Origin of the sequence: Lysinibacillus canaveralius (genome assembly GCF_047301505.1) — a bacterium.
Lineage (GTDB): Bacteria > Bacillota > Bacilli > Bacillales_A > Planococcaceae > Lysinibacillus_B.
In genome coordinates this window covers 4,359,214-4,416,567 of the sequence record NZ_CP154840.1, presented here as the reverse complement: position 1 = coordinate 4,416,567, position 57,354 = coordinate 4,359,214, and the positions used below count along the sequence as shown (strand labels likewise).

The following is a 57,354-nucleotide window of genomic DNA, read 5'->3' as shown; positions in this document are numbered from 1 at the left end:
CGTTATTGATCTTCGTCAGCATCTTTATACAAAAACAGAAGTTGGCGACACACTCAATGTAAAAGTATATCGTGCCGGAAAAACAGTGGAGTTAAATTTAGTGCTGAAAGAAAGCGCAAATTAATCCAACCTGTGGATAACTGAATAAACCTTTGCACAACAAGTAGAGAAAGAATAAGCTTTTCTTTCCTACTTGTTTTTTGTTTGCTACAATGATTGTGGATAACATTTAGCAAATTGTGAATAAGTTTGTGGAAATTTCAGAATAGTGGAGGATTTAAAAAATGAAAAAATACAGTTGCGAAAACCATATAGATCACGCTTTAGACATGCTTGTGGCAGAAACAGAAGAGTTCCCGCTGATGGATAAACTATCCGAAGGTGAAAAGTTATCCACAAAATGTTCCTATTGTGAAGAGCAGGCAACATATATTGTATCAAGTAAATAACTTTACACAATATATAGCATTTACCTGTTGATATGTGGATAACTTTTGTGGATAACTTGTTTGTAAATGAAATGTAAAGGTGGATAAGCTGTGAATATAACGATCATATCGGTCGGCAAGCTCAAGGAAAAGTATCTGAAAATGGGGATTGACGAATATGCAAAGCGCCTTGGCAGCTATGCAAAACTCGACTTTGTCGAAGTACCAGACGAAAAAGCGCCCGAGCAATTATCGGAAGCGGAAATGGAAATGGTGAAAAGGAAGGAAGGCGAGCGCATTCTGGCAAAAATAAATGACGGTACATATATGATTGCCCTAGCGCTGGACGGCAAGATGAAAACAAGCGAACAGATGGCAGCCGACCTTGATGCTCTTATGACATACGGTAAAAGCAAAATCGCCTTTGTAATCGGTGGATCGCTTGGTCTTCATGATGACGTATTAAAGCGTGCTGATGAAAAGCTTTGCTTCGGCAAAATGACACTGCCCCACCAGCTTATGAAGCTTGTACTGGTCGAGCAGATTTACCGGAGTTTTAGAATCATTAAGGGTGAACCGTATCATAAATAAACGAGGTTTTAAAAAAGAGATGGGAATCCATCTCTTTTTTTAGGATTTGCTCTATTTAAGCATCTATCCATATCAGATAGGGGGGATATTATGCTTTCTCGTTCCTCTTGCCATTATAATTATATTTATATAGTTGTTTTTCAAATTGCTACTAGAAACAGAGCGTGATATACATTGAAGCTAATTTGTTTCAGGTTACATTGTATTTTTACCAAACGGAAAATATCCTCTTTCTTTAAGTATTGTCTAGTTACATTAAAATTATATATTAGTATAAATTTAAGAGATAATAATATATTGAATAATCAAAATTATCAAAATACTAATAGTAATACCATTATTTAGAAGGTATACTATGAGTAAGTTTAACGTTAAACGAATAAAAAGAGAGGAGCTTGAAAATGGAATTTCGGGTAGGAAAGAAATGGATCTCTATCGCCTTAGCCGCGACTTTATCTTTTGTGTCCCTCGGTATTACACCTATGATGGATCAAAATATGTCCGCTTCGGCGATGTCAAATGAAAGCGTTATTAACGAAGCGGGGACTTGGTTCGAAACCGCGTTTGCAGTCTGGACAGGTGACATTAATGGCAAATACGAAGTATACGTGAAAGGAGCCAACGTCACCGACTGGCGTGACGGCAGTCCGATTACCGATTTCCTAACAGACTGGACACTCGTGAATGATGAGGGCAACACGCCGCTGGTACGTGTGGTAGACCCAGCAAGAAACACATGGCGCGCCGATATCCCAGGGCTTCCGGAAGGTGTTTACGAGATTCAAGTAAGAGTAGACGGAAAAGTTGAACATAGTTTTACAAACTTGCAGACAGAGGCCTTTCCGCGTAATGGCGCGGCTTTCATACCATCAAATGAAAATCCATACCAAGGGAATCATGACTTTGCATTAGATGGTGCTATCGGCGGCTATTTACCGGATGGACGTGTAGATCCAGAAGCTAAGATTGTTTACATCACGCCTGAAACTGCTACACAATATGCTAACAGCTTGTTTAGCGATAGCAGCCGTGGATCGATGGCTAATCAGAAACAGCCGCTGATTGTTCGTTTCGTCGGGAATATTACCGAACGCGGTGCTTCTATCGGAGCGGGTAACGGGAATGTTACGATCGAAGGGATCGGGCCGGATGCAACTCTTTCTCACGGTCCAACCTTGATTGGAACAGGTGGCGCCCACAACGTCGTCATACGGAATATGAACTTCGATTATTGGACAGGCGATGCGATTGAGGTCCATGGCGGGGGTGATACCCAAAGAGCTTCAAATATTTGGGTACACAACAATACTTTCGGCTATGGCCAAAACCTGCACTTAGCCAATGCCGACGACCCGGATCAGGCAAAAGGTGATGGCGCGTTAGATATCGTCAACCACGCACGAAATTACACTGTCTCCTACAACTACTTCGCCGGCAGCAGTAAAGTCATGCTTATCGGGGGTGGTGTCGGTTCTATCAGTGAACACTACGGAACAATCCATCACAACTGGTTCCAAGGAACAGAAGAACGGACTCCACGAGTACGCAATGGACGTTTACACGTTTACAATAACTTATTTGAAGATGTCCAAGGGCATCCTCACCATGATACCTTATTGGATAGAAATACTGGTTATGGAATTGGAGCCGCACACAACGCTACGATTTGGGCCGAAGGAAATATTTTTGACAATGTCAATTTTCCGTTCTTAAGGAGCCGCCAGGGTCATGCCCGCGGATTCCAAGACAATGAATTTGGAATTGACTTACCAAACAATACGCCGAATGCAGGATTCAACCACTTCTTCGGTGACGCACCTGGATACATCGTCACGCCGGAAGCATTCTTCGAAGGGGACTTCCCTGAAACACTGGAAGGTTTCAGATTGGCATCGGATGTAAAACCTGGCATGACGCAAGCTGATCTGGATGCCCTAAGAGCGGATGCTTCACAACTTGAACCAAATGTTTTCGATGCAGCCTCTTCAAAGAATTTCAATGTGAAAGAGGACGTGGGCATTGTTGTTGCTTCCGATTCGACTACCCAGAATCCGAACATGACTACCAACCCGGCTTCGCAATTGGATTGGGCGTTCCGTCCGAGCCGACAAGATATATGGCCGACGGGTACAGCTGAACTGGCATCAGCTTTGAGAACTGAAGTCGAAACGAATTCCGGTTCCCAGGGTGATATCGCGCCAATTTCTGTCCCAGCAGCACCTGAAATCACTGAAGTCCGGATTAATGAGGAGGTCCGTTCTGCATTTGGTACGGATCATATTCCTAGCCCTGGTAAGATTATTGTTCACGAAGGTACTTTCACTATCGATTGGACTAATAATGACGTGTTGACTGAAAGCTATGAAATTCAGTTGAATACAAATAATGGAGAGTGGATGACCTTAGCAGAAATCGCTCACAATACACGAGCAAAAAGTTATATCACGCAGGATATCGATCAATTCGCTAACCTGAATGACATTATTGCCAAAGCTGAAAATGGAGGTATTTATCAATTCAGGATCCGCGCTTTGAACGCTGCCGGTGCCAGTGAGTGGTCTTCAGTGGTTGTCTTGGATACTGTTGAATCAGCCGAAGCCTCTGCAGTGGTAAACCAGTTAAAGGGCAATCAAAATGAATTGGTTATTACCATCGATGAAGTCTATACAGATGGAACTAGAAGCGGGGGTTTGACTGAGACCTTCCTCATCAATAAAAATGCCGAGGGAATTTATCGAGTAGGACGTTACGATATATTCGTCAACACGAAAGGCAATAACCAAATCCGTGAAATCTATATCGTCGAATAGTAAAAAATGGTTCAGTCCTATGGCTGAACCATTTTTTCTCGCATTGGAATGGGCGGACAAAGTGTTAAATTCATTATTTTGTCTTACTATTCAACCCTGCAGGACGAGGACAATCCTAATATAAAAACTAAGTACCTCAATAGGGAGAGGGGATTTATCTATTAAAGATAATTCTCCTCTCTCTTTTTTGTCATACAAAGGGAAACTTATAGAATCAATTAGGGGAAAAATTTTTCTCTTGCACGAATGAACGAAAATGAATCGTATTATGAAGTGAAGGAGGTTGGGTATGAAAACGATCGCCGGCTTACATATTCATGAGATAGTTCAAACTTATAGTGATACTTTAATACGAATTGCTGTGCACCAGACAAAAAGTATGTCCGAGGCGGAGGATATTGTTCAAGAGGTTTATATGACGCTGATGAGACAGAAAAAGCCCTTCGATAGTGAGGAACATTTAAAGGCCTGGCTCATCAAAGTGACATTTAATAAATGCAAGGACTACTTTAAGTCTTCCCGCGTCAGGAAGACAATACCGATAACAGAGGAAATGACGTTTATTGCAAAAGAGGAACAAATTGTTCTCCCAGAAATTTTTCAGCTTGATGAAAAGGAGAGGGCTATTGTTTATTTACATTATTACGAAGGCTACACGACTGCAGAAATTGCCAATCTATTAGAAATGAAAGTTAACACAGTAGGCTCAAAGCTTAGAAGGGTACGTATGAAGCTGAAAACCATTTTGGAAGAAGGGAGTTAGGTATGGTGAATGCTTATAAGAAAGTGATGGAACAAATTCATGCATCCGAAGAATTTAAGAACAAAATGCAAAAAGAGATGATGGAATATGAAAAAAAAGAAAAGGGGTTTCTTATGAGAAGAATCACATTAATAGCTGGAAGTTTAGCAGCTTGTGCCGTCATCGCTGTAGTGGCTTTAACAGCTATAAACAATGATGTATCAATAGATTTGACGGAAAGAATTGTAGTAAACAATTCAGGACCTGCAGCAAAGGTAATGCTTAATATTGAAGGCATTATAACAGAAGTTGGGGAAGACGGAATGAGCTTTACGCTGGATAACGGAATGGAAGTAGTGGTTACAGATGAGACAAAATTGGGGATAGATGGCCCAACAGCACCTGCGAAGGAAGAACAGTTATTTGAGCCTACATTTAGAGTAGGCAATCTAATCGGCGGTTTTACGGAAGATACGGCCGCTGATCCAGTTACTGCAGCAGCAATTTATACTAACTGGAATTTTGAGAATCCTATTCGATAAGATGGTTGAACTTAAAATTCCGAATGTTAAGGATGGCAAATTTATAATAAGGGCTATTATTCAAGTGCACAATATCACTATCATTAATAAATTACAGCTTAGTATGATAGGGAGAACTGTTTCATCAGTAAATACTGTTATTAAAAAGACCCCCTAAACGTTGATGTAATACTGTTTTAGGGGGCATTTAATCAATTATTAATAGCTGTTAAGTGCCTGTCGATGGATTACAGGCTTTTTTCTTCGTGTGCTAAAAGATTTTGGATAACGAGGTTTGTTATATTTGGCACTATTTCTAGTGAGTATTTCATTTCCATTCTTTCGAGTTTCTTGTGAGCATCCAAACCATATGGACCGATATTAACAACAGGGACATTTATATCCCGGATATCCTGAAACTCGACATAGTGTTTTGTGCCCCAGCCAGGGTTGTTTTTCGAAACGGCGTTGATTCCATCCTCATCATCACTTAGAGCCATAAAGCTCATATCAGAGATATACGGGAAAAAGTTTCGAGTAACAATTGGATGTGGGTATTCTGGCTGTATTGTCTCTACGGCTTTATCAAGCGCGCTAATTAAATTAAGCTCATCTGTTGTCTTTCCTGTTACTTCAATTCTTGGTGAGTATAGGGAAGAGTAAAATAAAATAATAGCCGGATCTTTATCCTTCATCCATTTCCAAGCTTCCTCGACAACTCGGGCAGCAAACATGCGTGTATCTAATAGCGGATTCGCCAGGAGATCTTGTTTAAATTCATTCATGTGTGCAATGAACGAATCGCCGTTTTCTTCGATTAATAACTGTTCCATTTCTTCATATGTAAAAACTCTCGGCTTCCAAGGGGGCGAGACAAAGGGTTCCCCGCTAATTTCACTGTATTTGCGATATCTCTCTTCGAAAGCAGCCAGTGCGTTGGCAAAAGCAATCGTAGCTTGCTCTTTAAGTTTAATCAGTACGTCCTTTGGAGACCAAGAATGAATAAAGAAATTATAATAAACATAAGCCGATAGTGCTGTTTGAACGGTATAAGATGGTTTTAAATCCGTTTGTTTTAATGATACGGGCGGTACGGTCGTTTCTCCATAAGCCTCATTGCAAAGCTCTGGATTATAGTTGATTTGTTTTGTCAGTTCGGCAGCGATAAAGTTAGGGTCTAAACCTTCAAAAGCTGAACCAACATGTGTTTCGGCACCGGTGATAAAGAATGACGGCAGCAGTTTGCCGACCGTTCCTTTATAGATATAGCGGTTTTCATCCCCTTCAAAGCGAGGTGAAACGAAGTCTGCATTGATGGCTGCAATATATTCAAAACCATGTTCTTCTTTCCACTTTTTCAATGTTTTTAAAGAGGAAAGAACGCCGTGCGAGCCGTCTTCCTCGTCACATTCTGCTAATAATAAAATATTGCCATCCAGTTCATCAAGATGTTCGGAATAGTACTTTAAGAGATAAAGGTTGCTGGCAACACCGCTCTTCATATCAAGAACACCACGGCCAAACAGCCAGTCCCCGGACTCTAAATGTTCCTTGGCTGAAGCGGGCAGCTTTTCATTTTTCAATGCTTCCATCAAGTCATCTGGAGAACAGGCGTGCTCTTTCAGCTGGTTGAAGTCATCAATACCGACTGTATCTATATGACCCATTAAAATAATTGTACGATTGCTGCTTCCTTTTTTTCCTTTAACAAATGCCATGACATTATAGCGTTCTTGATCATCATTTATGGTCTTCTCTAGTGCTACTGAGTCAGGGTTATCTAAAAAGTATGGCAATAAAGAGATAGTCTGGAATAAAGAATGGGCAATTGCCCCCTCGCCGGTTGTATTTACAATACTTTCTATGTTAACAAGCTGTTTCGTATAGGTAAGTATATCGTTACGGCAATTCAACATATGACTGCCTCCTTTTTTTGTCTGTTATTTTATCAAAATGTAACGTAAGATATAAACCTCGTCAAGTACACAATTATACAAATAAATTAAATTGCTATTGTACTATTTAAATTATTCGACTATAATGAAAAACGTTATATTAAATTTCATATCAAATCCTCATCTTTTGCATTAGATGGGGTAGAGGTCGCGATTTATAAGAGTATCCTATTGGAGATTTAGTGAAATCTAGGAAAATAGGAAAAAGGATAAATCGCCGAAGCTTTTGAAATCACTATTTTCAATAAAGCTGGGGCTGCACTCGAACAGGGGCAGAACTGTCACAATTCCTTTGAATTGTGGAGAACTATCACAAGAAATGCAGAGAGATGAGGGTGTATTTAAAGCACTGTCACATAAAAGCGGCAGTGTTTTTTTTATTTCAAAGGAGGAACACAAATGAAAAAGCTTTCTATTTTTTTAGTTGCAGCAATGTTGTTGCTTTTATCCGCATGCGGTACGCAGAAAAATGACCAAGGGGAAAAGGAAACAGCATCAAGCGAATCTGACAATGAGTTAGTGAAAGAAGGATCATTAACATTTGCGATGACAGGGCAGTATCCGCCATTGAACTTCCAAAAGGATGGTAAATTGACTGGATTTGATGTAGAAATTGGAACTGAAATTGCTAAACGGATGGGGCTTGAGGCGAATCCTGTAACCAATCCTTGGGAAACAATTATTCAAGGGCTGAAATCAAATAAATATGATGCAATTATTGGAAGCATGACTGCAACACCTGAACGTGATAAGCAAATTGATTTTACTGAACCGTATTATCTATCCGGTGCACAAATCTTCGTTGCAGAAAATAATAAAGATATTCAGTCAAAAGAAGATTTACAAGGTAAAACAATCGGAGTAATTCAAGCTAGTACTTGGAAGGATATGGCTGAAACATTAACTTCTCCAGATAAGGTGAAAGGCTATCCAGTTGACGTTAATGCACTTCAAGATTTGGCACTTGGACGCCTGGATGCGGTTATCACCGATAAAATTGTTGGGGTAAGTGCTAAAAATGAAAAAGGCTTAAAAATTGAAGCTATTGGGGACTTGTTAAATGAGGACCGCGTAAGTATAGGGGTTGCTGAAGGAAATAAAGATCTCGCAAACAAAATTAACGAGGCGCTTCAGTCCATGATTGACGATGGTACGTATGAAGAGATTAGTATGAAGTGGTTTGATACAAACATTATGCAAAAATAGCTATTAGTATTGCAGGCAAGCGCCTTTTATTAGGCGCTTGTACTATAAAGGAAGGAGGCTGGTCTCATGATTTTTTTACAAAATATCACGGATATTTTTAGTGAACATGGAGTTGCCTTTTTAAAAGCTTCTTGGATGACAATCTCAATAACGGCTATTTCCCTGCTGTTTGCGATGATTATTGGACTTATTATTGCTGGTTTTAAAATTTCTTCAAAAAGGATTCTGAATTGGATTGCCGATATTTATATTGGAATTATCAGGGGCACGCCTCTCATTGTTCAGATTATGTTTTTGTATTATGGGTTGGCCAATATCATTAACTTGGACAATTTCACAGCAGGTGCATTGGCATTAGGTATTCATACAGGTGCTTATATTGCTGAAATCTTTAGAGGATCCGTACAATCAATTGACCGTGGACAGATGGAAGCTGCAAGGTCTTTAGGAATGTCTTCTTCTCTTGCAATGAGAAGAATTATTTTTCCGCAAGCGTTCAAAAGATCGATCCCCCCCTTGGCCAATCAGTTCATTATCGGCTTAAAAGATTCTTCCCTTGTTGCTTATATTTCGGTAACAGACCTATATAACACTGCTCTGGGAGTTCAGGGAGAAAACTATATGCCATTCGAAACTTATTTCGTGGTCGGAATTTATTATTTAGTCATTGTGCTTATTTTCACTTGGATTGCTAAACGGATTGAGCAGAAAATGGATGTTAGCAAACCTAAGGAGGTTGTTATAGCATGATTGAAGTTCAGAATCTTTCTAAATCCTTTGGGAAGCTTGAAGTCTTGAAAAATATTAACTTACGTATAAATGAAAAAGAGGTAGTTGTTTTAATCGGTGCCAGCGGATCGGGTAAAAGTACGTTATTACGATGCCTAAACTTTTTAGAAGTGGCACAAAACGGTGAAATTTTTATTGACTCGGATAAAATAGACATAGCGAAAACGGATTTAAATAAAGTAAGAGAAAAAGTGGGAATGGTGTTCCAGCACTTTAATCTTTTCCCTCATAAAACCGTGCTTGAAAATATTATTGAGGCGCCGATTTTTGTTAGAAAAAAGGCCAAAAGCGAAGCGATTGTAAAAGCAAAGGAACTTCTTCAAAAGGTAGGCTTAGAGGATAAGGCCAACTATTATCCTGAACAGTTATCAGGGGGGCAAAAGCAGCGTGTGGCAATTGCAAGAGCGTTGGCGATGGAACCAAAAGTAATGCTTTTTGATGAGCCGACTTCCGCCTTGGACCCTGAGCTGGTCGGAGAAGTTCTTCAAGTTATGAAAGATCTCGCAAGTGAAGGGATGACAATGGTAATTGTGACCCATGAAATGGGTTTTGCAAAGGAAGTAGCAGATCGGGTCATCATGCTTGCAGATGGCAATATTATTGAAGAAGGACATCCAAATGATATCTTTGTCCAGCCAAAACATGAGCGAACACAAAGGTTTTTAAATCAAATACTTTAAAAATAAAAAGCCTGTCTTCAGCTGTATCGGAAGACAGGTTTTTTGCTGTTAGTGATATTGCAGCGAACCATAATTATAAGTAAATAAGCTTTGTTAGAATCCTTTCTGAAATTAAGGGTATTCCTTATTATGTAAAATAAAACATAGCTAGTCATGTACTAATAAACAAATAAAAACTCCTAAACACAGTTTTAGGAGTTTTTCGCTTCTCGTCAATTTTTTATTGTAAAAATCATATCAAATACATTGAAAAAAATGAAGACACGTGTTAAATTTATATAGATATACACTAATTTTTATTTATAGTGTATATTATCCCTATTTTAATTATATATGTATTTTTTTCATTAGTCAACCCTTAAATATTTTCGAGGAGTGAACGCTATGCACGCGGATTTCCAACAAGAACAAAAACGGTTAAATGGTGTTAAGGACGTTATTAGAGAACAAATGCTTCAAGTAGAATCGGACACATCAGAGCTCAAAAATGAAGTGGTAAATATCCGCAAGCATTTTTGGGATGAAGTTAAAGTGAATACAGATACATTTGATGATTTTTTAGAAACGATTATTAGCTTAAGACAAGAAACACAGGCCTTGTCTGTTAGCCAAAGTACGTACAGTCACGCAGCAAAACGATTAGAGACGTTACGTCGTATGCAGGCAGTTCCTTATTTCGGACGCATCGATTTTTTAGAAGAGGGCTATACGGCACAAGATCAAATCTATATTGGTATTTCTTCTCTTGTAGATTCAAGCGGGGAGGATTTCCTTATTTATGATTGGAGAGCCCCGATTTCAAGTGTTTACTACGATTATGAACCAGGTACTGCACAGTATATAACACCAGAGGGCAAGATTTACGGAAGATTGGAGAAAAAATGGCAATATGTTATTCGTGACGGTGAACTGCAGTCTATGTTTGACACAAGTCTTACAATTGGTGATGATATTTTGCAGCAGGTGCTTGGAAAAGGTACGGATAAGTATATGCAAAATATCGTAGCAACGATTCAAAAAGAGCAAAACCGTATTATCCGCCATGATCAAGGGCGCTTGCTTATTGTGCATGGAGCAGCCGGCAGTGGGAAAACATCCGCAGCGCTCCAGAGAATTGCGTTTTTGTTATATAAATATCGAGATCATTTAAAAGCAGACCAAATTGTCTTATTTTCACCGAATGCTATGTTTAATAGCTATGTTTCCAATGTGCTGCCGGAGCTTGGTGAAGAAAATATGCAACAGGTTACATTTCAGGAATATTTGGATCATCGTTTAAGTAAGGAGTTCCAATTAGAAAATCCGTTTGACCAATTGGAATATGTATTAACAGCAGGGAATACTTCTTCTTATGAAGCAAGGGTTAAAGCTATCCAATTTAAAGCATCCGGCCGGTTTTTTGAGGCAATTAAATTATACAGGGAAATATTAGAGAAGTCAGATATGCTCTTCAAAGATGTAAAATTCAGAGGAGAAATCATTGTCTCAGCGCAACAGCTGGCAGATAAGTTCTATAAAGATGATACCTCATTGAATTTTCATAGCAGGCTGGAAAAGCTGACACAATGGCTAATGAATCAAATAAAAGAAATAGAGAAGAAAGAGCGCTTGAAGCCTTGGGCAGAGGAGGAAATCGAGCTGCTCAGCAACGAGGCCTATCATAAAATTCACAAGTATTTAGCAGAGAAAAATGGCTTTGCACGAGAGGAAATGGCGGATTATGAGATGGATCATGAAGCGCTTATTCGAGTAATCGTCCGCCAAAAATTAAAGCCATTAAGAAAAAGAGTTCAAGCCCTCGATTTTATTGATATAGACGGGATATATAAGCAGCTTTTTGCGGAGCCATTATTGATACAGAGTCACTTAGGGGTGGAAGTACCGAAGGAATGGGGAGAGATTTGCCAGGCTACACTTCAAATGCTGGAAGCCGGGAAACTGTATTATGAAGATGCGACACCATTTTTATTGCTGCAGGAGCTGATTCAAGGCTTTCAAACAAATCGTTCAATAAAACATATCCTCATTGATGAAGCCCAGGATTATTCCCCATTTCAATTTGAGTTTTTAAAGCGCTTGTTTCCTGCTGCAAAGATGACAGTATTAGGTGATTTTAATCAAGCAATCTTTGCCCATGCCAGTGAAGTAGTGGATTTCCAAGTTCTTAGTGATTTATATGGAGAGGATCAGACAGAGGTAATCAATATGACGCGTAGTTACCGTTCGACGAAGCCGATTATCGAATTTACCCGCAGCCTCATTAAAAATGGTGAAAATATTATTCCATTCGAACGTGCGGGCGAGATGCCCGTGCTGACTCAAGTAAAGAGCCATACAGAACTGCATGAACATATTATATCTAAAGTTGCAGCTTTGCGAAGTCAAGGTTATGAAAGCATTGCAATCATATGTAAATCAGCAGAAGAAAGTAAGGCTGCATTTGAGGCTTTGAAGCAAATCGAAGGCATTAAGCTCTTGAAATATGGTTCAGCAGAATATGAACAAGGGGTTGTAGTGATTCCTTCTTATTTGGCAAAAGGCATTGAATTTGAAGCAGTCATTATTTATGATGCATCCGAGCAAACTTACGGTGATGAAAGTCTACGTAGAATTTTTTATACGGCCTGTACAAGGGCGATGCATGAGCTCCAGCTTTATAGTGTAGGAAAACCGAGTCCATTTATGCAAAGTGCGGTACGGGAAGAGTTCATCCGGATGGAGCCAGGTTTCTAATTATTAGATACGGGAAAGCCTAGGTAACAATGAGAAAATGTAAATAAAAAAATTAGTAGGATTAGATTTTCTGGAAAGAGGAGTTCCCCTAGCTAGTATAGGATATACAAATTAATGTCAGGCTTTTAGTTACATCAAGGTGAATCGTATCATCAGTAAGTCTGTTTTTTAAAATTATAAAACCAGCACGCTTTGGAAGGTGCTGGTTTTATAAGGAATTTATTTAATATCAATATTTTGAGCATATTTTTATTTAAGGTTTGGTACATAAAATCAGTACATCGGCTTTCAATGGTGTGTTAAATAATTCGAGAAATTAACTAGCGCTGTTGAATATAGGAGTGGATAGAAAACTGGCCTATAACAATACTGGAGAAGTAAATGAGGGTAGAACTTCACTAAAGGAAAAATCACGTTAAGTGGCAGACATAAAAGCTAATATAAGGTATCCATGAATAATTAGGATTTTACATCCTGGGTCTGGACTTTTTTACTTTTGTTTTTATCGATGGTTGATTAAAGTACCTATATTGCTTCTATATGATGACCACTAGCCTAAGATGAGGTGGGCTGCACATATGGATAGTAAAAAAATTTAATCCTAAAATTTGAGCTTTGAAATACAGTAGGGGATAGAACGCTTTACATAAATTGAGCAATAGAAGAACAAAAGAGAAAAAAGTAATGAGAAAGGGATACTTAAAAGAACTGGAAGGCTGACACCGGGCCAGATACTCATGCCTATTTGTTGAAGACCAAATGTGCGTAAAATGCCTGCTAGTATTGATAACGCGGCACTTACAATCAGTCCAGCATATAGTACGGATAGAACCGGGACAGCGAGTAAACAAAAAAATGCTTGGATGATCTTCATTTCTCTTCCCTCCTAATATGCTGCACCTTTGCTTTTGGCGAGATTGAATAGCTTTCTCTGTAATAAAGGGTGTGTATAGTACAATGATCACCTATGATCACTACATCCCCGTTAACAATTTCCGCATCTGTATAAGAAAGTTGAATATGTTTCCCCTTTATATTTTTAGAAACGAGCTTTTTATTAGTAAATAAAGAAATAGATAGCTTATCTTTTTCTATACGTATTTCATCAGCAGTAAGTTGTTCAATATCGCTTCTGCCAGATAATTTTAAATAGAATTGCCCTGACTGCAGCTCCTTCGCTTTCACCACTCCTATTCCATCAAACTGTTGAACCTGTAACGTTTGTTCAACTGTCAGCTTTCCTGAGCTGTTAACTTTCGTTATATTTCCATGATGAATCTTTAGCTGTCCAGCATTTGAAAGTTCCTTGATGTCACAAAAACCTTTGATAGTACAAGCTCCTGTATTTCTTAAAATTTCAGCTTTTACAAGAGAACGAAAAGAACTATGGCCATGTGTAGAGATTTTCCTTAAATAGACTTCTTGATGTAAAGCTACGGCACCACGAATATTTAATTCTTCACAGTCTGCGGCCAATTTGTTAATTTTTCCGCTTGTCAGTGTTTTCTTCGTATTTCTTTGGATACGTTCATTCTTCATCCATAACACCCCTTATAATTTAATTGCCATATATTTTAATAATTAAAATATATACTAATTAAATTATATGCATCTTTACTTTGTCAAGACCCATATCACGCTTAGAATCACTCCTCTATTTAGGCAATAAAAAAAGGATTCCTTTTACGAAATCCTTAAAATTCTGCCCATCAATTCATTCACTTCAACTAATACTTCCGCTATATTTGTTATTTTTTCTTGAGGGAATTTCAAAAAAATTTCTTTTACTTTACTTTCGCCCTCCCTTGTTAATGCCATCTTTACAACGCGCCGGTCTTCATTCTCTCTAATTCGCTGTAATAAATTTAATTTCTCCAGTTTATCGCACATCGACGTAACTGCTCCAGGTGTTACACTAAAGAAATCAGCAATTTCCGTTGCTTTCATTCCACCTTTAATTTTCAATTGGAGAAGGAGGATAAGCTGGTTTTGGGATAATGATTCCCCTTCAGAGAGCATGTTTACAAACAGCATAGATTTTTGCTGTATCTCAAGCATCTCTCTCATTATAATTTCCACATTGTGCATATGTTTATCATTTGTCATTTAATCACAGCCCGTTATAATATTTTACTCATTAAATTTTATAGCAAGTATACAATCAATTATTGTTACTGCCAATATCCCTCTAGTTTTGAGGTTTTTTAATGGCAATTTGCCCCCTCAGTTAAGCAACTCTTTTCTTTATAAATTAGCAGAACGAATAACTTGAATAAAGGCCTCTACGCTTCTTTTATGTTCCATGACCGGAGAAAACACATAAGAAAAAGTTCTAGTAAAAGATTGATTTTCTAATCGAATGATTGACAGATCCCCGTGCTTTAATTCCCTCTCTATTACGCTGTGCGAAAGGAGAGAGATCCCCATCCCTTGAATAACGCTTTCTTTCACTCCTTGATTACTGCTGATTGTAAGTAATGATTTTACTTTTAATCCGTTGGAGCGAATAACATGATTTACGTATTCACGTGTCCCAGAACCTTCTTCTCTTGTAATCCAAATATGGTTTTGCAGGTCATTTAAAGTCATGTCACTCTTAAACCCCGGATAAGCAGGAGAGGAAATAATAAAAAGCTCATCTTGCATAAACGGGTGAATCAATAGCTCTTTGTCATTTGTTTGGCCTTCGATCAATCCGATGTCTACCTGAAACTGCCGCACATGTTGAACGATTTCCTCTGTATTTCTAATAATTACTTTCAGTTCAAGCTTCGGAAAATCCTTTTGAAGTTTAGATAGAAGAGCAGGCAGTATATACTCGCCGATGGTAAAACTTGCCCCTATGACTAATTCTCCCTGGACAGAATGATGGTGCTCTAGAATATCTTCCTTTGTTTGCTCATAAAGGGAAATGATTTGTTTGGCACGATTATACAGTATGTTTCCGGTAGGGGTAATTTGAACATGTTTAGGAGACCGTATAAATAATTCGGTTTGAAACTCCTTTTCTAAATTTTTAATATGCAAACTTACACTGGGCTGAGAAATGTGAAGTGCCTCGGAGGTTTTTGTGAAATTTTTTAATTCCGTAAGAGTCACAAAGGTTTTTAAAGCATCATAATACAACGAAATTCCCTCCTTATTATTAATAATACTAATAGTATCAATCATTTATATGTATTTCACTAATGATTCTCCTTTTTATAAAGTAGAGGTAACAGCAGAAGATAAGGAAGTGTCATCTATGAGTATGGCGACTGAAGAGCAGTCAAAACAACGAAGAATAATTGCTTTTATGAAAGGAATAGGCATTACATTATTTATAGCAATTGCGGCAAAGTATTTATCTGGCTTTCCTTTCTTGTCTATTATGGGACAGTTAGTGATAGCAATTATTCTCGGGATGGTTTGGAGATCACTATTTACCCTGCAGCAGGCTCTCCAGCCAGGTGTGTCTTTTTCAAGTAAAAAGTTACTCAGGGCAGGGATCATTCTTTTAGGAATGAGATTAAATTTAGCAGATATTTATCACGCCGGGACAAGCGTATTTGTTATTGCTGCCATCAATATTGTATTTGCATTACTAGTTGTTTATGGATTGACCCGTTTGTTTGGGGTAGAGAAAAGACTTGGTATTCTTACAGCATGTGGTACGGCAATTTGCGGCGCAGCTGCGGTTGTTGCGATTGCTCCACAAATAAAGGCTAAAGAAGAGGAAACGGCAGTAGGTGCAGCTACGGTTGCTTTATTAGGAACTATATTTACATTAATCTATACAGGATTATATTCTTTCTTGAATCTATCTGAAAAAGGATATGGTGTATTTGCCGGCGGAACACTGCATGAAATAGCCCATGTCATTGCTGCTGCTGCTGTTGGAGGGGATACTGCAGTTGATTTAGCAGTAATCGTTAAATTGACACGTGTAGCCTTGTTAGTACCTGTAGCTCTTATTATAGGATGGATTGTTCAACGGCAAGACAAGGAAAGCGAAGAGAAGAAACTATCGTTATCTATTGTCCCCTGGTTCATTTTAGGGTTTATTGCCATGAGTGCTTTTAACACATTAGGAGTTGTTTCTGAAGCAGTGGCTGACTCTATTGTGAATATCGCCTATCTGTTAATCGGAATGGCTATGGCTGGACTTGGTTTAGGGGTCGAGATAAGTACATTTAGAAAATTAGGAATGAAAGCATTTGTGGCAGGATTTATTGGTTCGGTCCTTTTATCTGTGTTAGGGTATTTGTTAGTGATTTTCTTTCAGCTAAATTAATTAGGTTGGTTATTGTCTAACCGTAAAGTATCAGATTATTAACGATTAATTACTGGAATAATATAACAGTTGTTGTATTGTTAATTGTATGCTAGATTTAGCGTTAAACAAGTGAAATAATCGAATTTTTATTATTTTACGAAAGGCATAGAAAGCGTGCCAAGAATATTTATGGCATGAATTTTATACTTTTAATTACAAGTTAAGGAGAAGTAAATGTATGGCTAATGGAAATGAGCGGGAAATGGTAGAGATGCATGGAGAAGAAGTAGAGGTAGATAATATTTATGCAATCATGCCTCCAGCTGGCACGATTATTGGAGAAGCAACTGAGGAAGAAATGGAAAAAGCTGCGGAGCTAGAATGCAGACATACAGCATTTATACGCCTACAGGATATGAATCTCCAATTTAATGGGGATTCTTATAAAGGGTTATTAAAAGACTTTTTAGATTTTGAAATTGAATCGACTACCTTCTGGCGATCAATCTCGAAGCGCCTAATGATACCTTATGAGTGGCCAATCCGAATTGATCATGCAAATGGACCGATTTATATGGGACCACATGATTTTGATAACGAATCGGATGAAGATAAAGAAGTATAAGCATTCCTATTAGAAAAGCGCTGTAGTATTAATATTCTAAAAAGATTTAGGAACATACTTGAATTATTGATAGAAAACCATCACTCGAATAGTACCAGGCATATTCAAATAAAATGAATATGCCTGTTTTAAAATAAAACTACCACCTATGTACCCCAATGTGTGATGGCATAGAAATATTCTTCGGGATTTGGATCATTCTCTAAATAACCGCCATAGCGGCAAATCAGTAAACCAAACGTTAAGCCTTCGTCAAATAACCAAAAATCTCTCGAGTCAATACATTCCCATAAGTCCTGGAAATGCTGAATAGCCCAATGACTTTCTACCATAAATAATGGGCTGTTTTCAATGCCTAATAATAAATATACTTGTTTATGGATTGGCTGCATGGATGTAACAAACCGTAATACGTCCTTCTCCCAGCTTACCTCAACTCGATTGTTTGGGTATTTTTCTATAAATTCATGGGTATGCAGTTCAAAATTCCACTTTTGATTAACATTCATTAAAGCTTTCTCTAGTTCTGGTGTTGTTATATAGGAGCTGTTTTTTAGTATAGCCGCGATATTCAAAGGGAGCTGGTTAATAACATTGCTTCTATGATTTTTTTGTTTCGCTATCTTTAGCTTTTCAGCAAGCTTCTTTTTGAGTTCGTCTTTCATATTAATACTCCTTATATAATGAAGAAATCTATTCCTCGGTTTTATACGATAATCTGGCAATTTATTTGACTTGGTCAATCAGCTGCTGGACAGCGGCTACTCCTTTATGAATAGAGCAAGCAGCAAATCTTTCCCCCTGCGGTTTCTGCCAACAAGTCCTCACTTTCAATATTCATTAATCTGTAAATTTACCTTTTGGAAAAGCGGCTGCATTGCCGATTGATAACTAAAGGTAAGATTTTTTATTAAAATATTTTTCGTCACCTTTAGTTCCTCCTTCAACTTACAAACAAAAAACCTTATGACAAAAGCTGTCCTAAGGTTTAGCTGTACGTGTAAAAAGTTTACGCCCTTTTTATATACGTAGACAGTGAGCAAACGAAAAATGACAACTGTAAGTGTTTGAATTGAAACGATGTGTTTGCCATTGCAGCTCACCTTCTTTTATGATTATTATCATTACTTTACCATAATATGTAAATTATAAATACACTTTTTCAATATTAGTCTAAGCATTTTTATTCTTTTTACAGGGAAAAGAATGTAGTAAATTCACTGTAGGCATACTAATACGCTTTACCTATGGAATGATGATACGATAATTAAAAAGAAAAAAGAGTAAAGGAGCGGAATTTTATGTTCCTGGACAAAATGAGGGGTCAGCTAAATGACAATCAATCCCTGTTTATTGGGGAGGAGACGGCGTTTCGTTCAGCCGTTTTAATTCCATTAGTTCAGATAGATGGAGAGTGGCATGTCTTGTTCGAGGTGCGTTCTTATACAATGAGGAAGCAGCCTGGTGATATTAGTTTTCCTGGTGGACGAATTGATGTGACTGATCCATCTCCATTAGCGGCGGCTTTACGTGAAACTTATGAAGAATTGGGAGTAGATCCAAAAACAGTTGAAGTGATAGGGAGCCTGAGTCCATATATTGCTTCTCCGACATTTGTCGTCTATCCATTTGTAGCGGCTATCGATTCCAGGCAGATTATTCATTCTTTCAACAAAGAAGAAGTGGAAGAAATATTCACTGTACCGGTAAAATGGCTTTTGGAATATGAACCTTATATGCACCTAGTCTCGGTTGAACCGGTACCGCCATCAGATTTCCCATTTGAGAAGATTATGAACGGCACACAGTATCAATGGAGAGCCCGTGCTATGGAAGAATGGTTTTACGATTACGGCAAATATACTATCTGGGGCTTGACAGCCAGGATTTTAAAGCATTTTATAAAGGTAATAAAATAAGTTTTTTATAAAACCAAAGCAGCTTTTCAGGAAGCTGCTTTGGTTTTATTTTGTATAGAAAATCAGTAACCGGACCGCAGGATTAGTCTTGTTATTAGCCCCTCGGTTACAATCTTTTCTTATTTAAAGATAGGCAGCTTTTTTAACATTGCACATACTGGAATGGCAACCAGGAGGCCCACCCCATTTTGTACGAGGTTTCCAGGAATTGATCCTAATGGCACCACCCAGCTGCTAAAGAGAACACGCTCGCAAATATAGTAACCGGCCAGCATAAAAGGAACAGAACAAATGAGAGCTATTAAATTAAAGATAAAGCTTTTTCCTTCACGATTACCTGACCAGGCAATTTTCCCGACAATATATCCTTGCAGACCACGTGTCAGGAATGTAAAGGGTGCCCATAACGTCCAGCCGGATATCAAATCGAATAGTCCCATTCCAACTGCTCCAGCAATAGCGCCTTTCTTAGGACCGAATAGAATGGAAACGATAAAGAGCATAGCTGTCCCAAGGTGCACCAATCCGCCATTTGCTGTAATGGGTAATTTAATATTGATGAAAAGAGTTGCCACAAACACGAGAGATACTAACATAGCAGTTAGAATCAAATCGAAAAGGCGAGTGTTTGTATAGCTTTTAGCTGTATTCATAAAAATCATCCTTCTTTTTTATTTGTTCCAACATTAGCAGGCTCCTGATGCTTTTAAAAGTATCACTTTATTGAAAAATTATAGGGTCAGAGTATCGTTTTAAAATAATCTTACTGTGGATATAAGCAAATAAAATATATTTTTGTAGAATAAGGAAATCTATAAAAACAGTTTGATTTATTGAATTTAATAGAACAAGACAGGGGTATACGATTTTTAAATAATAGTGTAAAGTTATTATACTAGTAACTTTATAGGAATAATAAAGTTTACGAATTAATGGATTTATGGGGTAATAGTGCATTATGAGGGAAAGAAAGGTATAGTATAATAAACATTCTGAGTAAAAGTCCGACATAACAAGCATAACAGTATTTTACCTGCCGAGGGTGAGGAGTCTTATCTTTTCAAGATAGATTCAACTTTAAAAGATAAGGAAGTACACACGATATTATGAAGAAATCTAGAATAAAACTTGTACTGATTCTATCTGCTGCGCTACTTCTTTTTTTTACTAGTTTAAGTATTTATACTTCGTATAAAAAGATTATTGGTACAGTTGAGGAATCTATTGCAAACCAGACATTAGAAGCAGCAAAATCCATTGCTGCAGAGATAGATAGGGTTGCTTATGAACGTTTTTTAGAAAACCCCACAAAGAATAAACATTATTGGGAATTAAGAAGTTATTTAAACGATGCTCGAGAGAAGCTGGGTGCGCTATATGTTTATACTTTCAATGTAGATAATCCAGTAGTCTCTACGACATGGATTGTAGGGCATCCTCCGAAAAGCTCGTTAGCACGTGAAGACTTTCCGATAGGAGAAGTCTGTACTGTTCCAGAGGAGCAAGTGAATATTGCGTACTATAAGAAAACAACTTTTGTAACTGATATTATAAAAGACCCTAAATACGGTACTTATCTAACTGTAGGGGCCCCTATAAAAAATGAAGAAGGGGACGTTATCAGCTACTTAGGAATTGATATTAGTGTGAATACGGTTAATGATATTAAGGGGCAGGTACTAAAAGACAATCTCTCGCTTTTTATTTTTAATGGTGTATTCATTATTGTGGTAATTGTTTCCTTTTTATTTATGCAAAGATGGTATCAAAAGGAAGTGCAGAAGGAAGTAGGATATACAGAGGATACCTATCAAGCGGAAATCAAAGCATTAATTGCCTCTGTTTCTTCTTTACGTCATGATTTTACGAATCATATTCAGGTCGTGCACGGCCTTCTTCAAATTGGGGAACCAGAGCAGGCACAGCAGTACTTAGCCTCCCTTAATAAGGACATCCAGTCAATTGAAGTAATAAAATTAGGTGTAGATCACCCAGGTCTTCTTATTCTTCTCCAAACAAAGAAGCTTGCTGCTCAAAACCATGCTATTGATATGGATATTTCCGTCTCAGCAACTTCATTTGCTAGCATTAAGACGACCGATTTAATTAAAATTTTATCGAATTTGATCGACAATGCGATCGATGCTACAACAGAGCTCCCTGAAGAAAAACGAAGAATAGAAATTCACTGTGAAGCAGATGAGGAACGCTATATATTTAAGGTTGTTAATACAGGGCCAGCCATCAAGGGTGATGCACAAGTATTTAACAAAGGGTTTACGACGAAGAAACCGGAAGAGGGCAAAATTAGAGGCCAAGGCTTATTTATCGTAAAGGAAGTAGTCGGTAAATACGAAGGGAAAGTCTCTATTTATCCATCAGGTGAGTTTGAAACGACTGCTATAGTAGAAGTTCCAATAAAATAGAGAGAAGCTGAGGCTGTCCAATTGCTGGACAGCCTTTTTTACTTCTTACTTGTCCCCTAAAAGCCGCTGTCATAGTAAGACGCTCTAGTGAATAGATAATGAGAAAATTCATTTCTTTACAACACGGTAAAGAATGTTTTTTTTGAATAGAGTTGGGAACTGTAAGAATAACATAACAGTTTAAACAGGAGGTTCTTGCAGTGAAAAAGCAGACGATTTTTTCAATATTTATTATTAGTCTTGCTGCTTTTCTTCTTGTACTTATTATAGGAGTCGAGGGGCCAGAAGTCGTAGAGGGGGAGGAATCCCAGTTAATTGAAACAAGGCAGAAATTTTTTGGTGAAGGAAATGTAGACCCGGCAACTGGTGATATTACGAAGGATAAAGTAATCCTTTCCTGGATCGGTGTTTCAAATTTCGCAGCAGCGATTAACGGGCATGTAATTTTGCTTAATAGCTGGATTCCAGGCGGGGAGAAAGGAGACTACGTTCCAGCTACTGTAAAAGAGCTGATCTCCTTACAGCCTGAAGCGATCTTTATTGGACATGCGCACTATGACCATTCGGACAATGCAGCAGCTATTAGTGAACAAACAGGCGCTATTGTTGTAGGTACGCCGGAGCATTGCAATAAGATAAAAGAAGATGCGGCAAACGCAGAGATTATTACATGTCTTCAGGCCGTTGGGAAGGATGTAAAGCCTGGAGAGATGAGCCAACTAAATTTTTTAGAAGGTGTGCGGATTACAGCACTTTCTCATATTCACTCAGCCGTTACAGTTCCCGATATGCAAGATAAATCACATGGATTCTTCCCTGAAAAGTCTTTTGATAGCGAGGCACCAATGGGAGATTTGAAGAAACTGCTTGGCGCAATCGGGGAAGATGAGGGCGGGACTTTAATGTATCAATTTCAGATAGGTGAATTCACTTTGACATGGAATGATTCAGCAGGGCCGATTAAAGAAAAGGAACCAGGCTTGATTAAGGTTATGAAAAACTTACCACGGACAGATGTTCAGGTCGGGGCTATTGTGGGGTTCAATCAATATTTCAATGGCCTGCGTGATCCAAGGATATATATGGAGGCATTAGAGCCAAAGTTATTTGTACCAACACATCATGACAATTGGGCTCCTCCGATTACCACGGCTGCCAAAAATTATAAAGCAAATCTTCAGCAGGAACTTAAACTGTTGGCAGAAGAGAAACGACCCGAGCTTCTATTCCTCTCTGATCCCGAAGATTATGTAAATCCTCAAAAGCTCACATTTACTGTGCATGAAGAGAGATGGAAGTAACTCATTTCTTTCTGAATAAAAGTGAATTTGTAACACATAGAAATATTCTCTTTTACGTTTTTTAAGAGCGCTTACTATTATCGTTTCTGTTCCACATGAAATACAAATACCCATCATCCACAAAAAGGATAATGTAAAGAGGACAGAGAAAGTATAGGTTGGTCATTGTAAAGGAGGAGGCATTGTATGGCATTTGAGCAGGAATACTTAACGGTTATTCAACGACGCTTTTATAGTGTGAAGAAATTAGGAGATGATACATTATCACAGCTTTCGGATGAAGATATCCAATGGCGTTTGAATGAACAATCAAATAGTATTAGTGTAATCGTCAAGCATATGTACGGAAATATGTTATCACGGTGGACAGATTTTCTAATAACGGATGGAGAAAAGACAACGAGAAACCGGGACGAAGAGTTCAATGATACAGTTACAATGAAAGAAGATGTACATTCGTTATGGGAGGGAGGATGGGGTGTTGTTCTGAATGCGCTTGAAGCATTGGAGCCGTCTGATTTAGGAAAGACGATTACCATTAGAGGAGAGGCGCATTCTGTCATTGATGCGATCGAGCGGCAGCTCGCTCATTATGCCTATCATGTGGGGCAGGTCGTATATATCGGCAAACAGATAAAGGGGAGGGATTGGAAAACGTTAAGTATTCCTATCGGCAAATCACAGGAGTACTTGGAAGATATGCTGAAAAAGCATGGTTCTGACAAGTAAATTTTTTCAAATAGATTGGATAAATGTATGGAAGCAAAACCCCAAGGGATACTAATCCCGTGGGGTTTATTTTATTAAGAAATTCTAGTCGGTAAGAGTACTTTTCTTAAAGTGAGTTTGACTTCCAGCTATCTATACGTGTACGTATCAGAAGCCAACAGTGCTTGAGAAATCTCAATAGGCACTGTACTACATTTATTATTAGTGGACTTTGTGTTCTTCTTTTAACTCGGCAATAGCTACTTCAGAGCGCTCTTCTAATGAACGTCTCAAATGGACGGTTGCCGTCTTTTGATCGCCATGTAACTGATCAATCCAGACGGAGACCCCGTTATAGCTGACTTCGTATTCCGAAGGGGAGTTAACAATTTCCTGAGCACGCTGGTAATCCATAAGATAACCCCCTATTTTTTATGACGTTGACGGCTGGCAGCTTGCGCAATCTCTATCAATTCTTTTGAAAACTCTTCTCTTATTTTGTTTGGAGGAATCTTTTCGTTTTTTGGTGTCTGCGGCAGTGTGTCTTTATTCTGGCTGCTTCCTTTTTTATCATCTCTACCCATCATGACTGCTCCTTTCGTATAGATTATTTTTAATATGGCATCCAGCCGATTTTTTATCACAGGGAAAATTCATGAGAGAGAGAAAAATGACTCCAATAAAGGAACGTTCCCTTACTGTAGTGAAAGGGCATGCTGCTGATTAAAATCGGGTATGTATAGAATTAACGGTAAGTTAAAAGCTAAAGGTGAGGTGAAAAGATGTGAAGGAATTTTATGCAGACCTACATATTCATATTGGCCGTACTGCGAGCGGGAGATCTGTGAAAATTACCGGCAGCCGAACGCTTACATTGACCAATATTTTGAAAACAGCTACTAGCCGCAAGGGGCTGGATCTTATCGGAATTATTGACTGTCATTCTCCTGAGGTTTTAATGGAGCTAGGAGAGCTGGTTAGGCAGAATGAGATGATAGAACTGCCAGGCGGAGGCTTACGATATGGTGATACGACATTAATTCCTGGTTCTGAGATTGAACTGTATGACCAATATTGTCATGGTCCGATACATGTCCTTGCTTATTTTCCATCCCTGGAGAAAATGAAATTATTTTCTGAATGGATGAGTCTTCATGTGAAAAATATCCACCTCAGTTCACAGCGTATCTATGTTGAAGGAAGAGAGCTGCAAACAAAGGTACATGAACTGGGCGGATTATTTGTTCCAGCTCACGTTTTTACACCCTTTAAAAGTTTGTATGGAAAAGGGGTACAATCAAGTCTAAATGAGGTATTCGATGCCGAACAAATTGATGCCATTGAGCTTGGATTAAGCTCCGACACGCATATGGTGGAGAGAATTGAAGAGCTGCAGCAGTATCCATTTTTGACGAATTCGGATGCTCACTCTCTTGGTAAGATAGCCCGGGAATATCAAAAAGTTCGACTGGAGGAACCAAGCTTCAATGAATTGAAAAAAGCATTGAATAAGCAGGATGGCCGCATGATTGTCGCTAATTATGGATTGAACCCACTGCTTGGCAAGTACTATCAAACCGTCTGTGCCAAATGTGGCTGGCAGATAGATAAAGAAGAAGCACCTTGTCCGCATTGTGGAGGTAGCACGTTTATTAAAGGTGTTTCCACTCGTATACAAGAGCTTTCAAGGGAAGAGCTGTCTCCTATTGACCGACCACCATATATTCATCAAGTTCCGCTGGATTTTATTCCGGGTCTTGGCCCGAAAAATTTTGACCGATTACTTCAGGCTTTTGGTACGGAGATGGCAATTTTACATGAAGTGACGAGAGAGCAGCTTGCAGCAATCGTTCCTGAAAAATTGGCAGTATGGATTGATAAAGCGAGAAAAGGGGAATTATCTATTACCCACGGTGGTGGCGGAAAGTATGGGAAAGTGGAGGATGAGTAATAAATTATTGCTTGTTAATGCAAGATAAAAGGGTGGAAAAGAACTTACGCAAGAAATATAGTAAAGCCCTTTATAACTTTCTGCCGTTTTGCTCATAATACAAACGAAAAGGAAGGACGTGTTGGTCATTCTAACAGAAAAACAAAAAGCAGAGTTAAAGAAGATGTTACTCGAACAGAAAAATTCAGCACAGGAATTAATAGATGAGGATGATTTTTTAGACAAGGGGAGTCTGCGTGATTCGGTAGACGAATTATCAACGATTGATAATCATCCTGCAGACTTGGCAACTGAGTTATTTGAACGCGAAAAAGATATGGCATTGAAGGTTCATAATAACGATGAACTCACAAAGGTAAATACTGCACTAGAAGCTATGGAAAATGGAACGTATGGTGTTTGTATTACATGTGGAACAGAAATTCCTTATGAACGTTTAGAAGCTCTGCCGTATACTTTGTTCTGCATCGATCATACAGACGCCAAATCAGTGCCTACTGATCGTCCTGTAGAAGAGCAGGTGATTCTGCCACCGGTGGACAATTCCTTTGCAGGGCGGGATGATAAAGATGACATCCATGATTATGAAGATACGTTCCAAATTGTTGCACAGTATGGTACATCGGAAACTCCATCTGATTTTGAAGGGGATTTTGATGATTATAATGAGTTATATGATGACCCTGAAGAAATGGGAATGGACGAAGAAATTGAATCACTGCCAATTTCAGAGATTGACGAGCTACCAGGACAGGTTTCTAGAAAAGAAATCGAACGGGCTCGAAAAGATGACTATGCTGAATAAAGAATAGTAAGTTAAGGAACGGAAAACGGCGCTTCTTCTAGCCAGATGAAAGCACATCCATATTTTAAAATATGGATGTGCTTCTTTGCATTTCACCATTTATAAATATAAGGCAGCAAGGAATATTCCCAATGCTTCTTCATAAATCTCATCAAATTGGGCAATAGGAAGGGGGTTCGTGCCAAGACCAAGCTCAACCGTAAAGCCAGGACGGCGCCAATCCTGGATGAACCAATCCTTATAGCCAGCGTAGCTGTCAACCGTTCTAACTGGTTCATATCCGCTTACCCGCCCAAATTCCTCGGCCAGTACCTCGTTTTCGGGGGGCTCAAGGTTTTCAAATCCCCAAAAGATTACTTCGCCCTGCGTATGGAAAGCCAGCACACGTGCAAAATCACGTCTTCTTGTTAGATCAGCCATCGCTATAGACTCTGGTTGTGATAACGGTCTTTCTCCTCCATAATCCCTCGGCCCAGGTGTTTTCGGATTATCTTCTCTTTCCCTTTCCCATTCTGCTGGGAACTGGTCATTCAAATCTACACCATTTATATTTGCCTTCCAGCCTGAAAAATCCATACTGCCGCTATTCCATTCGACTACATTATTTTGATAAGGCTCTTCTCCAGGCGGGCCATGTAATACTAAATTGACACCATCAGGATTCACCATTGGGACAACGGAAAGAATTGTTTGTTCATATAAAAGCGAAGTGACAACTCCGCGAATTGTATGTTGGTTCGTAAGAGAAAGAGCATAATCATTTAAGAAAGTCATAATGACCGGTGTAGTAATCCATTCATTGGCATGGAAGGAGCCATTATAGTGAACTCTTTTATCTCCTCTTCCAACCAGCACTTCAGGTAATTCATTCCCTAATACTGAATCTCCAATAGAAGAAACTTGTAAAAAGGGGTAGATCGTCAGTAAGCGCTGTAAATCATTTCGCATCGTTTCATAATCATAATTTTGTTTACCGTTGACGAGCCTCCATGTAACGCGAAGTGGGACGTTAATTGTTTGGCCAATCTGTAAGTAGTCAGGATTGACCGTTGGATTTAGAAGAAGAAGAGCATCTAGGGGTAGATTACGCTGTCTAGCAATTGACCATAAGGAATCATTCACTTTGATTTGATAGCGCTGAATGGCATAGCCGGGTATTCGGATCCGCTCTCCGAGGGCTATCCGTTGTGGATTGAGATTTCGATTGGAGTCGATGATTAGCTGGAGAGGGATTCTAAATAATTGACTATAGTACCAAAGGGAATCCCCTGCTCTCATATATACATCCATGTTGTGCCTCCCTGTATTGAAAGCTCCCATAATATATGAAGAAGAAAAGTAATTTATGAACTGTTAGTTTGTGACCAAGGCTTTAGAATTACAAATTAGTGGAGTAAAATTAAAGGTTACTATATACATCGTATGATTTTATATTTTTATACTTATTTTTACTGCCTGTCATGTTAAATTAGCAATATAAAAAATTATGTTAATGATAATAACTGATTTCGATACTACTTGCTATTTAAGATATTTCCATTCAAAATAAAAAATATGGAAAAAAAGGGAGGTTGATTATTTCCTCATGAATGAAGTGATGAAACGAAATAACGTAAAAGTGATAGGACAGGGAGAGAAAATAATGATGTTAGCCCATGGATTTGGTTGTGACCAAAATATGTGGCGTTACATGGTTCCATTATTCGAAGAAGATTATCGACTTGTGCTATTTGACTATGTGGGAGCAGGAAAATCAGATATAGAATCATATGAATCCGCAAAATATAATACATTACATGGCTATGTTCAAGATATACTCGATATAATAGAAGAACTACAACTTGAAGATATTATTTTTATCGGACATTCCATCAGCGCCATGATCGGAATGCTTGCTTCGATTAAGCGACCGGACTGCTTTGATAAACTAGTCATGATTGGAGCCTCTCCGCGATATTTAAATGACAGTGATGGCTATTACGGAGGGTTTGAAAAAGGAGATATTATGGAGCTGCTGGATATGATGGAGATGAACTTTGCAGGGTGGGCAAGTTACTTGGCCCCTCTAGTGTCGGATGCTGCGCAAAATCCAGAGCTGACGAAAGAGATAGAGAAAAGCTTTGTTTCTACAGTACCATGGGCAGCACGTGAGTTTGCAGAGGTAACCTTCTTTTCCGATCATCGGGAGAGTCTGTCAAAAGCAAATCTTCCTACGCTGATCATTCAATGTTCAAATGATAGCATTGTACCGATTGAGGCAGGAGAGTATTTACATAAACATTTGAAAAATAGCACCTTTTATCTGATGGAGGCAAAGGGACATTACCCTCATATCAGTAAGCCAGAAGAAACAGGGGAAGTTATTGCGAAGTTCTTACAGAACAGCTAAGGATGGAAGAGGCAATTAAGGGAGATATATTATGGAAGAACGTTTAAGAAATGCGCCATGCGGTTTTCTTTCCATTAATGAAAATGGGTGTATTGAGGAGGTAAACGAGACCTTCCTCGACTGGATGGAATATAAAAAAGAGAATCTGATTGGAAAGCATGTAGAAAGCCTTTTACCGATGAGCACTAGATTAATTTTTCACTCTTATTTTTTCCCTAACATTAATCTGCATGGCTATATAGAAGAATTATTTATCAGTTGCCGCAACGCGAGTGGCCAATCTATTCCTTTCCTGCTGAATGCAAGATGCACTGAGTGGAAGGGAGAAAAGGTTATTGATTGTATTTTAGTACAAATGAAAAAGCGAATGGATTATGAGCAGGAGCTTCGGGTTACGAAAAGGAAGATGGAAGAAGCTTATATAGAAAAGGGGCAGGCACTTGCCAAGCTGGAACAGATCTATCGTGAAATCGAAAAAACACAGGCAGAGCTCTTGGCTGTCAATTCCAATTTGATAGAGCTATCAAATACAGACAAGCTTACGGGTCTTAAAAATCGCCGTTTCTTTCAGGAAAAGCTGGAAGAGCAGATTTGTTTCTATCATCAAGAAGGAACCCCTTTTTCTCTCCAAATTATAGATATTGATTACTTTAAAAAAGTGAATGATACGTATGGGCATCAAGTTGGAGACATTGTATTAGGTAAACTAGCAAGGATTTTAGAAAGCTGTGCTCGTGTGACTGATATTGTGGCCCGGTTTGGAGGAGAGGAATTTACAATCCTTCTTCCTCATACAGATGTTGGCGAATCGAAAATACTTGCAGAGCAGTTAAATCAGGCAGTTGTAAAGGCCATATGGGAGGAAATAGGGAGCTTGACGGTGAGTATTGGAATTGCTACGTTTACAGAGAAAGATAACGAAACCTCTATTCTTGTCAATGCAGATCGAGCTCTCTATACTGCTAAAAGAAATGGCAAAAATCGTGCCCTTCATTTTGATGAAATAGAGTAAACAGTTTGTTCTATAGTGAAAAACCGCATCCCACTGAATTTGTTCCAGTGGGATTTTTTCAATATATACTTGCAAAGGAAGAGGATACGATGAACATTCCTGCAGATTTTAAAAGGAAAATGATGACCGTCTTCGGGGAAGAAGGAGAGAAATGGCTATCCTTTCTTCCTGCTTTGGTAGAGAGATATACAGAAAAATGGCAGCTTTATATTGAGGGTCCTGTAGATAATCTTTCATATAATTATGTAGTAAAGGCAAGAGATTCGGAGCAGCATCCCTTTATTTTAAAGTTTGGCATACCAGGATTGGATGTTACACGTGAAATACATGCCGTAGAAATATATGGTGGTGAGCGTTTTGCAAAACTAGTAGCTTTCGATGAGGCAGATGGAGTTCTATTGCTTGAGCGGCTGGAGCCTGGCAATATGCTGTCTGAAGTAAAAGATGAGGAAGCGGTTATTCTACAGTATATAGATGTATGGAAGGCAATAAGAAAGCCCGCAAATCCATCATTCCTCTCCATTTATCAGTGGTTTAATGGACTTGATGAGTATACGAAAAGATATCCGAAAGAAGACGGTCCTATTTCAGGCAAACTTGTAGCACAAGCACGTCACTATGTAAAAGAGATTCAAACAACATCAGCAGGTGATGAATTGCTGCACGGAGATCTCCATCATTATAATATTTTATATGATCAAAAATGCGGATGGTGTGCGATTGATCCGAAAGGTGTAGTAGGGGATGTGTATTTTGATTTCGTCCCTTTTCTTTTTAATGAGCTGCGAAGCCAAAGCATTTTAAAACAACGTGTAGAAAGCATCTGTATTCTGCTGCGTGTAAATAAAAAGAGATTGCTTAAAGCATCTATTGCACTTCTTATACTTCAAACATGCTGGGCGGTAGAAGATGAAGGGAACCGGAGAGAAATGCTGACCACTATTCAGTGGCTTGAGGATCTCTTAAACGAATAAAACACCGAAGCGGTGTTTTTATCGTTTCTTTTTCATAATAAAGCTCATATGTCTTCCGCATCCTTTATCTTCGCGGTAAGAAAATCCATGGGTATCTAGATAGGTGCATGTAGGGTCAATCGTAATGTGTGAAGAAGGGATACCGGCAAGCTCACATTGTTTCTTGACAGTTTTTTGATTATCAATATGATATTTCTTCGTTTCTTCCTTATAGTATATAAATTCATCTGCATAACCTAAGGCCTTAAACTTCTCGTATACGTCAAAGTCAACCTCAAACTTTTGCTGACTTAATGCGGGACCGATATAGACATGAAATGAGGAAGGGTCATTCTCCTCCACCATAATCAATTGTTGCAAAAGCTTAGGTGTCACTTCCTTCACGGTCCCTTGCCAGCCTGAATGGATGGCAGCAATTACGCCGCTTTTTTCATTATATAAAAGGACGGGTACACAATCGGCAGAAAATGAAGTAAGGGCAATCCCCTTTTCATACGTATACAATGCATCTGTATCTGCAATGGCATTATTGAGTGTAAAGGCACCTCTTCCACAATCCGCTTTTGTTACCTTATAAAAGTTAGCACTATGAGTTTGGTTCGCACATACAAAGTCACTGAGTTCGCAGTCAAGTTCCGCAGCCAGCTGTTCGCGATTTTTGATTACGGTTTCTGGATTTTCACAAACATGAAGCGCCATATTGTTTAATTCCCCCACGGCTGTCTCCTTCATCGTCGTTCCAGCAATGAAATCCTCACTATTCATATAATACTTCATTGTTTCCTCCTATTATTGTGCTTTTCTTAATACAAAAGCATATAAAATGCGTCCTTCCTCAGTATGACATAAGGGCCTTAGCATAATCCATCTTCCATCCTTTCTTTTAGATTAAATACTGCCGATTCTATTATTATTTAAAGAAAAATATAGGGGATATAAAATAAAAAACATGAAATTTATTCCTATTTCTTTTTATGTTACAAAAATATTTCAAGAGAAACCTGTTTATTTTAGGATAGGACCTTTCTAATGTGACAAATGTAACGATTTTGTAATGATCCTACCAAATTTTCGATAGTGATTTAGTCTAGGAGTTTCAGTTATGATGGGTGCATACCAAAAAGAAAGGATGATTTACATGTTTAAAAAAGTAGCTATGGTAGCAGCTCTTACATTATCAATTGCATTACCGATTTCCGCTTCAGCGGCATCTTCAACATATACAGTAGTAAAAGGCGACACTCTCTGGAAAATTGCTTCAAAAAACCAAGTAGGCCTTTCAGAGTTAATTTCTTTAAACCCAAATCTAGCAAATCCGGATTTAATTTATCCAGGTCAAAAGATTGTGATTGCTGAAAATGCACAGGCAAGTGTAGAAGAGGAAGTTGTACGTCTTGTGAACGTAGAACGTGCAAAAGCAGGATTATCTCCACTTAAAATCGATTGGGAGCTTTCTCGTGTAGCAAAATATAAATCACAAGATATGCATGATAAAAACTACTTCAGTCATACAAGCCCAACTTATGGATCACCATTTGATATGATGAAACACTTCGGTATCTCATATACAGCAGCAGGTGAAAATATCGCCAAAGGTCAAAAATCAGCTGCACAAGTGGTACAGGCTTGGATGAACAGTGAAGGCCACCGTGCAAATATCATGAGCTCTAAATATTCACACATTGGTGTAGGATATGTAGCTGACGGCAACTATTGGACACAAATGTTCATTAAAAAATAAGTCTTTATGGGACTTTTAATATCACGATGAGATAATAGAAAACCCTCGCATTGGACTTACCCCTGTCAAGTAGACAGCTTTAAAAAAGACTAAGCAGCCATCTGGTGTCGATATTCTATCGGTGCCAGGTGGTTGAGTCGTTTTTGGAAGCGTTGGAAGTTATAAAAGTAGATGTATTGTTCAACGGCTTGTCTCACTGCTTCTTCCGTATTATCGTGTAAAAGATATAAACACTCGCTTTTAAAGTGCGAGAAGAACGACTCGATACAAGCGTTATCATGGCAGTTTCCTTTGCGAGAATGACTGCCAATCATGCCAAGTTGACCTACGGTCTGATGATACTTAATCGATGTGTATTGGAAGCCCTGATCCGAATGGATGATGCTTCGGTACACCTTTCTTTTTGCCGTCAATTCCTGTAGTGTGTTCATGACTAATTCTAAATCGTTACGCTCACTAATTTTCCAGGCGACAATTTCGTTGTTATATAAATCTTGTACAGCTGATAGGTAGAGAAAACCATTTTTCGTCGGTAAATACGTAATATCTGTCACGAGCACCTCATTTTCTACACGCTCTTTAAAATTACGCGCCAGCACATTATCAAATACACGCGATAGTCGATTCCCCCATATACGATGCTTTTTACGGATAATCGATTGAATACCCAGCTCACTCATTAATCGATAGACCTTCTTATGATTCACATGAAATCCTTTGTCCCGTAAAGCGATTTTCATACGAGGATAACCATACATTTTATGCGTTTGATGAATCCCTAAAATATGCTCCTTTAAAAGGATATCATCACGTTTACGTAACGATACCTTGCCATTTTTAAGCCATCTATAATAACCTGAACGTTCAACTTTCGCCATTTCAGTGAGCCATGTAATCGGATACCGATCTTTCATTTCTTCGATAATATGATAACGGTCTGGATAAGTGGGCATTCCTCCATTTACAGATTTGGATACTGCTTTTTTAAGTATTCTACCTGTGCCTTATAGTAATCACGTTCTTCTTCTACAGTTTTAAAGTGGGTACGTTTTCCTTTTAACGGATTCTTCACACCTTTCGCTCCAGAACCCGTAGATGGAAGGCGATTAAAGGCTTCAATTGATTCAACTTCTTTAAATTTTTTCACCCAGGCCTTCACTTGTGAAACATTGCGAATTTCATATCGATCCGCAATCTTTTGCATACTTTCATTGCTCGTTAAATAGGCTTGTACAATTTCTAACTTCAATTCATTTGAATACGTATTATTTTTTCGCGACATAGAGAAAATCCCCTTTAAGTAAAATGTTTATCTACAGCGTACTGTAGGTTTTTTAACATTGTCTACTTAAAGGGGATAATATCACATGCGAGGGTTTTTTATTATAATAAGGTATTTTTTATTAATGTGTGTAGTTATCGAAATAGCCTTGAATATAAATCATAGGTGTTCCTTTATCACCTGAACCTGAAGTTAGATCGGATAAAGAACCAATCAGGTCTGTTAGTTGACGAGGAGTTGTACCCTGTGCCTCCATCGCCCCAACAAGGTCTTCATTTTTGTTTTTTATATGTTCGGAAATGGCCTTCTTTAACTCTTCGCCGCGTAAATGTGAGAAATTGTTATCTGCCAAATACTTCAGCTTTACTTCATTTGGTGTTCCACCAAGTCCTGCAGTAAATGCAGGGGAAACAACTGGATCAGCAAGTTCCCAAATCTTCCCTACAGGGTCCTTAAAAGCTCCATCGCCATAAATCATAACTTCAATATTTTTCCCAGTTGCAGCCTTTAATTTTTCAGCAATCCCATCTACAATTGGCTGACATGTATGAGGGAATAACTTTACAGTTTCTTCTGTTGCCTTATTTGAGCCAAGGAGGCCATATTCAGCGTTAAATCCTGAACCATTGAGCGGGGCAGATAAAATATTATCTAAGCTATAGACTGTTGTGGCACCAGCAGCGGTTACAAGACGTTTTGTACGGAAACGTGAATGAATGTCACAAGCCAGTACGGAAGTTGTATAATCTACGATTACTTTTGGATTGTTAGAGAAAATGACTTCTATTTCAGCGTCTTCAGCAGTAACCAATTCCTTGTAGTATTCGATATAATCGACCCCTGTAAAAGTATGCTTTTTACTGCCGAAGTGTGTTCGAAACTCAGCTTCTGTTAATGTATCTGTCCACGGGTTGACGCCTTTTACGTCAAGCTCGTCAATATCAACAAGATGATTGCCGACTTCATCAGAAGGGTAGCTTAACATTAATACAATTTTTTTTGCTCCGCGTGCGATACCGCGCAGCACGTTCGCAAAGCGGTTGCGTGATAGAATCGGAAAAATGACCCCTACCGTATCATCGCCAAACTTCGATTTCACATCAGCAGCAATATGGTCAAGAGATGCATAATTCCCTTGGGCACGTGCTACAATTGATTCAGTAACTGTAATGATATCGCGGTCTTGAATTTCGTATCCCTCTATTTTTGCTGAGTTTAAAACTGTATCAACCACAATTTGTTCAATATCATCGCCTTCATGGATGATTGGTCCACGAAGACCTCGTACTACCGTTCCTACTACACGTTCCACTACAATCTCTCCCATTCCGTAAATAAAGTTGATTTATTTTATTTAACACAAGCTGTACTATACATTCTTCTCATGATATAAGTAAAATTAATATTTTTAATATGTAGTATAAGGAGCACTTATATGATTGGAAAACTTGATTTATATCGTATATTTCACATCGTTTGTAAAAGTAATAGTTTTTCCAAAGCCGCTCAATCGCTTTATATGACACAGCCGGCTATCAGCCAAGCTATGGCCCAGTTGGAGAAGGAACTCGGCACATATCTTTTTTACCGGACACCTAAAGGGGTGACATTGACGAGTGAAGGAGAGCTTTTACACGATTATGTCAAGTCAGCAATTGGTATACTCGAAGCAGGAGAAGGGAAGATGCTGGAGTTCCAAAACCTTACGACCGGACAGCTTCGCATTGGAGTCGGTGATACGATTTCCCGCTATTATCTACTGCCAACTCTCGAAGCGTTCTCTAAAAAGTATCCTGGTATCAAATTAAAGGTGCTAAACGGTACTACTAGCGAGATTGTTGCGTATATTAAAGCGGGAGAAGCGGAACTCGGCATCTGTAATTTACCTATTAAAGATGAACAGCTGCATGTTAATTCCTGCAAGGAAATACACGATGTTTTTGTATGTGGAGAAAAGTATAAAAACATGGCACGATATCCAGTCAATCTGGACTTTCTGATGAAAATGCCATTGATTTTTTTAGAGAGAAAGGCGAATTCCAGGAAGTATGTGGAGGACTATTTAAAAGATCAAGGGTTTTCTATTTCTCCGGAATTTGAATTAGGATCACATGATCTATTATTAGAATTTGCAAAAATAAATTTAGGAATTGCTTGTGTAATAAAGGAATTCTCTGAGGACTATTTGGAGCGAGGCCTTGTTCATGAAATTAAACTACAGCAGCCCATTCCTATGCGGAGTATTGGGATTTGCCACTTGAAATCAGTACCTTTATCAAGAGCTGCTGAAAAATTCATCCAACTCATCTATTCCTGATAGTTTACTTTATTCATAATAAGAAAGAGACTTTTCTATCTATAGCCTGCCTGGAAGGTATCAAACAAACGATATGTTGAGAGAAAGGTGATATGAAGATGCAAATAAAAAAATTGACTGACTGTACACCAAGTGAAATGGTGAGGGCTTGGAATCGAGGATTCAATGGTTATGCTGTCAATCTTGAGATGGATGAAATGATGTTTTTAAACCGGCTTGTTACAGAAGAGTTATCACCCGAACATTCAATCGTTGCCTTCATAAAAGATGAGCCTGTTGGTATTATTATGAACGGATTTCGGGTGCGGGAGGGGCAGTCCATTGCTTGGAATGGAGGAACAGCTGTTGCTCCTGAATATCGGGGGAGTGGCATTATTCATCAGTTAATGGAAAGGACAATAGCTATCTATGAACAAGAAAAAGTTGAAATAGCTACCTTGGAAGCGATTAAGAGTAATGAAACGGCCATTAAGCTTTATAAGAAATACGGTTATACAGTGGTAGAGAATCTTGTGTTTTTATTAGGGAAACAAAAAGGTGCAAAGCCTTTAGAGTACGAAGTCTGCCAACCGGAGGAACTTATTTCCTTGTCTGGCTATCAGGAACGAGTTGTCTGGCAATGTCAGCCTGCCAGTATCAAACATGGAGAGGCCTATGTATTTAAGATAGATGAAAAAGTGGTCGGCTATTCTCTTTTCCGGAGAGTATGGGATGAAGCTAAAAAGCTAAGCCGTGTGAATATTTATCAGCTAAAATTACTGGCAGACAACGCCGAATACATTCCACGTATGTTGGCTGCAATAGGGGAAAAGGATACGCCGGTAATGTTGGTGAACTTTATAAAAAATGACGCGGTAACTCGTTATTTATTAGAACAGGATTTTACAGTGACAGCAGAACAGGTGTGGATGGAAAAAAGAATGTAAGAAAGCAGAGGGAGCTTGCCAATTGAAATTTTCTAGGCAGCTCTTATTTCTTTGCGAAAGGGTCGAAGAGATATTGACCTCGAAATGTTGAAGTAGATCACCCAAGTTGCCAAAGAGCTTGAATAGGTAAAGGGAGTTTTAATGGCGCTAAATTCCAAATATAAAAATACTATATTTGTAAAATATACCTCGTTTTGATAAAATTTAATAAATATTCAGACTAAGGGGTGTTGGGAATGGCCAGCAGTAAACATACAGAAGCAGTCCGAATCAATGAGGAAGCATTATGGGCTTTTTTGCAAAATAAAAGCGAGTGGGCTCAGTTAGTGCCAGGTTACTTGCATCATGAGCTGCCGACAGAGGAAGAAATGATCTGGGTGTTCAAAGGGGATTTTGGTATTGTAGAAAAGGCAGTAAAACTCCAGCTGAAGGTAAAAGAAGTGCTAGAGGGGAAGAGGATTTCTTTTGATTTAGTAGGTTTATCAGATAACATAGAAGGTGAAGGCTATTTTGAAATGGAGCCAGCCGAATCCGGGAGCTATCATCTAAGTGGGCATCTAAATATGAAAGCTGGCGGTTTTTTAGCATCAATGATCAATCCTGTACTTGAAAAATTTGTTCCGCAAACAATTGAAAAGCATGTGAAATCTATGGCGCAGCACGTTTCTCAGGCTGCTGTATAATAGAAGGGCGGCTCAGAATTGCTGAGCCGCCTTTCATCATTTTTTATGAAGGCTATTGGTCAATCCATATAATGATAACAGGGAAGGAGTAGTGCATGAAAGAACAGCATTTTGAGAAGTTATTGAATATCCAGACAGCAGGGTACCAGCTCGGTTATCCGAAATCCTCTCTTTACCACCGTTATGAACCAACACCGTATGAGGCGCTGGAACAGCTATTTGAAAGTTATGAGCTGCCGGAACATGCGACAGTGGTGGATTTTGGATGTGGGAAAGGGAGGGTGCCTATTTATTTACATCATGCTTTTCAAGTACCGACAATTGGTATTGAAATGGATTATAAATTTTTCCTGGAGGCCCTGAACAATCGAGAAAAGTACCTTCATAAGGCAAGGAAGCGGCTTATTCCCATTACCTTTCTCAATATGCTGGCTGAGGATTATGAAGTGACAGTAAGGGATAACGTATTCTTCTTTTTTAATCCTTTTTCAATCCAGATTTTCCGCAAAGTTTTAATGAACATTTTATTATCCTTTGAACAGCAGCCGCGTGAAATACATCTTCTACTCTACTATCCGTCGCCAGATTATTTGCAGTACCTGCAGTACGAAACAAGCTTTGACTTACTAAAAGAAGTAAGGTTACGCGGCCATAAAAATGAAAATGAACGAATCTGTGTCTTCAGGCTGGACTGGTAGGTGGAATCGAAATGAAACAGACAGCATATACGTTTTGGGCTGGTACTATCGCAGGAGTTGCACTAGGACTCCTGCTGAAGCTTGCGCAGCAGATAACAGGATATAAGGTATATACACTATTACTCAATATTGACTACATCCCGGTGTTTGGTTCCTTTTATATAACGGAGTTTTGGGAATTCGCCCTTCACCTTATCGTTGCTGTACTGCTGGCATTTCTATTGATGGAAATAGCAATCCGTCGTCAAGTGAGTGCACGGGCATTTATTGTATTATGTATAGGATTAAATACCACTATAGCAATTTGTTATTACCCATTAACTAATTTATCGGAAAAGACACCTCCCCTAACTTCGCTACCTGCATTTGTTATTTGGATAGGAGCCCATGTACTTTACGGGTTATTACTAGGTTTTATATTGAGAAAAAGCCCCTTCTTTTATTTTAAAGAAACTGAAAAATCAGACTAGACGAATCCGTTAGGATGATTTACAATACAAAAGTCTTAATTATCAAAAATATTAGTATAGATAATTAATTTAGAATATTCATATAAGTTATTGTGAATGGTATTTTCTTCATGTATAATTATCAGAAATATCTAATATTTGAATTTGATTTCATTGGGGGAGAATGAATATGAAACATTCAAAAATGAAAAAGTTCGCATCAATCTTTATGGCAACGACGGTTCTTGCCGGGGTATTAGCCGGGTGTGGGGACACAGAGAATAGCGGTTCATCAAATGGGGGAAGCGGCTCTTCAGGTGACACGATTAAAATTGGAGGAAACCTTGAGCTTTCCGGGGCAGTAGCTTCGTACGGCTCATCAATCAATGATGGAGCCAAATTGGCCATTGCTGAGATCAATGAAGCTGGCGGTATCAATGGTAAAAAAATCGATTACATTGCAGTAGATAATAAATCAGATAACGCAGAGGCGGTTACAGCGGGAATCCGTCTTGCCGAGCAAGAAAAGGTAGTAGCGATGCTTGGGCCGGCCACTTCAGGTAATGCAACAGCGACAGTACAGACGGCTAGTCAATTCAAGGTGCCAATGGTGACTGCATCAGGTACAGCGGAGACAGTGACAGTAGATAAAGACGGGAATGTAAATGACTACGCTTTCCGTACATGCTTCATTGATCCGTTCCAAGGAATTGTAGCAGCGAACTTTGCGACAGAGGAGCTAAAGGCTAAAAATGTAGCCATTTATATGGATTCTACATCAGACTACGCTAAAGGTTTAGCAGCATCCTTTAAAAAGCAAATTGAAGAAAACGGCGGCACGGTAGTAAAAGAAGAAGCCTATGTAACGGATGATGTGGATTTCAAATCAACATTAACGAATATTAAATCATCGAATCCTGATTTCGTCTTCATTCCAGGATACTACGAAGAGGTAGGGCTCATCGTCAAGCAAGCTCGTGAATTAGGAATCGACGTTCCGCTAATGGGCGCTGATGGCTGGGATTCACCGACACTTGTAGAGTTAGCAGGTGCGGATGCCCTAAATAATACGTTTATCACAAATCACTATTCTTCTGGAGACCCTGATCCAAAAATCCAAGACTTTGTATCAGCATTTGAAGAAGAGTACAGCAAACAGCCAAATGCATTCCATGCGCTTGGATATGATACGATTTACTATTTAAAAGATGCAATCGAGCGTGCGGGTGAGGAAGTGACAGGAGAAACGATCCAAAAGGCGTTGGCAGAGACAAAAGACTTAAGCTTAATTACAGGTACATTTACTGTAGATGAAAAACATAACCCAGTTAAATCAGCAACAGTTCTAGAGTTCGTAGACGGCAATCAAGAGTTCAAATCAAAAGTGAATCCTTAATGCACCATTCTAGGGGGGCTCGATATGCCTCCCTTTTTTCCCTTTTAAATGAGAACTTTTTCGTGCTAGTTAAACATAGTAATGGATAAAGGAGTGAATCAAAATGGAATGGATACAACAGCTTGTGAATGGTGTTTCACTAGGCAGTATCTATGCGCTAATTGCCCTCGGATATACGATGGTGTACGGCATTATTAAGCTGATCAACTTCGCACATGGTGATGTTTTCATGCTTGGTGCCTTTATTGGCTTTTACGCAATTGCACGCTGGGATATGCATTTTATTCCGGCCTTAATTTTAGCAATGATTCTTTGTGCTGTCATTGGCGTTATTATTGAACGTGTCGCATATAAGCGTCTGCGGAGTGCTACACGGATTGCGGCATTGATTACAGCAATCGGTGTCTCACTGTTGATTGAATATACAGTGATTTTCTTCCGGGGCGCGTCACCAGAGGCCTATCCAACAGTTATTGAAAATACGAAAATTGAAATTTTAGGCGCACAGATCAGCGTGCAGGCAATTATTATTTTAGTTATTTCACTTGTATTAATGCTATTGCTGCAATTTATCGTGCATCAGACGAAAATCGGAAAAGCAATGCGTGCAGTATCTCATGATGCAGATGCAGCACGTTTAATGGGTATTAATGTGGATAATACGATCTCTGCTACATTCGCTATTGGTTCTGCTTTAGCTGGTGCTGCGGGCGTTATCTTCGGCATCTATTATACGCGCATTGAGCCTTTGATGGGCGTATTGCCAGGCTTGAAGGCCTTTGTTGCAGCCGTTCTAGGCGGTATCGGGATCATACCGGGCGCGATGGTCGGTGGTCTCTTACTTGGTGTAGTAGAAACAGTGGTTAGTGCCTTAGGTTATTCATTATGGCGTGATGCAGCGGCCTTCGTTATCTTAATTTTAATTTTAATTTTACGACCAGCGGGCATTTTCGGTAAAAATGCGCGCGAGAAAGTGTAGGTGGGGAGCGTATGAAAAAATCGAAAATTTTCTGGGGCTACATGGCTCTTGCGCTAGTAATCTATGCAGTCGTACAAGTGCTAATTAATAATGGCATTGTAACTTTCTATTATCAAAACATGTTAATTACAATGTGTATCAATATTATGCTTGCGGTCAGCCTACATATCATTCTTGGTATTACCGGCCAGTTTTCCATTGGTCATGCCGGTTTTATGGCAGTGGGAGCCTATGTTTCTGCTATCTGTACAATGCAGCTGGAACTGCCATTCGTAACAGGGATTTTACTGGGTGCCATTGTGGCGGCGTTAGCCGGCTTATTAGTAGGGATTCCAACACTTCGCCTTAAGGGTGATTATCTGGCGATTGCCACACTTGGCTTTGCAGAAATCATCCGAATCATTTTCTTAAACATTGAATATGTTGGCGGTGCAGCCGGCATGCAGATTACGCATCAAACGAACTGGACCTATGCTTTCTTTGGTGTAGTTGTCACAATCTTAATCATCTCGAACTTTACAAATTCCCGTCATGGACGTGCGTGTATTTCTATTAGAGAAGATGAGATTGCTGCTGATGCAATGGGTATCAATACGACTTACTATAAAGTAGTGGCATTTGCAATTGGTTCATTTTTTGCCGGGGTTGCAGGAGCTATTTATGCCCATAACTTTTACATTATCCAACCAACAACATTTGGATTCTTAAAATCATTTGATATTTTAATCTTTGTTGTACTAGGTGGACTAGGCAGCCTTTCCGGGTCGGTTCTTGCCGCCATTTTACTGACAATTGTAACAACTTATCTCCAAGGATTCCCTGAAACAAGGATGATCATCTATTCACTTGTATTAATCCTGGTAATGCTATACCGCCCATCTGGTCTCCTTGGTACAAAAGAAGTAACGGATTTATTCAAGTTTGGTAAAAGAGGGGGGTCTAAGGCATGAGTGAGACTCTTTTAAAAGTAGATAGTTTAGGAATTACATTTGGCGGATTGAAGGCCGTTCAAAAGGTAGATATGTATATGAATCAGGGGGAGCTCATCGGGCTGATTGGACCGAATGGTGCTGGGAAGACAACAACCTTCAATATGCTGACAGGCGTTTATACACCAACTGAGGGAAAGATTACGTTCAATGGAAAATCGATTGGCGGTCTAGATCCTTATAAAGTGACAAGAGGCGGCATTAGCCGGACGTTCCAAAACATTCGTCTTTTTAAAGAGCTGTCCGTTCTCGACAATGTAAAGGTAGCAAACCATGGTTTAGCTAAACACAATCTGATCTCAAGTATCTTCCGTCTGCCTAGTCATTTTAAGGGCGAGTCAAAAATGGAAGAGGAGTCACTTGCCTTCCTAAAAATATTTGGGCTTGACGTATATAAGAATGAACTGGCAAAAAATTTACCATATGGAATGCAGCGAAGGTTAGAAATTGCTCGTGCTCTTGCAGCAGGACCGAAGCTATTATTGTTAGATGAGCCTGCAGCCGGGATGAACCCACAGGAAACACATGATTTGATGGAGCTAATTGCCTTCATACGTAAGGAATTTAACTTGACAATTTTACTGATCGAACATGACATGCACCTTGTTATGGGGATTTGTGAACGTATTTACGTGCTGGACCATGGACAGCTGATTGCGGAAGGATCTCCTGCAGAAATTCGTTCAAATCCAAAAGTAATCGAGGCGTACTTGGGTGAGGAGGTTACAGAATAATGCTAAAGATTAATGATATTGATGTATACTACGGCAATATTCAAGCACTACGCGGCATCTCCTTAGAGGTAAATGAGGGCGAAATTGTTACATTGATTGGTGCAAATGGTGCAGGGAAGAGCACGTTACTAAAAACGATTTCAGGACTGCTAAAACCAAAAAAAGGATCCATTGAATATTTAGGAACCGGTATCGATGGGAAACCGGCACAAACAATTGTAAAAGCCGGTATTTCTCATGTACCGGAAGGACGCCGTGTGTTTGCGAACATGACGGTAGAAGAAAATTTGGAGCTTGGAGCGTATTTACGAAAAGACCGTGATGGCATTAAAAAGGACATGGAGCATGTGTATGAATTATTCCCACGTCTCTATGAACGCCGCAAGCAATTATCAGGTACGCTATCGGGCGGTGAGCAGCAGATGCTGGCAATGGGCCGGGCACTTATGTCAAAACCAAAGCTTATCATCCTGGATGAACCATCCATGGGACTTGCCCCGCTTATGGTTAAAAATATCTTCAACATTATTGAGATGGTTAATAAGGAAGGCGTAACTGTATTGTTAGTAGAACAAAATGCCAATATGGCATTATCTGTAGCGCACCGTGCTTATGTACTTGAAACGGGTAATATTGTTCTTTCAGGTACAGCTGCGGAATTGCAGGAAAGTGAAGAAGTAAAGGCTGCTTACCTAGGCGGACTTTAGCGGAAAGAGGATGGATTCCAATTCTTTTGGAATTCATTCTTTTTTGATATAGTGAGGCGAAAGGAGTGATTGAGGTGCTATTTAATGCAGATTACTATATTCAGAAACTAAACTTACAACCACATGCTGAAGGTGGGTTTTATACATCTACCTTTACAGGGGAAGCGAATGTATCAACTCCAGCGGGTGATCGACCTGGTTATACAAGCATCTACTTTTTGCTGCGCTCTGCCGACATCTCCCACTTTCATCGCCTACAATCAGATGAACTTTGGTATTATCATGGCGGAAGTCCATTAACAGTCCATATGATTCATAAAGATGGAACATACGAGGCGAGAAAACTAGGCTTAAATGCTGGTAACGGGGAAGCGCCGCAAATATTAGTACCGAAGCATACGATTTTTGGCTCCTCTGTCGAGGAAGCTGATTCTTTTAGTCTAGTAGGGTGCATGGTATCCCCAGGCTTTGACTATGCGGATTTTGAATTGTTCGCCCAAGCAGAGTTGCTGGAGAAGTACCCGCAGCATGAGGCTATTATACGTAAAATGGCGTATGAAAAATTAGATTAGGAAAAAAATTATTGAGAGCCGTCTGAAAAGTACTTTTAAGACGCTTTCTTGCTGACATCTTTTAGGTATGAGCATGGCAGTAGCAAATATTTTAATGAGAAATAAAGAGGCTGTCCAGCGAGTAAGCTTTTCTGGACAGCTGCATTCAAAAAATTGAACTATTGATTTTCAAGTTGTAAAAATAACTCGCCGCTTCTCCTTTTCTTACCAAAGGATCGTTTCTGGATATTTGACAGCTAGATTGAGTTCGTGGACAGCATGTTTTGTAAAGCTTGCTGTGGTCATAAGCTGTTCCTTCAATGCTATGTAACTATCATCCTCCCGTAATAGCCTCAAAGCATAAGCGGACATATGACTTTTCCGCTCCTCAACAGATAAATGAAGGTACTCGATATTTAATAAATCTACGTACTGAGTTGCATAGCGGAAATAGAAAGGCTGCTTGGCATGCAGCATTTGAAGAAAAACGGTATAGTGTTCTTCTTCCAATAATTCCTCCAAAGTGGCGGCCACTGTTGCTTGAAATTTGCGGACCGTAGCGACATGGATATTCCATATCGACGGGTTAATCATTTCCTGATGGAGACGGACAAAATCATTGAGCGCTATTGCTGTGAAAATAAGTTCGGGCACCAAAACTTCCACAGAGAAATAAACGTTTTTCTTTGGAGCAAGAATTTCCTTTTCCTTTTCAAGGCCTTTATGAATTCCATTTGTCACAAACTCTATATTGCGCTCCCCTTTAGTCGCATTACGGAGCTCCAGACATACATGCAGAATACGGTTTCGGGCACCTTGAAAGTCAAAGTAGCGGTTTTCATCGCCTGTCACTTCGTAAATAGCCGTTAATAATGAATCGATGTCCCAATAGTCTCCGCTAATTCGAAAGCCAGCAAACCTTTCTGTTGGTTGAATTGTCAGCATACATAACCCTCCCCCTTTGCTACGTAAATTATTGCTTATAGTTCAGTAGTTTAAATAGCTCTGTCCGCTCCTTATCAGTTAGGTCACGCCATTGTCCAACCTTTAGGTTACCTAGATGAATGTTCATGATACGGATGCGTTGCAGGCGTCTAACCGAATAGCCAAGCGCTGAACACATGCGGCGGATTTGCCGGTTTAACCCCTGTTCTAAAATGATTTTAAATACATGGCTTGATATTTTCTCTACTTTACAAGGAAGTGTCTTTGTATCTAAAATCTCTACTCCGCTCGCCATTCTTTCGATGAACTGATCTGTAATCGGCTTGTCCACTTGGACAACATATTCCTTTTCATGATGATTTTCAGCCCGTAGAATTTCATTGACGATATCCCCGTCATTCGTCAAAAGAAGCAGGCCCTCTGATTCCTTATCGAGACGACCGATATGGAAGATACGAAGAGGATGGTTAACAAAATCCACAACATTTCCTTTAACATGTTTTTCAGTTGTACTTGTAATGCCAACTGGCTTGTTTAAGGCAATATAAACAAGCTGTTCTTCTCTCTGGACAGGTTTGCCGTCCACATATACCGCATCGCCGTCTTCCACCTTACTGCCTACTGTCGCTGTTTCACCATTGATTGTTACACGGCCTTCTTCAATCCACTTATCGGCTCCGCGGCGCGAGACGATACCCGTTTCTGCTAAAAATTTATTAATACGCATATTTTTCCACCTATTATCAGAATAGTTTCAGTATACAATATGAGAACTTTTTTATGTATTGAGAGCATTTATCTTCCTAAAAATATACCACAATAACATTATCAGTAAATTTAGAAAATTGATGCTTTTAAATTGAATTCATCACCTCTTTCTGACAATATAGTAAATAGAGATACCTTTTGTAGTTACATAGTATTGACAAGCATGAGCATACAAACGACATAGAGGTATTCAAAGAATAATTTTCGGCAAAGGGGAGAGTTTTCAATGGTTTATGCATTTCCGAACACAGATGGAGCATTAGTGAATTTCAAGGAGCGCTATGATAATTACATCGGTGGTAAATGGACACCACCAGTGAAAGGCCAGTACTTTGACAATGTCACACCGGTGACGGGGAAGGTCTTCACACAGGCAGCCCGCTCGACGGAAGAAGATATTGAATTGGCACTGGATGCAGCCCATGAAGCAAGAGAAGCATGGGGAAAAACATCGGCGACAGAGCGCAGTAACATTTTATTGAAAATTGCTGACCGGATCGAACAAAACCTCGAAATGCTGGCAGTGGCAGAGACATGGGATAATGGGAAAGCAGTCCGTGAAACACTGAATGCTGACCTGCCTTTAGCAATCGATCATTTCCGCTACTTTGCAGGTGCTATCCGTGCCCAGGAAGGCACACTCAGCCAAATTGATAACGATACAGTTGCCTACCATTTCCATGAACCAATTGGGGTAGTGGGGCAAATTATTCCTTGGAACTTCCCTCTATTAATGGCGGTGTGGAAGCTTGCTCCAGCACTTGCAGCAGGAAACTGCGTTGTACTGAAGCCAGCAGAACAAACGCCGGTATCCATCATGGTCTTGATGGAATTAATTGAAGATTTATTGCCTCCTGGGGTCATTAATATTGTCAATGGCTTTGGATTAGAAGCAGGAAAACCATTGGCACAAAACCCTCGAATCGGCAAAATTGCCTTTACGGGAGAGACGACAACTGGTCGCTTAATTATGCAATATGCATCGCAAAATCTCATCCCGGTTACACTTGAACTGGGAGGGAAGTCGCCAAATATTTTCTTTGAAGATATTATGGCGCAAGATGATGACTTTTTAGATAAGGCTGTAGAAGGCTTTGTATTATTTGCGCTTAACCAAGGGGAAGTATGTACTTGTCCGTCCCGTGCACTGATTCAGGAATCGATCTATGAAAAATTTATGGAGCGGGTACTAAAGCGTGTTGAAGAAATTCAGACGGGTAATCCGCTTGATCCGAGTACAATGATGGGTGCTCAGGCTTCGAGTGAACAGATGGAGAAAATTCTTTCTTATTTGGATATCGGCAAGCAGGAAGGCGCAGAATGCCTAATTGGAGGCGAGAGAAACAGCCTGGAGGGAGATTTGGCAGGCGGCTATTATATTAAACCGACAGTATTTAAAGGGAATAATAAAATGAGAATCTTCCAGGAGGAAATTTTCGGTCCCGTCGTATCGGTTACGACATTCAAAACGCAGGAAGAGGCACTTGAGATTGCAAACGATACATTATACGGTCTAGGCTCAGGGATTTGGACACGTGATATGAATACAGCTTATCGTTTTGGCCGTGAAATTCAAGCGGGGCGTGTCTGGACGAACTGCTATCACCAATACCCAGCCCATGCTGCATTCGGTGGATATAAAATGTCTGGTGTTGGACGTGAAAATCACAAAATGATGCTGAGCCACTACCAACAAACGAAAAACTTGCTTGTAAGCTACAACCCGAATAAATTAGGATTCTTCTAAAAGAGGGGAGGTGCGTGTGTGACGGAGCGAGTCATTGCAACGGACGCTGCACTTGAGCTAATTGATCTGTTAAGGGAACGTCATGGACCTATTATGTTCCATCAATCAGGGGGATGCTGTGACGGTTCCTCCCCGATGTGCTATCCAGAAGGCGACTTAATTCTTGGCAGCCAGGATGTTCTGCTTGGTGAAATTGGCGGAACCCCTTTCTATATGCATAAGAACCAATTCGATTATTGGAAGCATACACAGCTCATTATTGATGTAGTAGAAGGGCGAGGCGGTATGTTTTCGTTAGAAGGAGTGGAAGGAAAGCGTTTCCTGACAAGGTCGCGTGCTTTTACTCCAGCAGAATTAAAAGAGCTTTCAAGCTAATTAGACTTTGCGCCATTTTTGGCGCAAAGTTTTTTTTATTACTAGAAAAAGAAAAAGGCGTACAATAGGGTCGAGGAGTGAAGAAAATGCCTACACAGTTCATACAAATGCTGGAGCAGAACTATACGAAAGTATTCAATTATACAGGGGGACATCCCGACTTAAGAATCGTGGCTTCTCTAGCTGCTCAATATACGTATGCCGGCCGAACGTATAGCGGGGTAGAACATCAGACCGTTATGGATAAAATGACTTCTGGAGAACCAAAATTTCGCGTCTTTCGTCCGTGCAGCAACAATATGGGGTTACTTTATAAAGTAGCGGCCAATTTAGTATTGCAGGGAAACATGGAGGAAAATACCAAGGTGGTAGAAGAGAGAGATACACTGCTTGGAGAGCGTGGTTTTGTAAGGTCCCCATATAGGGTGATCAGCTCCTTCTTTGTGAAAGATAAAGCACATGCTGACCGGGCGAAAAGGCTATATGACGAAATGAACAAACATCATCCTATTTTGACGAGGAAGAGTGATTTTCCGCTTGCTGTTCTTGTAACGGCTGCAGAAGATGACAGTATTGTTCTACGTGCCCAGACGATGCATGACTATTTTAGTGCACTGCGTACAAGTGGGTTTAAGGCTGGGGACTCACTCCAAACGCTCACGCAGATTTTAACTTTATATGATGCGCACTTTCATAAAGAGCTTGCTGACTATGTGACGCAGCTTAAAATAGAACTAGAAAATAAGGGTATACATATAAAGAGACTTCATTATCCGTTTATCGGCATCCTTGCGCTGGCTGCAGCAGACGTACAGGTTGTCGAAGAGATAGTCATACTTGAGGGGCAGCTGCGGAAAACAAAAGCTCTGAAAGCGGTGAAGGAGCTGGCGTTAATTATTGCTATTCAAAAGCTAGTGAGGGATTATGGGGACGTACAGGAAGTAATTGATCCGCCTCGCTTTGCCATTTGGCAGGAAGTAATTGGCCTAGGTGATTTCTTTCTTTATTTACCAACAGGTGTTGCAGATGGCCTATCGGGCTTATTAGATATCGATTTAAATTTTTAACGGAGGTGCTTTTTATGCAGGAGACAAAGCTATGGATTAATGGACAGTGGGAAGCGGTAGACAGAACGTATGATTTGGCATCACCTTATAGTGGAGAAGTAATCGCAAAGGTAGCGAAGGCAAGTGTACAGGACGTGGAACGTGCCATTGAAGGAGCACATCAGGCATTCCAATCTTTCAAAAAAACGACAGCATATGAGCGTGCAGAAATTTTATATAATGTTGTTAATATTATGCGTGAACGTAAACAAGAGCTGGCAGAAATTTTAGCAAGGGAAGCAGCAAAACCAATATCAGCAGGTCTAGTTGAAATAGATCGGACAATTGCCACATATCAATTCTCGGCGGAGGCGACAAAGCAATCAACAGGTGAAACGGTACCGATGGATGCTGCGCCGGGTGTGACAGACCGTCTTGGCTATACAAAGCGCGTACCACTTGGCGTCATTAGTGCTATCACGCCATTTAATTTTCCGTTTAATCTCGTTGCCCATAAAATAGGGCCTGCTGTGGCAGCAGGAAATACAGTAGTTTTAAAGCCTGCTACACAGACGCCGCTCAGCTCCCTTGTAATGGCGGAAATTTTTAAGGAAGCTGGGCTTCCGGATGGATGCCTGCAGATTGTAACTGGCTCAGGAGGAGAGTTAGGCGATATTTTGGTGACACATTCACTTATAAGGAAAGTCACATTTACGGGAAGTGGTGCAGTCGGCTTGAAAATGAAGGAAAAGGTCGGTCTCCGAAAAATTACACTTGAGCTTGGGTCGAATGCAGCTGTGATTGTCGAGCCTTCTACACCAATCGAAAAAATGGTCTCCCGTGCAGTAGGGGGTGCATTCAATTTCGCCGGGCAAGTATGTATTTCCTTGCAGCGTATTTATGTACACAAATCGATCTATGAGGAATTCGTTGAAAAATTTGTAGCTGAAACGAAAAAGCTTCGTGTAGGTGACCCGATGAATAGGGATACAGATGTCAGTGCCATGATCCACCCTGATGAAGTCGAACGTATTAAATCATGGATTGAGGATGCGAAGGCAAAAGGGGCTGTGGTAGCTGCGGGTGCAGAGTTTACCGAACGTACATTGTCACCAACCGTTATGACAAATGTGACTGCAGATATGAAAATCGTATGTGAGGAAACATTTGCTCCAATTGTTTCTATTGTTCCATATGAAACGTTAGATGAAGCTATTGCTCTTGCAAATGATACGGAGCTTGGGTTGAATGTGGGAATTTATACAAATGTTTTAACCGATGCAATGCGGGCAGCGGATGAGCTGGAGGCAGGTGCTGTTATTATTAATGATATCCCTACGTTCCGTGTTGATCATATGCCGTATGGGGGCGTGAAGATGAGCGGTTATGGAAAAGAGGGTATTAAATATGCGCTGGAAGAGATGACACATCTAAAATTTATTACGATGAAAACAGTATTTTAATCATATTGGAGCAATCACTCATTATTTCGACAAAATAATTGAAAAGTAGGTTTTTGGAGTGTTACAGTAGTACCATCATCTTTTAGGGAGTGCAGAATTATGGGAAATACTGTACCGATGAGCTCTTCGCGTACGCATCAAACACGTTTGATTATGCCTTCTGATACAAATCATCATAAATCAATCTTTGGTGGTCAGGTATTACGATATATTGATGAAATTGCAGCTTTAGCAGCCATGAAACATTCAAAGGGAGAGGTTGTCACAGCCTCCATTGATTCTGTAGATTTTGTTTCTTCGGCCTATGCAGGAGATGTTCTAGAGCTTGAATCGATGGTAACCTATACAGGGCGAACATCGATGGAAGTCTATGTGCGTGTAATTTGCCGTGATTTAAAGTCAGGAGCAGAGCGGTTGACAACAGAATCTTTTGTTACAATGGTGGCAATTGATGAAGAGGGAAAACCGCGGGAGGTAGTTGGCGTCCATCCGGAGACGGAAACAGAACGCCGCTTATTTGAAACAGGACCTATTCGTCGTGAATACCGGAAGAAGAAGCGTGAACTGGCACACGAATAAAATGGGAAATTAGAAAAGGGAGCTGCTCAGAAAGTTGAAACTTTTGGGCAGCTCCTTTATTATGTCGATACTTTCCTATTCTTTTGAAAGCTCGTGAACAATGCCGATTAACTGATCAGATGAGGTAGATACAAGGCCGGCTCCCTCTGTCAGCTCCATAATTAGCTTAGATATCGCACCAATCTCCCGAGATGTACTCATATATTGGGTACGAATACCTGAAACTGCTTCAGCAATAGCGGTGAACGATGCTGTCAGCTCATACTGAGTATCTACGCTGACTTTTACTTGAGAGTCTACGCTGCTAACCGAATCAGCCATGCTGTTGATATTAGATTCCGTCTCTTGAATGAGGATAGAGACATTTTTTACCGCTGTTTTTGTTTCTTCTGCCAGCTTCCGCACTTCTTCTGCTACTACAGCAAAACCTTTTCCATGCTCACCGGCACGTGCAGCTTCAATGGAGGCGTTCAATGCGAGAAGATTAGTTTGGTCAGCAATACCTGTTACAAGCCCAACAATTTCAGAGATTTTCTGAGAAGAAATACGCAGCTGGTCCATAGATGCTTCCAGTACATCTACACGTTGTAGTACTGTATTCATAAGGCTGGTTTGGTTTGCCAGATGTTCTTTACCTGTGTTTGATTTGGTTTCTGTTTCTGCAACGAAATCCAAACCTTGATGGGTAGCAGAAGCAATTTCATCTGTCTGGACAGATATCGCAGCCAAAGATGTGGTCGTCTCACTGCTAATGGCATAGAGCTCCTCTGCTGTGTTCTGGATCGTATGAACTAGGTTATGCTTTAACTCCTCAGTTTGCATGCGAAGACGCTCTTCCTCTTGCTCATACGCCTCAATAACAAGCTGCTGCTCTAAGTTGATGACTTTTGAGAAGGCATTGATGGCTTTTGCCGCTTCAGTTGTTGACAAGTTCAGTGTTTGAATAAAAGCAATAAAAGTTGTCATCAGAGATTGAAAGGATGCCAAGTACCATTTTGACCGAAGACCAATTCGAACGTGTACATGGGCGATTGTTTTCCGCTCCTCTATATAGGCACTATCAATATTACTATTGAAGATATCTGCCAAATGCTTATGAAGCGTTACTTTTAATTTATCAATGCGTGATGACCTTTCTATAATCCCCATTAACTCCGGACTGAAGCTGATAGCTTTATAAAACTCATCAACCATAGTAGGAATTGTCTCAGCCGCTAGAGGCTGCAGTTGTTTTAAAATAGCTAAATCAGTTTTTGTTAAATTAAGTAATTGTAATTGCTTATTCAGCTCAGGATAGGCTGATAGGTCCAGAGTAACTTGCGGGATATAGTCCTCGGTCCTGAAAAATTCTGTTATTGACTTTCCGCTAGGCTTATTGAATAAATTGAACATGGGAGATCTCCATTCTTTGGGTTTAAAATACATAGCACTTGTATCCTTAGTTCTATAATCGATTTTACTATTTTTTAGTCCTTTTGGGCATGTTTTGAATGAAATTATTCCTAATTTATTTTTTTATTCACTTATTTGTAAAAACAGCAATCATTGTATTTTCTTCATAAAGAAGATAGAATACAGAGTAATTGAGATATATCACAGTAAAGGAAGTTAGCGATGAAGTTTCATAAAAAACGTTTAAAGTTTGTCATTCCATTAACTGTAGTAGTAGCTGTTACTTCAACCTTTATGCTATTTAACAGATATCCGGAAGTGCCTTCCCTGCATAAATTTCTTATTTTGGTAGGGGCGACAATCTTCACAGCCATTATTTCGTACTTCTTGTTCCCGCAACCGGGAGATAATCCTGATGATACTGGCCCATATTGATGGACTACTCTGCGCCTTTATAAAAAAGGCGTTTTTTTATAAATACTGAAACTCTTCCGCTAGTTATTCGTATATAAAGTATAAGAAAAATTAAAAAAGGCGGGTTGATATATATGGAAGAAAAATGGTCAAAAGTATTGATTCATGCCAGTGCGTTCTTTGCGCCGGTAGTGGTTCCTCTCATTTTCTTTTTAATTAGTTCAGATGAGCATGTGAAGCGGTTATCGGTACAGGCACTGCTGTTCCAATTTGTTATGTGGGTATTAACAACAGTTTCTTTCTTCTTCTCCTTCATTCTCATCGGCATTCCGTTCCTAATTGTATTTAGCATTATGCTAGTTGTTGTACCAATTATCGGAATTGTAAAAGCGGTGAATGAATCATATTGGAACTATCCAATCGTTGGTCGTTGGGTATAATTTGGCAAAAAGTCGGCAAAATCTTTGTAATAAAGGTTTTGCCGATTTTTATTTTTGGGGAAAGAACAAAAGGAGCATTTTCAGTAAGATCCATAGGCGGAAAGGCAAAGTTTTTTAATTAGCTGGCTGCCAGCTATGTATAACTACACCTTTACCATGTTTTCTTTGATTATGAAAATGCATTTTTTGATGAAAGTAAGCTTTTTAATTGCAAATCGAATTTGAGATTTTTATAATATAGTCAAAGATAGTCAAAGTCAGTAAGCGAACTGGGGTGAAGACTAACATGAGGAATATCTCGGACATTATTGAAGGTTATTTAAAACAAATTATCGAATTAGAGGGGAAAGGGCATATTGAAATCAAACGCAGTGAGCTGGCTGATAAATTTCAATGCGTACCCTCACAAATTAATTACGTAATCAATACCCGGTTTACCGCAGAGCGAGGATATCTAGTGGAAAGTAAACGTGGCGGGGGAGGTTATATCCGAATCCTTCGTGTAGCATCCCATTCACAAGGTGCCCTGTTTGATGAAATGATAAGGCAAATAGAGGGGATGGCTCCACAAACTGTAGCAGAGCATATTATTTATCGGTTGATTGACGAAGAGATAGTATCAAAACGAGAGGCAAAACTCATGCTTGCCGCAATTGATCGATCAACTTTACAGTTGCCGCTGCCTATGCGTGACGAAATACGCGCCCGGGTGTTAAAAGCTATGCTGATGACGTTGAAATTCGAGAGGGGTGACGAGTCATGATTTGCGAGCATTGTAAGCAACGGCACGCTACTGTGACCGTAACACAAGTACACAATGGAACAAAGCAGGAACGCCATTATTGTGAGGTATGTGCTGGTAAATTCCATCCATTTCAAATGGAGCTGCAGGATGAACCTGTATCCATCCATCAACTGATGTCAGATTGGTTTGGATTACCGATGTGGAAAAGCGAGGTACAAGAAGAGGCGCAACAGAAAAAGCAGCCATCTGCCTGTCCTTCATGCGGCTTTACGTATCGTCATTTTCTGAAGGTTGGCAAGTTCGGGTGTGCTCGCTGCTATGACACATTCCGTGAACAATTACCGCCTGTACTAGAACGTTTACAAGCGGATGTGAAGCATGTAGGGAAAACTCAATCAGTGGAGGATCAAACAGAGTATTACCAAAAGCAAATTGAATCGCTTCGTCAACAGTTACAGCAAGCGATTGCGGAAGAACGTTTTGAAGAGGCAGCTAAACTCCGGGACGAGGCTCGTGCAATCGAACGCAAGTTAAACGTTGGGGGTGTGGATTCACCATGAATATTGAATACTTTTTAAAAAATACATCACCTTCATGGATTGAAGCGAGTGAGGATAAATCGGATATTGTAATGAGCACTCGAATCCGGCTTGCAAGAAATCTGAACGGAATCCGCTTTCCTATTACCTTTTCTGAAGAAGAGGCAAAACAAGTAGATGAGTCTGTACTGAAAGTGCTGCTTTCTGTTCAAGAAGAAGGACCGAAGTTTTCCTATTTTCCAATGAAGGAAATGCCTGCATTACAGCGGCAGGTGCTTGTAGAAAAGCATTTGATTAGTCCTCATCTAGCAAAACGTGAAAAAACAGCTTCTGTTTTTCTCACAGAAGATGAATCAATCAGCGTAATGGTGAATGAAGAGGACCATATTCGTATACAATGCTTAGCGGCAGGTTTACGGCTGCATGAGACATATGCAAAGGCGAGTAAGCTGGATCAGTGTTTAGACGAAAAGCTGATGTATGCATATGATGAACAATTAGGCTTTCTCACAAGTTGTCCGACAAATGTCGGTACAGGACTCCGTGCCTCTGTCATGATGCACCTTCCAGCCTTGACGATGACCAAAAAAATGAATGTATTAATTCAGACAATGGCAAGATTAGGAATGGTGGTGAGGGGTATATATGGAGAAGGAAGTGAAAACTTAGGGAATATATACCAAATTTCAAACCAAATTACACTTGGAAAATCGGAACAAGAAATTTTGGATGAACTGCAGAACGTCGTAGAACAGGTCATTCAAAAAGAGCGCCAGGCAAGGAAGCAATTATTTGCCCGCGCTCCCGTTGCTCTGGAAGACCGTTTGTACCGTTCTCTCGGTATATTGACACATGCAAGAATTTTAACGAGCGAAGAGGCGGCTTCTTGTTTATCGAATGTCCGATTAGCGGTGGATTTGCAAATTATTTCAGATATTTCGCTGAATCAGCTAAATGAATGTATGCTGCTTATCCAGCCGGGATTTATCCAGCAGTATGCAGGTACAACGCTTCAAGCGGCTGAACGGGATATTTTCCGTGCAAAGCTGCTTCAGGAAAAATTACAAACACAAGATCAAAATGAACCTACAATAAGGGGAAAAGGAGAGGATTTGTATGATGTTTAATCGATTTACTCAACGTGCTCAAAAAGTATTGCAACTAGCACAGGAAGAGGCAATTCGCTGGAAACACGAGTCAATCGGAACGGAGCATATTTTACTTGGTCTAATCCGTGAAGGAGGCGGTATCGCCGCAAAAGCATTAGAAGCGATTGATATCAGCCCGCAAATGATTGAATCCGGTATTGAGGAATTAGTCGGCAAAGGAACAGAAAATGTTGGCCCAATTGTCCACTATACACCAAGAGCTAAAAAAGTTATTGAGCTGTCAGTGGATGAATCCCGCAAGCTTGGTCACTCTTATATCGGTACAGAGCATATTTTATTAGCGCTCATCCGAGAAGGAGAAGGGGTAGCGGCACGTGTATTGGCAAATACGGGTGTAAGCCTAAATAAAGCACGCCAACAAGTTTTATTACTATTGGGTAACAATGATGCTAATTCACCAGGCGGCCAGCAGCAAAGCCAAGCGGTGAATACACCAACGCTCGACAGCCTAGCCCGCGACTTAACAGCAGTGGCTCGTGAAGGTTCATTAGATCCTGTCATTGGCCGTTCAAAAGAGATTACTCGTGTTGTAGAAGTATTATCCCGCCGTACAAAAAACAATCCTGTTTTAATCGGGGAGCCGGGTGTTGGTAAAACAGCTATCGCAGAAGGGTTAGCACAGCAAATTGTTAATAATGAAGTGCCGGAAACATTGCGTGACAAACGTGTTATGACACTTGATATGGGCACGGTGGTAGCAGGAACGAAATACCGTGGTGAGTTCGAGGATCGTCTGAAAAAAGTAATGGATGAAATTCGCCAAGCAGGCAATATTATCTTATTCATCGATGAGCTTCACACATTAATCGGAGCAGGTGGAGCAGAAGGTGCCATTGACGCATCCAACATTTTAAAGCCTTCGTTAGCACGGGGCGAACTGCAATGTATCGGTGCCACTACTTTAGATGAGTACCGCAAATATATTGAAAAGGATGCAGCATTAGAGCGCCGTTTCCAGCCAATCCAGGTTGATGAACCGACAATCGATGAAACAATCCAAATTATTAAAGGCCTTCGTGACCGTTATGAAGCACATCACCGTGTGAAAATAACAGACGAGGCAGTGGATGCAGCAGCGAAGCTATCGGACCGCTATATTTCAGATCGTTTCTTACCGGATAAAGCAATTGACTTAATTGATGAAGCGGGCTCAAAAGTACGCCTTCGTTCATTCACAGTTCCACCAAACTTAAAAGAGCTTGAAAATAAATTAGAGAATGTACGTCATGAAAAGAATGCAGCTGTTCAAAGCCAGGAATTTGAGAAAGCAGCGGCACTTCGTGATACAGAGCAAAAGCTGAAGGAAGAGCTAGAGCAAACAAAGAAACAATGGAAAGAAAAGCAAGGCAAAGAGGAGTCTGAAGTAACAGTGGATGACATTGCGGCAGTTGTTTCCATGTGGACGGGAATCCCTGTTTCGAAAATTGCTCAAGAAGAATCTTCAAAGCTTCTGAATCTAG

At 39.8% G+C, this 57,354-nt stretch carries 61 protein-coding genes and 1 riboswitch (2 of these 62 cut by a window edge); of the genes, 44 read left to right on the top strand and 17 right to left on the bottom strand.

All coding sequences use genetic code 11. The annotated features are described in order from the left end of the window. The 6 genes from AA0Y26_RS22270 to AA0Y26_RS22245 all read left to right on the top strand — a co-directional run. On the top strand, positions 1–124 hold the final stretch of the coding sequence (locus AA0Y26_RS22270) for a S1C family serine protease (protein WP_413364159.1). The gene continues 1,184 nt to the left of window position 1, outside the view; the window shows 124 of its 1,308 coding nt (coding positions 1,185–1,308); the start codon falls outside the window, past its left edge; the stop codon is at positions 122–124. A gap of 160 nt (positions 125–284) precedes the next feature. After that, positions 285–449 (top strand): CxxH/CxxC protein, encoded by a 165-nt coding sequence (locus AA0Y26_RS22265; protein ID WP_413364158.1) that lies wholly within the window; start codon positions 285–287, stop codon positions 447–449. A 90-nt stretch (positions 450–539) separates the two neighbouring features. Continuing rightward, entirely contained in the window at positions 540–1,019 is a 480-nt protein-coding gene (gene rlmH / locus AA0Y26_RS22260; RefSeq protein ID WP_413364157.1) for a 23S rRNA (pseudouridine(1915)-N(3))-methyltransferase RlmH, read from the top strand. 401 nt (positions 1,020–1,420) lie between these two features. Further along, complete coding sequence (locus AA0Y26_RS22255; protein WP_413364156.1) at positions 1,421–3,829, top strand: hypothetical protein; 2,409 nt, start codon at positions 1,421–1,423, stop codon at positions 3,827–3,829. Between the two features lie 289 nt (positions 3,830–4,118). Then, the gene (locus AA0Y26_RS22250) at positions 4,119–4,592 is read left to right on the top strand and encodes an RNA polymerase sigma factor (RefSeq protein WP_413364155.1); all 474 of its coding nucleotides are present in this window, start codon (positions 4,119–4,121) and stop codon (positions 4,590–4,592) included. Positions 4,593–4,594: 2 nt separating this feature from the next. After that, a complete protein-coding gene (locus tag AA0Y26_RS22245; RefSeq protein ID WP_413364154.1) occupies positions 4,595–5,113 on the top strand; it encodes a hypothetical protein in 519 nt (172 codons plus the stop codon). A 227-nt stretch (positions 5,114–5,340) separates the two neighbouring features. Here AA0Y26_RS22245 and AA0Y26_RS22240 read toward each other — a convergent pair whose 3' ends face one another. Next, on the bottom strand, positions 5,341–7,008 hold the full coding sequence (locus tag AA0Y26_RS22240) for a M20/M25/M40 family metallo-hydrolase (RefSeq protein WP_413364153.1): 1,668 nt from the start codon (positions 7,006–7,008) through the stop codon (positions 5,341–5,343). A gap of 173 nt (positions 7,009–7,181) precedes the next feature. Continuing rightward, a riboswitch (Lysine riboswitch) is annotated at positions 7,182–7,365 on the top strand. 81 nt (positions 7,366–7,446) lie between these two features. Here AA0Y26_RS22240 and AA0Y26_RS22235 point away from each other — a divergent pair. The 4 genes from AA0Y26_RS22235 to helD all read left to right on the top strand — a co-directional run bounded on the left by AA0Y26_RS22235 (position 7,447) and on the right by helD (position 12,455). Further along, positions 7,447–8,253: a transporter substrate-binding domain-containing protein gene (locus tag AA0Y26_RS22235; protein ID WP_413364152.1), complete on the top strand. Its 807-nt coding sequence runs from the start codon at positions 7,447–7,449 to the stop codon at positions 8,251–8,253. Positions 8,254–8,319: 66 nt separating this feature from the next. After that, on the top strand, positions 8,320–9,003 hold the full coding sequence (locus tag AA0Y26_RS22230; protein ID WP_413364151.1) for an amino acid ABC transporter permease: 684 nt from the start codon (positions 8,320–8,322) through the stop codon (positions 9,001–9,003). Further along, positions 9,000–9,722: an amino acid ABC transporter ATP-binding protein gene (locus tag AA0Y26_RS22225; RefSeq protein WP_413364150.1), complete on the top strand. Its 723-nt coding sequence runs from the start codon at positions 9,000–9,002 to the stop codon at positions 9,720–9,722. Before AA0Y26_RS22230 ends, AA0Y26_RS22225 begins: the two co-directional genes overlap by 4 nt. Positions 9,723–10,106: 384 nt before the next feature. After that, complete coding sequence (helD, locus tag AA0Y26_RS22220; protein WP_413364149.1) at positions 10,107–12,455, top strand: RNA polymerase recycling motor HelD; 2,349 nt, start codon at positions 10,107–10,109, stop codon at positions 12,453–12,455. A 601-nt stretch (positions 12,456–13,056) separates the two neighbouring features. Here helD and AA0Y26_RS22215 read toward each other — a convergent pair. From AA0Y26_RS22215 to AA0Y26_RS22200, 4 genes are all read right to left on the bottom strand, one after another. Continuing rightward, entirely contained in the window at positions 13,057–13,329 is a 273-nt protein-coding gene (locus AA0Y26_RS22215) for a hypothetical protein (RefSeq protein ID WP_413364148.1), read from the bottom strand. Next, entirely contained in the window at positions 13,326–13,994 is a 669-nt protein-coding gene (locus tag AA0Y26_RS22210) for a hypothetical protein (protein ID WP_413364147.1), read from the bottom strand. The genes AA0Y26_RS22215 and AA0Y26_RS22210 overlap by 4 nt, the downstream gene beginning before the upstream one ends. A 144-nt stretch (positions 13,995–14,138) precedes the next feature. Then, entirely contained in the window at positions 14,139–14,561 is a 423-nt protein-coding gene (locus AA0Y26_RS22205; protein WP_413364146.1) for a MarR family transcriptional regulator, read from the bottom strand. Positions 14,562–14,699: 138 nt separating this feature from the next. Next, the gene (locus AA0Y26_RS22200) at positions 14,700–15,581 is read right to left on the bottom strand and encodes a LysR family transcriptional regulator (RefSeq protein WP_413368354.1); all 882 of its coding nucleotides are present in this window, start codon (positions 15,579–15,581) and stop codon (positions 14,700–14,702) included. A 124-nt stretch (positions 15,582–15,705) separates the two neighbouring features. Here AA0Y26_RS22200 and AA0Y26_RS22195 point away from each other — a divergent pair, with 124 nt between their 5' ends. Continuing rightward, on the top strand, positions 15,706–16,728 hold the full coding sequence (locus tag AA0Y26_RS22195; RefSeq protein WP_413368352.1) for a YeiH family protein: 1,023 nt from the start codon (positions 15,706–15,708) through the stop codon (positions 16,726–16,728). Positions 16,729–16,948: 220 nt separating this feature from the next. Further along, positions 16,949–17,335: a hypothetical protein gene (locus tag AA0Y26_RS22190; RefSeq protein WP_413364145.1), complete on the top strand. Its 387-nt coding sequence runs from the start codon at positions 16,949–16,951 to the stop codon at positions 17,333–17,335. Positions 17,336–17,481: 146 nt separating this feature from the next. On the opposite strand, the gene AA0Y26_RS22185 is transcribed toward AA0Y26_RS22190, so the two are convergent. Continuing rightward, positions 17,482–18,000: a hypothetical protein gene (locus tag AA0Y26_RS22185; protein WP_413364144.1), complete on the bottom strand. Its 519-nt coding sequence runs from the start codon at positions 17,998–18,000 to the stop codon at positions 17,482–17,484. A 636-nt stretch (positions 18,001–18,636) separates the two neighbouring features. Between AA0Y26_RS22185 and AA0Y26_RS22180 the strand changes: the two genes are divergently transcribed. Beyond that, on the top strand, positions 18,637–19,254 hold the full coding sequence (locus tag AA0Y26_RS22180; RefSeq protein WP_413364143.1) for an NUDIX hydrolase: 618 nt from the start codon (positions 18,637–18,639) through the stop codon (positions 19,252–19,254). Positions 19,255–19,373: 119 nt separating this feature from the next. Here AA0Y26_RS22180 and AA0Y26_RS22175 read toward each other — a convergent pair whose 3' ends face one another. Continuing rightward, positions 19,374–19,907, bottom strand: a complete 534-nt coding sequence (locus AA0Y26_RS22175) for an ECF transporter S component (protein ID WP_413364142.1) — start codon at positions 19,905–19,907, stop codon at positions 19,374–19,376. Between the two features lie 453 nt (positions 19,908–20,360). Here AA0Y26_RS22175 and AA0Y26_RS22170 point away from each other — a divergent pair, with 453 nt between their 5' ends. The 3 genes from AA0Y26_RS22170 to AA0Y26_RS22160 all read left to right on the top strand — a co-directional run bounded on the left by AA0Y26_RS22170 (position 20,361) and on the right by AA0Y26_RS22160 (position 23,710). Beyond that, positions 20,361–21,680 (top strand): sensor histidine kinase, encoded by a 1,320-nt coding sequence (locus AA0Y26_RS22170; protein WP_413364141.1) that lies wholly within the window; start codon positions 20,361–20,363, stop codon positions 21,678–21,680. Positions 21,681–21,880: 200 nt separating this feature from the next. Beyond that, on the top strand, positions 21,881–22,981 hold the full coding sequence (locus tag AA0Y26_RS22165) for an MBL fold metallo-hydrolase (protein WP_413364140.1): 1,101 nt from the start codon (positions 21,881–21,883) through the stop codon (positions 22,979–22,981). A 186-nt stretch (positions 22,982–23,167) separates the two neighbouring features. Continuing rightward, positions 23,168–23,710, top strand: coding sequence for a DUF1572 family protein (locus tag AA0Y26_RS22160; RefSeq protein WP_413364139.1), 543 nt, complete (start codon positions 23,168–23,170; stop codon positions 23,708–23,710). A 201-nt stretch (positions 23,711–23,911) separates the two neighbouring features. On the opposite strand, the gene AA0Y26_RS22155 is transcribed toward AA0Y26_RS22160, so the two are convergent. Both AA0Y26_RS22155 and AA0Y26_RS22150 read right to left on the bottom strand, forming a co-directional pair. Then, on the bottom strand, positions 23,912–24,103 hold the full coding sequence (locus AA0Y26_RS22155; RefSeq protein ID WP_413364138.1) for a small, acid-soluble spore protein, H family: 192 nt from the start codon (positions 24,101–24,103) through the stop codon (positions 23,912–23,914). An 11-nt stretch (positions 24,104–24,114) separates the two neighbouring features. Next, complete coding sequence (locus AA0Y26_RS22150) at positions 24,115–24,333, bottom strand: YfhD family protein (RefSeq protein WP_413364137.1); 219 nt, start codon at positions 24,331–24,333, stop codon at positions 24,115–24,117. 140 nt (positions 24,334–24,473) lie between these two features. On the opposite strand from AA0Y26_RS22150, the gene AA0Y26_RS22145 reads away from it, so the two are divergent. Together AA0Y26_RS22145 and AA0Y26_RS22140 are read left to right on the top strand one after the other, a co-directional pair. Continuing rightward, the gene (locus AA0Y26_RS22145; RefSeq protein ID WP_413364136.1) at positions 24,474–25,640 is read left to right on the top strand and encodes an endonuclease Q family protein; all 1,167 of its coding nucleotides are present in this window, start codon (positions 24,474–24,476) and stop codon (positions 25,638–25,640) included. A gap of 118 nt (positions 25,641–25,758) precedes the next feature. Beyond that, a complete protein-coding gene (locus AA0Y26_RS22140) occupies positions 25,759–26,445 on the top strand; it encodes a TraR/DksA C4-type zinc finger protein (RefSeq protein ID WP_413364135.1) in 687 nt (228 codons plus the stop codon). 99 nt (positions 26,446–26,544) lie between these two features. Here the strand turns inward: AA0Y26_RS22140 and AA0Y26_RS22135 are convergent, their stop codons facing one another. Further along, complete coding sequence (locus AA0Y26_RS22135; protein WP_413364134.1) at positions 26,545–27,735, bottom strand: M14 family metallopeptidase; 1,191 nt, start codon at positions 27,733–27,735, stop codon at positions 26,545–26,547. 295 nt (positions 27,736–28,030) lie between these two features. On the opposite strand from AA0Y26_RS22135, the gene AA0Y26_RS22130 reads away from it, so the two are divergent. The 3 genes from AA0Y26_RS22130 (at position 28,031) to AA0Y26_RS22120 (ending at position 30,820) form a co-directional block, all read left to right on the top strand. Next, positions 28,031–28,834: an alpha/beta fold hydrolase gene (locus AA0Y26_RS22130; RefSeq protein ID WP_413364133.1), complete on the top strand. Its 804-nt coding sequence runs from the start codon at positions 28,031–28,033 to the stop codon at positions 28,832–28,834. 31 nt (positions 28,835–28,865) lie between these two features. After that, positions 28,866–29,846: a sensor domain-containing diguanylate cyclase gene (locus tag AA0Y26_RS22125; protein ID WP_413364132.1), complete on the top strand. Its 981-nt coding sequence runs from the start codon at positions 28,866–28,868 to the stop codon at positions 29,844–29,846. A gap of 89 nt (positions 29,847–29,935) precedes the next feature. Beyond that, positions 29,936–30,820 (top strand): aminoglycoside phosphotransferase family protein, encoded by an 885-nt coding sequence (locus AA0Y26_RS22120; protein WP_413364131.1) that lies wholly within the window; start codon positions 29,936–29,938, stop codon positions 30,818–30,820. Between the two features lie 18 nt (positions 30,821–30,838). On the opposite strand, the gene pgeF is transcribed toward AA0Y26_RS22120, so the two are convergent. Further along, positions 30,839–31,597: a peptidoglycan editing factor PgeF gene (gene pgeF, locus AA0Y26_RS22115; RefSeq protein WP_413364130.1), complete on the bottom strand. Its 759-nt coding sequence runs from the start codon at positions 31,595–31,597 to the stop codon at positions 30,839–30,841. A 361-nt stretch (positions 31,598–31,958) separates the two neighbouring features. On the opposite strand from pgeF, the gene safA reads away from it, so the two are divergent. Further along, a complete protein-coding gene (gene safA / locus AA0Y26_RS22110; RefSeq protein WP_413368351.1) occupies positions 31,959–32,561 on the top strand; it encodes a SafA/ExsA family spore coat assembly protein in 603 nt (200 codons plus the stop codon). Between the two features lie 89 nt (positions 32,562–32,650). On the opposite strand, the gene AA0Y26_RS22105 is transcribed toward safA, so the two are convergent. The 3 genes from AA0Y26_RS22105 to AA0Y26_RS22095 all read right to left on the bottom strand — a co-directional run bounded on the left by AA0Y26_RS22105 (position 32,651) and on the right by AA0Y26_RS22095 (position 35,155). Then, complete coding sequence (locus tag AA0Y26_RS22105; RefSeq protein ID WP_413364129.1) at positions 32,651–33,514, bottom strand: IS3 family transposase; 864 nt, start codon at positions 33,512–33,514, stop codon at positions 32,651–32,653. Between the two features lie 8 nt (positions 33,515–33,522). After that, positions 33,523–33,843, bottom strand: coding sequence for a transposase (locus AA0Y26_RS22100; RefSeq protein ID WP_413364128.1), 321 nt, complete (start codon positions 33,841–33,843; stop codon positions 33,523–33,525). A gap of 121 nt (positions 33,844–33,964) precedes the next feature. After that, a complete protein-coding gene (locus tag AA0Y26_RS22095) occupies positions 33,965–35,155 on the bottom strand; it encodes a coenzyme F420-0:L-glutamate ligase (protein ID WP_413364127.1) in 1,191 nt (396 codons plus the stop codon). Positions 35,156–35,278: 123 nt separating this feature from the next. Here AA0Y26_RS22095 and AA0Y26_RS22090 point away from each other — a divergent pair, with 123 nt between their 5' ends. From AA0Y26_RS22090 to AA0Y26_RS22040, 11 genes are all read left to right on the top strand, one after another. Further along, positions 35,279–36,160, top strand: coding sequence for a LysR family transcriptional regulator (locus AA0Y26_RS22090; RefSeq protein ID WP_413364126.1), 882 nt, complete (start codon positions 35,279–35,281; stop codon positions 36,158–36,160). A 98-nt stretch (positions 36,161–36,258) separates the two neighbouring features. Beyond that, positions 36,259–37,086, top strand: a complete 828-nt coding sequence (locus AA0Y26_RS22085; RefSeq protein ID WP_413364125.1) for a GNAT family N-acetyltransferase — start codon at positions 36,259–36,261, stop codon at positions 37,084–37,086. A 236-nt stretch (positions 37,087–37,322) separates the two neighbouring features. Continuing rightward, entirely contained in the window at positions 37,323–37,769 is a 447-nt protein-coding gene (locus tag AA0Y26_RS22080) for a CoxG family protein (RefSeq protein ID WP_413364124.1), read from the top strand. A 95-nt stretch (positions 37,770–37,864) separates the two neighbouring features. Continuing rightward, a complete protein-coding gene (locus AA0Y26_RS22075; RefSeq protein ID WP_413364123.1) occupies positions 37,865–38,467 on the top strand; it encodes a class I SAM-dependent methyltransferase in 603 nt (200 codons plus the stop codon). A gap of 11 nt (positions 38,468–38,478) precedes the next feature. Continuing rightward, complete coding sequence (locus tag AA0Y26_RS22070; RefSeq protein WP_413364122.1) at positions 38,479–38,937, top strand: hypothetical protein; 459 nt, start codon at positions 38,479–38,481, stop codon at positions 38,935–38,937. A gap of 169 nt (positions 38,938–39,106) precedes the next feature. Beyond that, positions 39,107–40,312 (top strand): ABC transporter substrate-binding protein, encoded by a 1,206-nt coding sequence (locus AA0Y26_RS22065; protein WP_413364121.1) that lies wholly within the window; start codon positions 39,107–39,109, stop codon positions 40,310–40,312. Between the two features lie 103 nt (positions 40,313–40,415). Continuing rightward, complete coding sequence (locus AA0Y26_RS22060; protein WP_413364120.1) at positions 40,416–41,291, top strand: branched-chain amino acid ABC transporter permease; 876 nt, start codon at positions 40,416–40,418, stop codon at positions 41,289–41,291. An 11-nt stretch (positions 41,292–41,302) separates the two neighbouring features. Further along, entirely contained in the window at positions 41,303–42,241 is a 939-nt protein-coding gene (locus AA0Y26_RS22055; RefSeq protein ID WP_413364119.1) for a branched-chain amino acid ABC transporter permease, read from the top strand. Next, the gene (locus AA0Y26_RS22050; RefSeq protein WP_413364118.1) at positions 42,238–43,014 is read left to right on the top strand and encodes an ABC transporter ATP-binding protein; all 777 of its coding nucleotides are present in this window, start codon (positions 42,238–42,240) and stop codon (positions 43,012–43,014) included. The genes AA0Y26_RS22055 and AA0Y26_RS22050 overlap by 4 nt, the downstream gene beginning before the upstream one ends. Beyond that, the gene (locus tag AA0Y26_RS22045; protein WP_413364117.1) at positions 43,014–43,721 is read left to right on the top strand and encodes an ABC transporter ATP-binding protein; all 708 of its coding nucleotides are present in this window, start codon (positions 43,014–43,016) and stop codon (positions 43,719–43,721) included. The genes AA0Y26_RS22050 and AA0Y26_RS22045 overlap by 1 nt, the downstream gene beginning before the upstream one ends. Positions 43,722–43,795: 74 nt before the next feature. Further along, a complete protein-coding gene (locus AA0Y26_RS22040; RefSeq protein WP_413364116.1) occupies positions 43,796–44,293 on the top strand; it encodes a cupin domain-containing protein in 498 nt (165 codons plus the stop codon). A 204-nt stretch (positions 44,294–44,497) separates the two neighbouring features. On the opposite strand, the gene AA0Y26_RS22035 is transcribed toward AA0Y26_RS22040, so the two are convergent. Continuing rightward, the gene (locus AA0Y26_RS22035; protein WP_413364115.1) at positions 44,498–45,217 is read right to left on the bottom strand and encodes a DUF6904 family protein; all 720 of its coding nucleotides are present in this window, start codon (positions 45,215–45,217) and stop codon (positions 44,498–44,500) included. Between the two features lie 28 nt (positions 45,218–45,245). After that, the gene (gene rluF, locus AA0Y26_RS22030) at positions 45,246–45,944 is read right to left on the bottom strand and encodes a 23S rRNA pseudouridine(2604) synthase RluF (protein WP_413364114.1); all 699 of its coding nucleotides are present in this window, start codon (positions 45,942–45,944) and stop codon (positions 45,246–45,248) included. Positions 45,945–46,211: 267 nt separating this feature from the next. Here rluF and adh point away from each other — a divergent pair, with 267 nt between their 5' ends. The 5 genes from adh to AA0Y26_RS22005 all read left to right on the top strand — a co-directional run bounded on the left by adh (position 46,212) and on the right by AA0Y26_RS22005 (position 51,195). After that, positions 46,212–47,732, top strand: coding sequence for an aldehyde dehydrogenase (gene adh / locus AA0Y26_RS22025; RefSeq protein WP_413364113.1), 1,521 nt, complete (start codon positions 46,212–46,214; stop codon positions 47,730–47,732). An 18-nt stretch (positions 47,733–47,750) separates the two neighbouring features. Beyond that, the gene (locus AA0Y26_RS22020; protein WP_413364112.1) at positions 47,751–48,107 is read left to right on the top strand and encodes a DUF779 domain-containing protein; all 357 of its coding nucleotides are present in this window, start codon (positions 47,751–47,753) and stop codon (positions 48,105–48,107) included. Between the two features lie 86 nt (positions 48,108–48,193). Then, positions 48,194–49,174: a DUF4003 family protein gene (locus AA0Y26_RS22015; protein WP_413364111.1), complete on the top strand. Its 981-nt coding sequence runs from the start codon at positions 48,194–48,196 to the stop codon at positions 49,172–49,174. 14 nt (positions 49,175–49,188) lie between these two features. Beyond that, positions 49,189–50,616 carry an aldehyde dehydrogenase family protein gene (locus AA0Y26_RS22010; RefSeq protein WP_413364110.1) on the top strand — a complete coding sequence of 476 codons (1,428 nt, stop codon included), beginning with the start codon at positions 49,189–49,191 and terminating at the stop codon, positions 50,614–50,616. A 99-nt stretch (positions 50,617–50,715) separates the two neighbouring features. Then, a complete protein-coding gene (locus AA0Y26_RS22005) occupies positions 50,716–51,195 on the top strand; it encodes an acyl-CoA thioesterase (RefSeq protein ID WP_413364109.1) in 480 nt (159 codons plus the stop codon). 75 nt (positions 51,196–51,270) lie between these two features. On the opposite strand, the gene AA0Y26_RS22000 is transcribed toward AA0Y26_RS22005, so the two are convergent. Continuing rightward, positions 51,271–52,587, bottom strand: coding sequence for a protoglobin domain-containing protein (locus AA0Y26_RS22000; protein ID WP_413364108.1), 1,317 nt, complete (start codon positions 52,585–52,587; stop codon positions 51,271–51,273). A gap of 222 nt (positions 52,588–52,809) precedes the next feature. On the opposite strand from AA0Y26_RS22000, the gene AA0Y26_RS21995 reads away from it, so the two are divergent. The 6 genes from AA0Y26_RS21995 to AA0Y26_RS21970 form a co-directional block, all read left to right on the top strand. Further along, positions 52,810–53,022 (top strand): acyltransferase, encoded by a 213-nt coding sequence (locus tag AA0Y26_RS21995; protein WP_413364107.1) that lies wholly within the window; start codon positions 52,810–52,812, stop codon positions 53,020–53,022. A gap of 113 nt (positions 53,023–53,135) precedes the next feature. After that, the gene (locus tag AA0Y26_RS21990; RefSeq protein ID WP_413364106.1) at positions 53,136–53,441 is read left to right on the top strand and encodes a DUF4870 domain-containing protein; all 306 of its coding nucleotides are present in this window, start codon (positions 53,136–53,138) and stop codon (positions 53,439–53,441) included. A 286-nt stretch (positions 53,442–53,727) separates the two neighbouring features. Beyond that, positions 53,728–54,204 carry a CtsR family transcriptional regulator gene (locus AA0Y26_RS21985; protein WP_413364105.1) on the top strand — a complete coding sequence of 159 codons (477 nt, stop codon included), beginning with the start codon at positions 53,728–53,730 and terminating at the stop codon, positions 54,202–54,204. Further along, positions 54,201–54,746, top strand: coding sequence for a UvrB/UvrC motif-containing protein (locus AA0Y26_RS21980; protein ID WP_413364104.1), 546 nt, complete (start codon positions 54,201–54,203; stop codon positions 54,744–54,746). The genes AA0Y26_RS21985 and AA0Y26_RS21980 overlap by 4 nt, the downstream gene beginning before the upstream one ends. Further along, positions 54,743–55,852, top strand: a complete 1,110-nt coding sequence (locus tag AA0Y26_RS21975; RefSeq protein ID WP_413364103.1) for a protein arginine kinase — start codon at positions 54,743–54,745, stop codon at positions 55,850–55,852. The genes AA0Y26_RS21980 and AA0Y26_RS21975 overlap by 4 nt, the downstream gene beginning before the upstream one ends. After that, positions 55,842–57,354, top strand: partial view of an ATP-dependent Clp protease ATP-binding subunit gene (locus AA0Y26_RS21970; RefSeq protein WP_413364102.1) — the 5' portion only. 944 nt of this gene lie beyond the right edge of the window; 1,513 of the gene's 2,457 nt are visible here — the first part of the coding sequence; the start codon lies at positions 55,842–55,844; the stop codon falls past the right edge of the window. Before AA0Y26_RS21975 ends, AA0Y26_RS21970 begins: the two co-directional genes overlap by 11 nt.

Excerpts from the sequence above, each read along its gene's own strand:
- AA0Y26_RS22045 (WP_413364117.1), top strand. The coding sequence starts at position 43,014 with ATGCTAAAGATTAATGATATTGATGTATACTACGGCAATATTCAAGCA.
- AA0Y26_RS22060 (WP_413364120.1), top strand. The coding sequence starts at position 40,416 with ATGGAATGGATACAACAGCTTGTGAATGGTGTTTCACTAGGCAGTATC.
- AA0Y26_RS22065 (WP_413364121.1), top strand. The coding sequence starts at position 39,107 with ATGAAACATTCAAAAATGAAAAAGTTCGCATCAATCTTTATGGCAACG.
- AA0Y26_RS21975 (WP_413364103.1), top strand. The coding sequence starts at position 54,743 with ATGAATATTGAATACTTTTTAAAAAATACATCACCTTCATGGATTGAA.
- AA0Y26_RS21985 (WP_413364105.1), top strand. The coding sequence starts at position 53,728 with ATGAGGAATATCTCGGACATTATTGAAGGTTATTTAAAACAAATTATC.
- AA0Y26_RS22250 (WP_413364155.1), top strand. The coding sequence starts at position 4,119 with ATGAAAACGATCGCCGGCTTACATATTCATGAGATAGTTCAAACTTAT.
- AA0Y26_RS22245 (WP_413364154.1), top strand. The coding sequence starts at position 4,595 with ATGGTGAATGCTTATAAGAAAGTGATGGAACAAATTCATGCATCCGAA.
- AA0Y26_RS22125 (WP_413364132.1), top strand. The coding sequence starts at position 28,866 with ATGGAAGAACGTTTAAGAAATGCGCCATGCGGTTTTCTTTCCATTAAT.
- AA0Y26_RS22035 (WP_413364115.1), bottom strand. The coding sequence starts at position 45,217 with ATGCTGACAATTCAACCAACAGAAAGGTTTGCTGGCTTTCGAATTAGC.
- AA0Y26_RS22210 (WP_413364147.1), bottom strand. The coding sequence starts at position 13,994 with ATGAAGAATGAACGTATCCAAAGAAATACGAAGAAAACACTGACAAGC.
- AA0Y26_RS22235 (WP_413364152.1), top strand. The coding sequence starts at position 7,447 with ATGAAAAAGCTTTCTATTTTTTTAGTTGCAGCAATGTTGTTGCTTTTA.
- AA0Y26_RS22080 (WP_413364124.1), top strand. The coding sequence starts at position 37,323 with ATGGCCAGCAGTAAACATACAGAAGCAGTCCGAATCAATGAGGAAGCA.
- AA0Y26_RS22085 (WP_413364125.1), top strand. The coding sequence starts at position 36,259 with ATGCAAATAAAAAAATTGACTGACTGTACACCAAGTGAAATGGTGAGG.
- AA0Y26_RS22225 (WP_413364150.1), top strand. The coding sequence starts at position 9,000 with ATGATTGAAGTTCAGAATCTTTCTAAATCCTTTGGGAAGCTTGAAGTC.
- AA0Y26_RS22255 (WP_413364156.1), top strand. The coding sequence starts at position 1,421 with ATGGAATTTCGGGTAGGAAAGAAATGGATCTCTATCGCCTTAGCCGCG.
- AA0Y26_RS22005 (WP_413364109.1), top strand. The coding sequence starts at position 50,716 with ATGGGAAATACTGTACCGATGAGCTCTTCGCGTACGCATCAAACACGT.
- AA0Y26_RS22010 (WP_413364110.1), top strand. The coding sequence starts at position 49,189 with ATGCAGGAGACAAAGCTATGGATTAATGGACAGTGGGAAGCGGTAGAC.
- AA0Y26_RS21995 (WP_413364107.1), top strand. The coding sequence starts at position 52,810 with ATGAAGTTTCATAAAAAACGTTTAAAGTTTGTCATTCCATTAACTGTA.
- AA0Y26_RS22155 (WP_413364138.1), bottom strand. The coding sequence starts at position 24,103 with ATGGATTACCAGCGTGCTCAGGAAATTGTTAACTCCCCTTCGGAATAC.
- AA0Y26_RS21990 (WP_413364106.1), top strand. The coding sequence starts at position 53,136 with ATGGAAGAAAAATGGTCAAAAGTATTGATTCATGCCAGTGCGTTCTTT.
- adh (WP_413364113.1), top strand. The coding sequence starts at position 46,212 with ATGGTTTATGCATTTCCGAACACAGATGGAGCATTAGTGAATTTCAAG.
- AA0Y26_RS22050 (WP_413364118.1), top strand. The coding sequence starts at position 42,238 with ATGAGTGAGACTCTTTTAAAAGTAGATAGTTTAGGAATTACATTTGGC.
- AA0Y26_RS22100 (WP_413364128.1), bottom strand. The coding sequence starts at position 33,843 with ATGTCGCGAAAAAATAATACGTATTCAAATGAATTGAAGTTAGAAATT.
- AA0Y26_RS22015 (WP_413364111.1), top strand. The coding sequence starts at position 48,194 with ATGCCTACACAGTTCATACAAATGCTGGAGCAGAACTATACGAAAGTA.
- AA0Y26_RS22130 (WP_413364133.1), top strand. The coding sequence starts at position 28,031 with ATGAATGAAGTGATGAAACGAAATAACGTAAAAGTGATAGGACAGGGA.
- safA (WP_413368351.1), top strand. The coding sequence starts at position 31,959 with ATGTTTAAAAAAGTAGCTATGGTAGCAGCTCTTACATTATCAATTGCA.
- AA0Y26_RS22105 (WP_413364129.1), bottom strand. The coding sequence starts at position 33,514 with ATGCCCACTTATCCAGACCGTTATCATATTATCGAAGAAATGAAAGAT.
- helD (WP_413364149.1), top strand. The coding sequence starts at position 10,107 with ATGCACGCGGATTTCCAACAAGAACAAAAACGGTTAAATGGTGTTAAG.
- AA0Y26_RS22120 (WP_413364131.1), top strand. The coding sequence starts at position 29,936 with ATGAACATTCCTGCAGATTTTAAAAGGAAAATGATGACCGTCTTCGGG.
- rluF (WP_413364114.1), bottom strand. The coding sequence starts at position 45,944 with ATGCGTATTAATAAATTTTTAGCAGAAACGGGTATCGTCTCGCGCCGC.
- AA0Y26_RS22135 (WP_413364134.1), bottom strand. The coding sequence starts at position 27,735 with ATGGATGTATATATGAGAGCAGGGGATTCCCTTTGGTACTATAGTCAA.
- AA0Y26_RS22055 (WP_413364119.1), top strand. The coding sequence starts at position 41,303 with ATGAAAAAATCGAAAATTTTCTGGGGCTACATGGCTCTTGCGCTAGTA.
- AA0Y26_RS22070 (WP_413364122.1), top strand. The coding sequence starts at position 38,479 with ATGAAACAGACAGCATATACGTTTTGGGCTGGTACTATCGCAGGAGTT.
- AA0Y26_RS22175 (WP_413364142.1), bottom strand. The coding sequence starts at position 19,907 with ATGAATACAGCTAAAAGCTATACAAACACTCGCCTTTTCGATTTGATT.
- AA0Y26_RS22265 (WP_413364158.1), top strand. The coding sequence starts at position 285 with ATGAAAAAATACAGTTGCGAAAACCATATAGATCACGCTTTAGACATG.
- AA0Y26_RS22215 (WP_413364148.1), bottom strand. The coding sequence starts at position 13,329 with ATGAAGATCATCCAAGCATTTTTTTGTTTACTCGCTGTCCCGGTTCTA.
- AA0Y26_RS22230 (WP_413364151.1), top strand. The coding sequence starts at position 8,320 with ATGATTTTTTTACAAAATATCACGGATATTTTTAGTGAACATGGAGTT.
- AA0Y26_RS22190 (WP_413364145.1), top strand. The coding sequence starts at position 16,949 with ATGGCTAATGGAAATGAGCGGGAAATGGTAGAGATGCATGGAGAAGAA.
- AA0Y26_RS21980 (WP_413364104.1), top strand. The coding sequence starts at position 54,201 with ATGATTTGCGAGCATTGTAAGCAACGGCACGCTACTGTGACCGTAACA.
- pgeF (WP_413364130.1), bottom strand. The coding sequence starts at position 31,597 with ATGAAGTATTATATGAATAGTGAGGATTTCATTGCTGGAACGACGATG.
- AA0Y26_RS22180 (WP_413364143.1), top strand. The coding sequence starts at position 18,637 with ATGTTCCTGGACAAAATGAGGGGTCAGCTAAATGACAATCAATCCCTG.
- AA0Y26_RS22205 (WP_413364146.1), bottom strand. The coding sequence starts at position 14,561 with ATGACAAATGATAAACATATGCACAATGTGGAAATTATAATGAGAGAG.
- AA0Y26_RS22090 (WP_413364126.1), top strand. The coding sequence starts at position 35,279 with ATGATTGGAAAACTTGATTTATATCGTATATTTCACATCGTTTGTAAA.
- AA0Y26_RS22185 (WP_413364144.1), bottom strand. The coding sequence starts at position 18,000 with ATGAAAGACGAACTCAAAAAGAAGCTTGCTGAAAAGCTAAAGATAGCG.
- AA0Y26_RS22160 (WP_413364139.1), top strand. The coding sequence starts at position 23,168 with ATGGCATTTGAGCAGGAATACTTAACGGTTATTCAACGACGCTTTTAT.
- AA0Y26_RS22240 (WP_413364153.1), bottom strand. The coding sequence starts at position 7,008 with ATGTTGAATTGCCGTAACGATATACTTACCTATACGAAACAGCTTGTT.
- AA0Y26_RS22170 (WP_413364141.1), top strand. The coding sequence starts at position 20,361 with ATGAAGAAATCTAGAATAAAACTTGTACTGATTCTATCTGCTGCGCTA.
- AA0Y26_RS22195 (WP_413368352.1), top strand. The coding sequence starts at position 15,706 with ATGGCGACTGAAGAGCAGTCAAAACAACGAAGAATAATTGCTTTTATG.
- AA0Y26_RS22000 (WP_413364108.1), bottom strand. The coding sequence starts at position 52,587 with ATGTTCAATTTATTCAATAAGCCTAGCGGAAAGTCAATAACAGAATTT.
- AA0Y26_RS22075 (WP_413364123.1), top strand. The coding sequence starts at position 37,865 with ATGAAAGAACAGCATTTTGAGAAGTTATTGAATATCCAGACAGCAGGG.